The 57068-nt window shown below is 58.2% G+C and carries 49 protein-coding genes, 2 tRNA genes and 1 riboswitch (1 of these 52 running past the window's edge); of the genes, 18 read left to right on the forward strand and 33 right to left on the reverse strand.

Annotation, left to right across the window (positions count from 1 at the left end):
- Nucleotides 1-184: 184 nt before the first annotated feature.
- A complete protein-coding gene (locus QGH30_06975) occupies nucleotides 185-595 on the reverse strand; it encodes an HIT family protein (GenBank protein ID MDP7022076.1) in 411 nt (136 codons plus the stop codon).
- Between the two features lie 95 nt (nucleotides 596-690).
- Here QGH30_06975 and QGH30_06980 point away from each other — a divergent pair, with 95 nt between their 5' ends.
- Nucleotides 691-1425, forward strand: a complete 735-nt coding sequence (locus QGH30_06980; GenBank protein MDP7022077.1) for a hypothetical protein — start codon at nucleotides 691-693, stop codon at nucleotides 1423-1425.
- Nucleotides 1426-1798: 373 nt separating this feature from the next.
- Here the strand turns inward: QGH30_06980 and QGH30_06985 are convergent, their stop codons facing one another.
- Together QGH30_06985 and QGH30_06990 are read right to left on the reverse strand one after the other, a co-directional pair.
- On the reverse strand, nucleotides 1799-2158 hold the full coding sequence (locus QGH30_06985; GenBank protein ID MDP7022078.1) for a hypothetical protein: 360 nt from the start codon (nucleotides 2156-2158) through the stop codon (nucleotides 1799-1801).
- 53 nt (nucleotides 2159-2211) lie between these two features.
- Nucleotides 2212-6441 carry a sigma 54-interacting transcriptional regulator gene (locus QGH30_06990; GenBank protein MDP7022079.1) on the reverse strand — a complete coding sequence of 1410 codons (4230 nt, stop codon included), beginning with the start codon at nucleotides 6439-6441 and terminating at the stop codon, nucleotides 2212-2214.
- Nucleotides 6442-6564: 123 nt separating this feature from the next.
- Between QGH30_06990 and QGH30_06995 the strand changes: the two genes are divergently transcribed.
- Nucleotides 6565-7344 (forward strand): hypothetical protein, encoded by a 780-nt coding sequence (locus tag QGH30_06995; GenBank protein ID MDP7022080.1) that lies wholly within the window; start codon nucleotides 6565-6567, stop codon nucleotides 7342-7344.
- Here QGH30_06995 and QGH30_07000 read toward each other — a convergent pair.
- From QGH30_07000 to QGH30_07045, 10 genes are all read right to left on the reverse strand, one after another.
- Nucleotides 7341-7823: an NADH-quinone oxidoreductase subunit I gene (locus QGH30_07000; protein ID MDP7022081.1), complete on the reverse strand. Its 483-nt coding sequence runs from the start codon at nucleotides 7821-7823 to the stop codon at nucleotides 7341-7343. The genes QGH30_06995 and QGH30_07000 overlap by 4 nt on opposite strands.
- Complete coding sequence (locus QGH30_07005) at nucleotides 7820-9553, reverse strand: 2Fe-2S iron-sulfur cluster-binding protein (GenBank protein MDP7022082.1); 1734 nt, start codon at nucleotides 9551-9553, stop codon at nucleotides 7820-7822. The genes QGH30_07000 and QGH30_07005 overlap by 4 nt, the downstream gene beginning before the upstream one ends.
- Nucleotides 9553-11274 (reverse strand): NADH dehydrogenase (quinone) subunit D, encoded by a 1722-nt coding sequence (gene nuoD, locus QGH30_07010; protein ID MDP7022083.1) that lies wholly within the window; start codon nucleotides 11272-11274, stop codon nucleotides 9553-9555. The genes QGH30_07005 and nuoD overlap by 1 nt, the downstream gene beginning before the upstream one ends.
- A 93-nt stretch (nucleotides 11275-11367) precedes the next feature.
- Nucleotides 11368-12639, reverse strand: a complete 1272-nt coding sequence (locus tag QGH30_07015; protein ID MDP7022084.1) for a DUF4340 domain-containing protein — start codon at nucleotides 12637-12639, stop codon at nucleotides 11368-11370.
- Nucleotides 12636-13976 carry a glycoside hydrolase family 3 N-terminal domain-containing protein gene (locus QGH30_07020; protein MDP7022085.1) on the reverse strand — a complete coding sequence of 447 codons (1341 nt, stop codon included), beginning with the start codon at nucleotides 13974-13976 and terminating at the stop codon, nucleotides 12636-12638. The genes QGH30_07015 and QGH30_07020 overlap by 4 nt, the downstream gene beginning before the upstream one ends.
- A 251-nt stretch (nucleotides 13977-14227) precedes the next feature.
- The gene (locus QGH30_07025; protein ID MDP7022086.1) at nucleotides 14228-14509 is read right to left on the reverse strand and encodes an HU family DNA-binding protein; all 282 of its coding nucleotides are present in this window, start codon (nucleotides 14507-14509) and stop codon (nucleotides 14228-14230) included.
- A 148-nt stretch (nucleotides 14510-14657) separates the two neighbouring features.
- The gene (locus QGH30_07030) at nucleotides 14658-15083 is read right to left on the reverse strand and encodes a hypothetical protein (GenBank protein MDP7022087.1); all 426 of its coding nucleotides are present in this window, start codon (nucleotides 15081-15083) and stop codon (nucleotides 14658-14660) included.
- Nucleotides 15084-15097: 14 nt separating this feature from the next.
- The gene (locus QGH30_07035; GenBank protein ID MDP7022088.1) at nucleotides 15098-16387 is read right to left on the reverse strand and encodes a hypothetical protein; all 1290 of its coding nucleotides are present in this window, start codon (nucleotides 16385-16387) and stop codon (nucleotides 15098-15100) included.
- Nucleotides 16384-17151, reverse strand: a complete 768-nt coding sequence (locus tag QGH30_07040) for a Fic family protein (GenBank protein MDP7022089.1) — start codon at nucleotides 17149-17151, stop codon at nucleotides 16384-16386. Before QGH30_07040 ends, QGH30_07035 begins: the two co-directional genes overlap by 4 nt.
- 68 nt (nucleotides 17152-17219) lie before the next feature.
- A complete protein-coding gene (locus tag QGH30_07045; protein ID MDP7022090.1) occupies nucleotides 17220-17873 on the reverse strand; it encodes a Crp/Fnr family transcriptional regulator in 654 nt (217 codons plus the stop codon).
- A gap of 429 nt (nucleotides 17874-18302) precedes the next feature.
- On the opposite strand from QGH30_07045, the gene QGH30_07050 reads away from it, so the two are divergent.
- A complete protein-coding gene (locus QGH30_07050; GenBank protein ID MDP7022091.1) occupies nucleotides 18303-18788 on the forward strand; it encodes a CarD family transcriptional regulator in 486 nt (161 codons plus the stop codon).
- 60 nt (nucleotides 18789-18848) lie between these two features.
- Entirely contained in the window at nucleotides 18849-20381 is a 1533-nt protein-coding gene (locus QGH30_07055; GenBank protein ID MDP7022092.1) for an FAD-dependent thymidylate synthase, read from the forward strand.
- On the opposite strand, the gene QGH30_07060 is transcribed toward QGH30_07055, so the two are convergent.
- The 5 genes from QGH30_07060 to QGH30_07080 are packed head-to-tail and all read right to left on the reverse strand — an operon-like array spanning nucleotide 20378 to nucleotide 28544.
- Nucleotides 20378-21256, reverse strand: a complete 879-nt coding sequence (locus QGH30_07060; protein MDP7022093.1) for an NAD(P)H-binding protein — start codon at nucleotides 21254-21256, stop codon at nucleotides 20378-20380. The two genes, QGH30_07055 and QGH30_07060, sit on opposite strands and share 4 nt — an antisense overlap.
- Nucleotides 21253-22497 carry a (Fe-S)-binding protein gene (locus tag QGH30_07065; protein MDP7022094.1) on the reverse strand — a complete coding sequence of 415 codons (1245 nt, stop codon included), beginning with the start codon at nucleotides 22495-22497 and terminating at the stop codon, nucleotides 21253-21255. The genes QGH30_07060 and QGH30_07065 overlap by 4 nt, the downstream gene beginning before the upstream one ends.
- Nucleotides 22490-25075: an FAD-linked oxidase C-terminal domain-containing protein gene (locus QGH30_07070; protein ID MDP7022095.1), complete on the reverse strand. Its 2586-nt coding sequence runs from the start codon at nucleotides 25073-25075 to the stop codon at nucleotides 22490-22492. The genes QGH30_07065 and QGH30_07070 overlap by 8 nt, the downstream gene beginning before the upstream one ends.
- Nucleotides 25068-26831, reverse strand: coding sequence for a carboxypeptidase-like regulatory domain-containing protein (locus tag QGH30_07075; protein ID MDP7022096.1), 1764 nt, complete (start codon nucleotides 26829-26831; stop codon nucleotides 25068-25070). The genes QGH30_07070 and QGH30_07075 overlap by 8 nt, the downstream gene beginning before the upstream one ends.
- The gene (locus QGH30_07080) at nucleotides 26832-28544 is read right to left on the reverse strand and encodes a metallophosphoesterase (GenBank protein MDP7022097.1); all 1713 of its coding nucleotides are present in this window, start codon (nucleotides 28542-28544) and stop codon (nucleotides 26832-26834) included. It lies immediately after the preceding gene.
- 97 nt (nucleotides 28545-28641) lie between these two features.
- Here QGH30_07080 and lipA point away from each other — a divergent pair, with 97 nt between their 5' ends.
- A complete protein-coding gene (lipA, locus tag QGH30_07085) occupies nucleotides 28642-29508 on the forward strand; it encodes a lipoyl synthase (protein ID MDP7022098.1) in 867 nt (288 codons plus the stop codon).
- A gap of 9 nt (nucleotides 29509-29517) precedes the next feature.
- Here lipA and QGH30_07090 read toward each other — a convergent pair whose 3' ends face one another.
- Both QGH30_07090 and QGH30_07095 read right to left on the reverse strand, forming a co-directional pair.
- Nucleotides 29518-30867, reverse strand: coding sequence for a T9SS type A sorting domain-containing protein (locus QGH30_07090; GenBank protein MDP7022099.1), 1350 nt, complete (start codon nucleotides 30865-30867; stop codon nucleotides 29518-29520).
- Nucleotides 30864-32891 (reverse strand): TonB-dependent receptor, encoded by a 2028-nt coding sequence (locus QGH30_07095; GenBank protein MDP7022100.1) that lies wholly within the window; start codon nucleotides 32889-32891, stop codon nucleotides 30864-30866. Before QGH30_07095 ends, QGH30_07090 begins: the two co-directional genes overlap by 4 nt.
- Nucleotides 32892-32919: 28 nt before the next feature.
- Nucleotides 32920-33102, reverse strand: a riboswitch (cobalamin riboswitch).
- A gap of 102 nt (nucleotides 33103-33204) precedes the next feature.
- Between QGH30_07095 and QGH30_07100 the strand changes: the two genes are divergently transcribed.
- The 5 genes from QGH30_07100 (at nucleotide 33205) to QGH30_07120 (ending at nucleotide 37836) form a co-directional block, all read left to right on the forward strand.
- Nucleotides 33205-33456, forward strand: a complete 252-nt coding sequence (locus QGH30_07100; protein MDP7022101.1) for an ArsR family transcriptional regulator — start codon at nucleotides 33205-33207, stop codon at nucleotides 33454-33456.
- 68 nt (nucleotides 33457-33524) lie between these two features.
- Complete coding sequence (locus QGH30_07105; protein ID MDP7022102.1) at nucleotides 33525-36125, forward strand: TIGR03960 family B12-binding radical SAM protein; 2601 nt, start codon at nucleotides 33525-33527, stop codon at nucleotides 36123-36125.
- Complete coding sequence (gene cutA, locus QGH30_07110) at nucleotides 36107-36253, forward strand: divalent cation tolerance protein CutA (protein MDP7022103.1); 147 nt, start codon at nucleotides 36107-36109, stop codon at nucleotides 36251-36253. The genes QGH30_07105 and cutA overlap by 19 nt, the downstream gene beginning before the upstream one ends.
- Before the next feature lie 246 nt (nucleotides 36254-36499).
- Complete coding sequence (locus QGH30_07115) at nucleotides 36500-37150, forward strand: hypothetical protein (protein ID MDP7022104.1); 651 nt, start codon at nucleotides 36500-36502, stop codon at nucleotides 37148-37150.
- Nucleotides 37151-37182: 32 nt separating this feature from the next.
- Nucleotides 37183-37836: a hypothetical protein gene (locus QGH30_07120; GenBank protein MDP7022105.1), complete on the forward strand. Its 654-nt coding sequence runs from the start codon at nucleotides 37183-37185 to the stop codon at nucleotides 37834-37836.
- A 68-nt stretch (nucleotides 37837-37904) separates the two neighbouring features.
- Here QGH30_07120 and QGH30_07125 read toward each other — a convergent pair whose 3' ends face one another.
- The 5 genes from QGH30_07125 to QGH30_07145 form a co-directional block, all read right to left on the reverse strand.
- Nucleotides 37905-38939 (reverse strand): hypothetical protein, encoded by a 1035-nt coding sequence (locus tag QGH30_07125; GenBank protein MDP7022106.1) that lies wholly within the window; start codon nucleotides 38937-38939, stop codon nucleotides 37905-37907.
- A 69-nt stretch (nucleotides 38940-39008) separates the two neighbouring features.
- Nucleotides 39009-39236, reverse strand: a complete 228-nt coding sequence (locus QGH30_07130) for a hydrogenase iron-sulfur subunit (protein MDP7022107.1) — start codon at nucleotides 39234-39236, stop codon at nucleotides 39009-39011.
- A gap of 26 nt (nucleotides 39237-39262) precedes the next feature.
- Nucleotides 39263-39335 (reverse strand) — tRNA-Val (locus QGH30_07135).
- A gap of 4 nt (nucleotides 39336-39339) precedes the next feature.
- Nucleotides 39340-39415: transfer RNA gene (locus QGH30_07140), tRNA-Ala, on the reverse strand.
- 86 nt (nucleotides 39416-39501) lie between these two features.
- Complete coding sequence (locus QGH30_07145; GenBank protein MDP7022108.1) at nucleotides 39502-39912, reverse strand: Hsp20/alpha crystallin family protein; 411 nt, start codon at nucleotides 39910-39912, stop codon at nucleotides 39502-39504.
- A 284-nt stretch (nucleotides 39913-40196) separates the two neighbouring features.
- Between QGH30_07145 and QGH30_07150 the strand changes: the two genes are divergently transcribed.
- Complete coding sequence (locus tag QGH30_07150; protein ID MDP7022109.1) at nucleotides 40197-41396, forward strand: pyridoxal phosphate-dependent aminotransferase; 1200 nt, start codon at nucleotides 40197-40199, stop codon at nucleotides 41394-41396.
- Here the strand turns inward: QGH30_07150 and QGH30_07155 are convergent.
- Nucleotides 41393-42211 (reverse strand): hypothetical protein, encoded by an 819-nt coding sequence (locus tag QGH30_07155; GenBank protein ID MDP7022110.1) that lies wholly within the window; start codon nucleotides 42209-42211, stop codon nucleotides 41393-41395. The two genes, QGH30_07150 and QGH30_07155, sit on opposite strands and share 4 nt — an antisense overlap.
- Nucleotides 42212-42305: 94 nt before the next feature.
- Nucleotides 42306-43679: an MATE family efflux transporter gene (locus QGH30_07160; GenBank protein ID MDP7022111.1), complete on the reverse strand. Its 1374-nt coding sequence runs from the start codon at nucleotides 43677-43679 to the stop codon at nucleotides 42306-42308.
- 126 nt (nucleotides 43680-43805) lie between these two features.
- Between QGH30_07160 and QGH30_07165 the strand changes: the two genes are divergently transcribed.
- The 3 genes from QGH30_07165 to QGH30_07175 are packed head-to-tail and all read left to right on the forward strand — an operon-like array spanning nucleotide 43806 to nucleotide 46724.
- Entirely contained in the window at nucleotides 43806-44990 is a 1185-nt protein-coding gene (locus QGH30_07165; GenBank protein ID MDP7022112.1) for an acetyl-CoA C-acetyltransferase, read from the forward strand.
- 10 nt (nucleotides 44991-45000) lie between these two features.
- Nucleotides 45001-46179 carry an O-antigen ligase family protein gene (locus tag QGH30_07170; protein MDP7022113.1) on the forward strand — a complete coding sequence of 393 codons (1179 nt, stop codon included), beginning with the start codon at nucleotides 45001-45003 and terminating at the stop codon, nucleotides 46177-46179.
- Nucleotides 46176-46724 carry a GNAT family protein gene (locus QGH30_07175; GenBank protein ID MDP7022114.1) on the forward strand — a complete coding sequence of 183 codons (549 nt, stop codon included), beginning with the start codon at nucleotides 46176-46178 and terminating at the stop codon, nucleotides 46722-46724. Before QGH30_07170 ends, QGH30_07175 begins: the two co-directional genes overlap by 4 nt.
- Here QGH30_07175 and leuS read toward each other — a convergent pair whose 3' ends face one another.
- Nucleotides 46725-49139: a leucine--tRNA ligase gene (gene leuS / locus QGH30_07180; protein MDP7022115.1), complete on the reverse strand. Its 2415-nt coding sequence runs from the start codon at nucleotides 49137-49139 to the stop codon at nucleotides 46725-46727.
- 246 nt (nucleotides 49140-49385) lie between these two features.
- Nucleotides 49386-50426, reverse strand: a complete 1041-nt coding sequence (locus QGH30_07185; GenBank protein ID MDP7022116.1) for an A/G-specific adenine glycosylase — start codon at nucleotides 50424-50426, stop codon at nucleotides 49386-49388.
- A gap of 44 nt (nucleotides 50427-50470) precedes the next feature.
- Between QGH30_07185 and QGH30_07190 the strand changes: the two genes are divergently transcribed.
- Nucleotides 50471-50977: a molybdenum cofactor biosynthesis protein B gene (locus QGH30_07190; protein ID MDP7022117.1), complete on the forward strand. Its 507-nt coding sequence runs from the start codon at nucleotides 50471-50473 to the stop codon at nucleotides 50975-50977.
- A gap of 204 nt (nucleotides 50978-51181) precedes the next feature.
- Here QGH30_07190 and QGH30_07195 read toward each other — a convergent pair whose 3' ends face one another.
- From QGH30_07195 to QGH30_07210, 4 genes are all read right to left on the reverse strand, one after another.
- A complete protein-coding gene (locus tag QGH30_07195; protein MDP7022118.1) occupies nucleotides 51182-51640 on the reverse strand; it encodes an Rrf2 family transcriptional regulator in 459 nt (152 codons plus the stop codon).
- A 70-nt stretch (nucleotides 51641-51710) separates the two neighbouring features.
- Nucleotides 51711-52904, reverse strand: coding sequence for a PP2C family protein-serine/threonine phosphatase (locus tag QGH30_07200; protein ID MDP7022119.1), 1194 nt, complete (start codon nucleotides 52902-52904; stop codon nucleotides 51711-51713).
- Nucleotides 52904-53098: an Rdx family protein gene (locus QGH30_07205; GenBank protein ID MDP7022120.1), complete on the reverse strand. Its 195-nt coding sequence runs from the start codon at nucleotides 53096-53098 to the stop codon at nucleotides 52904-52906. The genes QGH30_07200 and QGH30_07205 overlap by 1 nt, the downstream gene beginning before the upstream one ends.
- Before the next feature lie 102 nt (nucleotides 53099-53200).
- Nucleotides 53201-55030 (reverse strand): HAD family hydrolase, encoded by a 1830-nt coding sequence (locus QGH30_07210; GenBank protein MDP7022121.1) that lies wholly within the window; start codon nucleotides 55028-55030, stop codon nucleotides 53201-53203.
- Nucleotides 55031-55216: 186 nt separating this feature from the next.
- Between QGH30_07210 and QGH30_07215 the strand changes: the two genes are divergently transcribed.
- From QGH30_07215 to QGH30_07225, 3 genes are all read left to right on the forward strand, one after another.
- Nucleotides 55217-56215 (forward strand): ParA family protein, encoded by a 999-nt coding sequence (locus QGH30_07215; protein ID MDP7022122.1) that lies wholly within the window; start codon nucleotides 55217-55219, stop codon nucleotides 56213-56215.
- Nucleotides 56216-56395: 180 nt separating this feature from the next.
- The gene (locus QGH30_07220; GenBank protein MDP7022123.1) at nucleotides 56396-56641 is read left to right on the forward strand and encodes a 4Fe-4S binding protein; all 246 of its coding nucleotides are present in this window, start codon (nucleotides 56396-56398) and stop codon (nucleotides 56639-56641) included.
- Between the two features lie 9 nt (nucleotides 56642-56650).
- A protein-coding gene (locus tag QGH30_07225) for a 3-methyl-2-oxobutanoate dehydrogenase subunit VorB (GenBank protein ID MDP7022124.1) crosses the window boundary here: on the forward strand, nucleotides 56651-57068 show its 5' portion. 650 nt of this gene lie beyond the right edge of the window; 418 of the gene's 1068 nt are visible here — the first part of the coding sequence; the start codon lies at nucleotides 56651-56653; the stop codon falls past the right edge of the window.

Below are 57068 nucleotides of genomic sequence, written 5' to 3' on the forward strand. Positions count from 1 at the left end.
ACTACGAGCGGAGGGTCGAGACCCCGGCCTTGGGCAGAAACCGGCCTCATGAGCTGAGCTATGCGTATTGAGGGGACAGGAAGAGGGAGGCAAAGCAGGCAGAAGGGGAAAGTCGGGTTCCTGGGCGGCAAGGAGGGGTGCCATAAAATGCGTAGGAACAATTTCCCGGCCAGAACTAAATCTGCTAGCCCAACTCCCTTCGAACCCTTCCCGCCAGCTGCTCCAGCTCGGCGGAATCGGACTCCTGGCTCGTCCAGAGAGTCTGAAGCCCGTCCCCCTTTTTCCTGGGAAGCAGGTGCAGGTGAAAATGAAAGATCACCTGGCCTGCATCTTCACCGTTGGACTGAAAGAGATTCAGGCCGGTCGCTCCACACTCCTCGATCAGGGGACCGGCCACCTTTCGGGCTGTGCGGAAGACGGCGTCCCGATCCTCCTCCTCCAGATCCAGGAAATTCACCGCATGAGCCTTGGGAATGACCAGCGTGTGGCCGGTGCAGCCGGGATAAAGGTCCAGAAAGGCCAGACTTCTCTCGTCCTCGTAAATCTTGAAGGCAGGCATCTCACCCGCAATGATCTTGCAGAAAATACAGTCCATCTTCACCTCCATTCTTATTGTTGCAAGACTTCTTCAAAACTGTAAAGTGTGTTTCACGGAAATCATCAAGGCAATAGCCATTCCGAGGTGCTTCCATGAACCGACTCCCTCGCCTGATTCTCCTTCTCCTTCTCGTCGGCTTTTCCCTGTCCGCCGATGAATCCAGCCGGGGCAGCGTGGAAACCTTCAACCGCTTCCTCGAGTACGATGCCACCCGGAACCTGATTTCCTATGAGGTCATGGTGCGTAATGTCGGCCACCTGCCCGTCTCCTTTGTGGATTTGTCCAGCGAGCCTGCCTGCCGGGAAGGATCCTTCCTGCTCGACGATCTCGACAGTGGCCAGAGCCGGAGTCGCAGGTTTACCTTTCAGATTGGGAAAGACCGGCAACTCTTCCGCCCCCGCTTCCGCCTCGCCTTTACTGATTTCGAAGGGCAACGTTTTCGCAGCCTGCCCGAGGAAAACCCACTGCTGGCTACCGCAGATTTTCTCTCCTGCGATGTCTCTACGGGATGGACGGATCTGGAGTATACGGTGTGTAACCGCAGTAAAAACCCCGTCCTCTTTCTGGAACTGAGAAGTGAGAATCCCTCCATCGCAGAAGGAAGCCTGAAGGCGGAGAGCCTGACTCCCGGAGAGACCCAGACCTGGGTTCTGGAATACCAGCTGGATCCGGGAGAGAGATTCTTCAATCCCACCCTCCATCTGGATTTTCATGTCTTTCAGAGTTGGGGAATGGAGAGCCGCAGAACCTTCACCACCTTCCTGCAGCCAGACCTGAGAAAGGTCGAATCCGCTCTGGGCGACCGCCAGAACCCTTCCTCTCCCTAGATTCCAAGAAGAGACCCCCGGTCGGGAGACCGGGGGCCAAAAACCACTCCTCAATGGCTTGCCAAGCGGTCCTGAGATCTCAGGACTAGAAAAGGTGGGGAGGAAGAGTCCCCATAGTCTCTCTTCCCCCCCGATTGGTATAATTCAGGATTATACCGGATACTCGGGCAACCGAGATATCGCAGAAAGCGTGCCAAAGACCCCTCCTGGGCCTCCCCAAAGCAGATCTGTAAGTTGTTGAAACCAAAGAGGTTTTCAGGGCAATTCAGAAAAACCGGGAATACTGCCAGAGCCAAACAGGGCGCAAGGTGTAAAAAAAAGAGAGACTGTAAGAAGAACTTACAGTCTCATAGCCCGAGCCAATGCGTTTTCTCTAGAATTCTTTCTCGTTGTGTCCGGTGACATCGCTGTCGAAAAAGACGATCTTCGTGCTGACTGCACGGTTATGAAGTGTCATGGGATGATGGTAGGCGCTGACCCAGATCAACTTGACGGGCTGACCATCGCCAGGCTCCAGAAGAATGATCCGGCCATAAACCCGCTCACTGCTGATTCCGTCAAAGACGATGCGGGTACTCTGGCCTGTGACACAGAGGAAATCCTCCCCCCCCATGCTGAATTCCGTGGCTCCGGCCTCCAGAACAATCGTGTAGGAGGAACCCGGATCCGCAAGAGCGGGGAGACTGAGGAAGATTCCCGCAAGTAGCGAGAAGACAAGTACTTTCATGCGCATGACAATACCCCTTGAGGAGGATACATCAATTGTAGCGTGAAACGGTCGGGGGATCAAGACCATTCCTTCTCTCTTTCTCCGAAATCTGCCTCCTGGGCATAGTTTTTCAGGCGGGAATAGAGTGTGGGACGACTGATTCCCAGCAGCCGGGCCGCTTGAGCCTTGCTGCCCACTCTTTCGACCACATGATGGGCCAGAGCGGCAAGAAAGCCGGATTCCAGAGGACGACTCTCCGAATAATCACGACTGGACGCAACCATGGCGGCCAACTCCTCCATGCTCCGGGATGTCCGGGGCTCCCGACTCTCACTCAGGAAGTCATCAGGCAAGTCCTCCACGCCGATCACCCGGCTTCTCGACAGGATCACGCAGTTGTTCAGGACATTTTGCAACTGACGGACATTTCCGGGCCAGGGATGCTGCAGAAAGACCTGGACCACCTCCTCCGAGAGTCGCTTGGGCTCCAGGCGATTGTCCTCAAGAATCCTGTGAAGAAAGTGATCCACGAGAAGGGGAATGTCCTCCCGCTTATCCCGAAGGGGCGCCAGTTGAATCGAGATGACATTGATCCTGTAAAACAGGTCCTCCCGAAAACGACCCGCCTCCACCTCCCGGGACAGATCCCGGTTCGTGGCGGTCAGGATTCGGACATCGCAGCCCATTGAACGGGTTCCCCCGACCCGGATGAACTGCTTCTCCTGAATTACACGAAGCAGTTTTGCCTGCATGTCGGCACTCATTTCTCCAATCTCGTCCAGGAAGATCGTGCCGCCGGAAGCCTCTTCGAAGAAACCGACATGACGGTGGGTGGCACCGGTAAAGGCACCGCGCTCATGTCCGAAAAGGATGCTCTCCAGAAGGGTCTCCGGAATGGATGCGCAGTTGACCGGCACGAAGGGGCGGGAAGAGCGAAGTCCCCCGAAATGAATGGCGCGAGCAACCTCCTCTTTTCCCGTCCCGGACTCTCCGGCAATCAAAACGCTGGTATCCAGATCCCGCACCTGTCGGACCAGTTTCAGAACCCGGTTCATGTCCCGGCCCTTGCCGAGAAGACGGGCCTCCCGGGGAGTTGAAGGCGTAGCGGAGGAGGGAAGCCTTGCGGGTTTCTTGCCGGCTTCTACCTTTCTCCCGGAAGAGGCAAGCGACAGGAGTCTGGACGAAGAGAGGAGAAACTCCCGGTCGCTCTCAGACCAGTTCGCCCCATCCTTCTCCAAAAAGAGAAAGGCGGGATCCTCTCCGCCCAGGGGAATCCAGGCACGGCCCCGATCATTCTCACTGTCGAGAACCGCGTCCGTCATCTTCCCCGCCTTGCCGGCCAGGTCTTCCAGATCGGAAAAATCTCCTTCCATGAAAAGGGTCTCCGGATGTTTTGGATCCAGAAGAGAGAGAAAGGCCAATCGTCGGAAGGGAAGTCCGGCACGAAGGCAGTCGGCGATCTCCCGGAGTCGAAGGGACAGGAAATCAGGAGAAGCCACAAGTTCCAGAAGTCGGTAGAAGGACTGCAGGCGCAGCCCTTCTCCCTCCGAATCCCCTCCGGACTGGAATTGCGAATGGAGACTGGCCTGAAGGCGGTCCCAAGCCGGCATGGGAACGGTGATCCGCCGCCGTTCGATAATAGCGGTCGCCTGGTTCAGGGACTCCCTTGCGGAAAGCTCCTCTCCAAGATCCAGATGGATCAGTCCCATCTGGCTGTAGACTCTTGCCAGAAACTCCGCCTTGTCCAGAACCGAGAAGAGATCCGCCGCAGACTCATAGGATTGAAGCGCTCGAGGGGCGTCTCCGGTATTCAGGTAGTACTCGCCTTCCCCCGCCAGAATCTGGGCTTCCTCAAAGCGCGAACTGACCCTGCGTGCCTCCCCCAGGCCCTGCTTGATGGCCTTTTTCGCTTCTTCCAGATTTCCCAGATCCAGCTGAACTGCCAGCATTCGCCGGTACATGGAGACCAGTTCCGTCCGGGCACCGATCTCCTCGCAGATGAGAATGGCCTCTTCCAGAAGCCCGGCCGCCTCTTCAAGTCGACCTTCAAAGTGCTCGATTTCTCCCAGCAAGCCCCGGACCTCTGCTTCCAGTTGCCGGTTCCGAACCCGCTGGTTCAACTCCAGGCTCTCCTGGCACTGGCTGCGGGCCATCTTCATGTCCCCCATCTCGAAACTGCAAAGAGCAACATTGTAGAGGCTGGCCAGGTATCCCGCCTCATTGCCGATCTTCTTCTTGATGTCCATGCTGCGCTGGAAATGTTCGATCGCGATCGGAAGTCGGTCCATCATACGATAGAGATTGCCCAGATTGTTCAGGCTGGCCGCAATGCGCGCGGGATTGCCAGCCTTCTCACGAAGCGCAACCGCACGCTGGTAATAAGTCTCCGCTTCTCTCCACTGGCTCAAAGCCCAGTGAGCCGCTCCCAGAGTGTTGAAGGTCTGTCCGAGTTCCGCAAAGTGACTATCCTTGTCAAAAAGACGAAGAGCAATCTCGCAACGCTCCACCGAAGCCTCGTGCTCCCCTTTCCGGTAGAGGATCCAGGCCAGGTCATTGTTCAAAATCCCTCGCTCCCGGGCGGAGAGCTGTTCACTGCAGGCATCCAGAAAACCCTGAAGGATGGACTCTGCACGCTGGAAGTCTCCCCGGTTTTCATCGAGATCGGCAATGGCCCGAAGAAGGGAGGAGGCAGGGGAAAGGAGGGAAGCGTCCCGTTTTCCCCGAAACAGCACGTCGAATCCCTGTCCCTCGAGCAATTCTTCGAGAAAGCGATCATGCCCGGAGAGACGAACAAGACCCTCCCGATACCGAAGTTCCGCAGCTTCGTCTTCCTCTTCGGACATGTCTCTTTCGCCCAGGAAGAGGAAGAGATCCCGGATCCCCCGGGGAGGTATGGAAAGTTCCGAATCCTCCAGAAGCAGATCACAGACTTCGCTCGCGACCAGTCCCCAACCCTGCCGGGAGGCCATTGCGAAAAGGTCGAGACCCTCCTTGAGCAAACTCTCTTTCTGCTCCGAGCCTCGCAGGTGTCGAAGCCGGCAAAGCGGAAGACCGGGCTTGCTCCCTTCCCCATCATTCAGGAATCCAAGAACCAGAAAATGCAATTCTCTTCTGCGCTCTTTCGGCAGTCTGTCCAGAATGTCCTGCCGCAGGTTGCGAGAGGAAAGAGAGAGCTGCAAACCCCAGCTTCCTCGCCCGACAGAACCAAGATCCAGGGAGAAACAGAGGCGGCGGGAAAGACCTGAAAGAAGAGAGAAGAACTCCTCTTCAGCGATCCTGAGTATTCTGGAGAGAAGGGGAAGGGGGGCCGGCTCATCAAGCAGTGCCAGAAGTTCCAGAAAGCTCAACTCTTCAGGGCAAAGACCTTCGGGAATTACCGAGGCCATCGGGCTGCCAGAATCAGGGAGTGTCAGAGTAAGTTGGCGAAACTCCCGGATCCCGGTAAGCTGGCTCCGGATCCTCTGCTCCAGATGGGGAAAATCGTCCAGACTGTTCGCATCATAGACCAGAACGAATTTCCGGTGTTCCCCTGTCTGGGAAAGCTCTGCAAGCAGGGGGTGGAACATCCAGGAAGGGCTCTGGAAACTCTCCAGAAAGAACAGAGGTGCGGAGGGATCTTCCAGAAGGTGTCCTCCCATATCCCGGAGTGCTCGCTCCAGGCGGCCGCTCCAGGGACTCAATCCTCCATGCAGTCCGGTCCTGACGGCAAGAAGCACCGTCTCTCCGTTCCGAAAGTGAGCGAGGGTTTCTTCCAATACCTCCCTTGTCCCGGCATCCAGTTCCCGGGCCGCAGGATCCAAGTCCCTGGCGAGCCGGGAAAGTTCATCCTCCTCCGGGAAAAGGACCGGGCCGCTTCCGGCGGGAAAGAGAAAGGCAGAAGGCAGATAACAGGGCCGCCCCCCCGGAAGAACGCGGATGGAATGTCGATCCAGTGAGTAGCCGGGGAAACCGGCTGCCTGGCAACGAAGGAGATCCTCCCGAACATGGCCCAGACAGGCCGCCTGATCCTCCTTCGACTCCTCCCAGCTTTGAGCCTCCGGAGGAAGATCGCAGAGAATGGTCAGGCTCTCGCCCTCTTCCCCGAATACCGAGGGAGCCAGAGAATCGCCCAGAATCTCGCGGAAACGGGAAAGACGCCAGGCAAGGCTGCTCCGGTCCAGCCGGTCTCCACTGGGAAGCGGCGGGAAGAGCAGGACAAGGCTGCGACGCTGATTGATGATGTCGCGAGCTTCGAAGGCCTGCCATCGAGGACTCTCATGGAGGAGAGTCTCCACAAGATAGCGGGAATGGAAGATTTGCCCAAGCACCGAACCCCTCCGTAATGTTTTTTTACAGCAAGATAAGTTTACCACCGAATCCCGGGCGGGACAAGGCTTTGCTTGCAAGATCAGCTCAGGGAGGCTAAGTTCCCTGTCTTCAAGGAGATTCTCATGAACAAGCGCACGTTCTTACTTCTTCTCCCCCTTCTGCTTGCCTGCACTCCCCTTGAGGAGCCCTACATTCCGCCGGTAGAGGATACTTTCGACAATCTCCTGATCCCGGCCGTCTACGCCAGCATTCAGGAGGCAGCCAGTCTCGCCATTGCCGGTGATACCCTGAGAGTGGCGACCGGTAGCTACGAGGAGCATGTCCTGCTCCCCGGCGGTGTTTCCCTGCTGGCCGACGGCGCGGATCTTTGTCACCTGACAGGAAGCCTGAGCATCGAGGCCTCCAGCGTGGACTGCGATCTGGATGGTTTGCGAATCAGCAATCCTGCAGGAATCGGGCTCCTGATTGCGGAAACATGGATCTCGGTCACAGACTGCTGGATTGACAGTTGTCTGGATGCAGGAGTCCGGGTTCACGGCAATGCCAATGCGAGAATCTCCTCCTGTCAGATCAATGACAATGGACGGGGAGTTCTGGTGACCGGAAGCACGGGGCTCGGGCACTATGAAGATCTGGATCACCCGACGGGAACGGCACCCCTGGTCAGCAGAAACAATCTCTTTGGGAACAACGATGTGAACATCGCCTTTGAGGCCATCAGTCTTCCCGACACGGTGGGCATTTCCCTGAACTACTGGGGAATCATGCCGATCAGCGACGACCTTCTACTGGAGACCATCATCGGGCTGGAAGGCTATGCGGATGTGGGACCACGAAATGACGAGGGGCAGCTCAGCACCATGCCTGCAACCATCCCCCACATCATGGACTGGGAAGACTAGCTCCCGCTTCCTGATTTCTCCGCAAAATAGTCCGAGAGCAGTTTTTCCTTGTCATAGATGAGGGCCTCGCGACTGCTATTGGCCGTCTCAAAGTAGGGGCTCATGACAATGGCCTCTTTCGGGCAGGCCTCTTCACAGTAGCTGCAATTGATGCAACGCCCCATGTCGATCACAAAGGACTCCGGGACTCTTTCTCTCATGTCCTGATCGCGAAACTCCCCGATGCGGATCGTGATGGCACGCGGCGGGCAGACCACTTCACAGAGCTTGCAGGCCACGCATCGTTCGATGCCGTCATCTCCCATGACCAGTCGGGGGATGCCGCGGAAGCGTTCGGGCAGGCTCCATCGTTCTTCCGGATAGGAAAGCACCACGGAGGGGCGGAAGATGTTCCGGAAGGTGGTCGCCATGCCCTGAAAAATGGCAGGCAGGTAGATTCTCTCGTAGAAGTTCTTTCGATTCGGGCGGTCTACCTTCATCCGATGACCTCCTCCTTCTGTGGAAGCTCCACAGGGAACCAGTCCGTGTCCGTCCTTCTCGAGCCGGCCACCGGCTGCCAGCTTTTCAATTCCCTCTCCTTGCCCATACCGTTGAGCAGGGAGCCTTCCAAGTCTGCGGAGGCTCTCCGAGGCAGCAGAACTTCCGCCGAAGGAAGATGATCCGCAAGACCCACACTCTGGACAATCAGGTTCCCGGCTCTCGCAAGCCGATCCTTCCAGTCCCCTGCCTCCGGGAAATCCAGAGCGGGATCCAGTCCAAAGAGAAGCAAGGTATCCAGTTCACCCTGATCGAGAGCCTCCATGACCGGAGTCCCCTGCCCTCCGGCCAGAGCCAGTGCCCGCTGGTTCATCCCTTCCTGAAGAAACAGAACCTTCGTCTCTCCGGAACGGGCAGCGACAAGCTCCAGCACTTCCTTCCCGGAAAGAACCTTCCTGAGAAGCGGAGCCTGAAGGACGAGAAGCAGTCGATCCTCTCCGGAGAGTTCCTCCCGGAGTCTTGCCGGAAGATCTTCGCCTCCGGGCAAAATGGCTGAGGGCAAAGCTCTGAGGCGAAGAGAGAGTATCGGGTGAGTTTCCTCCGGGTCGTCTCCGAGAAGGACGACGCGATCGAAATCATCCAGACCGGAGAGGCTCTTCAGCTCCAGGTCACTGTCTTCCAGCGCAAGGAGGAAGGCCCGTTCCTCGGGAAGGTCCACAAAGGGAGAGAGGTCGTCGCGGAAGATGCGCTGCAGTTTCGCAATGGCATCAAGTTCCTCCACGGTCGCACGGCTCCCGGCCAGTATCGCCGAACGCTTTCCGGACTTCAGAAGAAGTTCCTTCGCCCTTTCGAAGGCATCGGAAGCAGACACCGGAACTGATTCCCCTTCCCGGCGCATCTCACTACGAGTCTCCGACTCCTCGAGCAGACTGCCGAAGCGTCCCCGGTCGCAGAGCCACCAGGCATTCACAGAGGCATCGGAAAGTGGCGTGAGGCGAAGCAGTTCATCGTTCTTCCACCAGGTCGCGGCCCTGCAGTGCAGGGAACAGGCCGTGCAGTGGCTTTCCACCTTCTTCATTTCCCAGGGACGGGCCTGAAAGCGGAAGGGGCGGGTCGTCAGGGCACCCACCGGACAGAGGTCGGCAAGGTTCCCGGTGAAGGAACCCGTGAGGAGGTGGTCCTCAAAGAGATCCACCCGGGAACGGTCTCCCCGGTGGCGAACCAGCAGTTCCTCTCGCCCCACCACATCGCGCTGAAAGCGGACGCAGCGGGTGCAGAGGACACAGCGCTCGGAGTCGTAGACGATGAACTCCCCGAGATCCTTGTGCTTCACGCCCTGGTTCTTCGGATCCTCCATGCGGCTGTGCGCAGGTCCGTAATCGCGTGTGTAGTCCTGAAGCGGGCACTCGCCCGCCTTGTCACAGATCGGGCAGTCGAGCGGATGATTGATCAGCAGGAACTCCAGCACTCCCTTTCGGGCCTTGAGAACCTTCTCGGAGTTCGTCGTCACTTCCATGCCCTCAGAGGCAGAAAGCGTGCAGGCGGGAACCAGCTTCGGAGCGCCGGTCAGTTCTACGAGACAAAGGCGGCAGTTTCCATCCACCCCGATTCCCGGATGGTAGCAGAAGTGGGGAATCTTCTCCCCGAGCTTCGAGGAAAGCTGAATCAGGGGCGTGCCCGCCTCCACTTCCAGATCCCGGCCGTTGAACTTCATTTGAATCTTGTCAGCCATCAGCGATCACACTCCCCCATGACAGGATCCAGACTGGCAATAATCGACACGGCATCGGCCATCATCTGCCCCTCCAGAATATTGCGGAGAATCTGAAGGTTATGGAAACTTGGACTGCGGATCTTCAAGCGGTAGGGATTCGGCCCTCCGTCACTGACCATGAAGAAACCCAGTTCGCCCTTGGGAGCCTCGATCGCGGAGTAAACCTCTCCTGTCGGGGGCTTGAGTCCTTCGCTGATCAGCTTGAAGTGATGAATCAGCTCTTCCATCGATGAGTAGACCAGATCTTTTTCCGGCAAGACCCAGTCGCGGTTGTCCGAAGTAATCGCCCCGCCCGGCATGCCGGCGATCGCCTGTTCGACGATGCGCGCGCTCTGGCGGATCTCTGCCATGCGAACCAGGTAACGGTCCAAGGCATCGCCCTTGTCGGCAGTGACGATTTCAAAGTCGTAGTTCTCGTAACCCAGATAAGGCTCTGCCTTGCGCATGTCATAGGCTACGCCGGAGGCTCGCAGGTTCGGGCCGGTAAGACCGTAGCTCAGCGCCATTTCCGAACTGATCACGCCCACGCCTACATTGCGATCCAGCCAGATGCGGTTCCGGTTGAGGAGAGCTTCCACATCGTCCATGACCCGGTGAAGTTCCTCAAGAAAGTCCCCCACCCGTTTCATCCATCCTTCGGGCAGATCCCGGGCCACGCCCCCGATGCGCGTGTAGCTGGTGGTCAGGCGGGTTCCGGTCAGTTCCTCGAAAAGGTTGTAGAGGTATTCCCGAAGCTGGAAGGTGTAGAAGAAGACGGTCGCCGCCCCGAGGTCCAGGGCGTTCGTACCGATCGCAAGCAAGTGGGAGCTGATGCGGGCCAGTTCCGAAACCAGAACCCGGATCTGCCTTGCCCGCGCGGGAATCTCCAGATCCAGAAGCTTCTCCAGGGCGAGAGCATAGGCCACATTGTTCGACAGGGGGCTGAGATAGTCTAGACGGTCTGTGTAGGGCAGATAGTTGTGCCAGGTTTTCTCTTCCGCAATCTTCTCGAAACCACGGTGAAGGTATCCCACATGCGGCTCAGCCCGGACGATGGTCTCCCCGTCCATTTCGAGCACCACACGAAGCACCCCATGGGTGGCCGGATGCTGGGGTCCCATGTTCAGAATCATGTTGCCGTCACTGCTCGGCTCCATGCGCGTTTCAATGGTATCGAGGGGAATCTCGGGCACGAATTCCGGACGAAGTTCTTCCCGGAAACTCTGTCGCTCCACCACGCCCTTCTGCAGCTTGATCAATGCATCCATCAGGGCTTCGGGGCGAGGCGGACAGCCGGGCAGGTAGATGTCCACAGGGATTACCTTGTTCAGGCCCTGCACTACGGAGTAGCTGTCGAACATGCCCCCCGAACAAAGACAGGTTCCCATGGCAATCACATACTTGGGCTCGAGCATCTGGTCATAGATGCGTCGCACCACGGGGGCCATCTTGTTGGTCATCGTTCCGGCGACGATCATCATGTCGCTTTGACGGGGAGAAAAACGCATGGCCTCTGCGCCAAAGCGCGCCATGTCATAGCGGCTTGCCACCGTCGCCATCATTTCGATGGCACAACAGCTGATCCCCATGGGCATGGGCCACAGCGAGTTCTTCCTCGCCCAGTTCATAGCCTTGTCCACGGTCGTGGTCATGATGTCCACACCGAGACCATGAACCTGAGGATCTGTCTTCGTACTCATCGCCCCTCCATGGAAAGGTCCCTGCAATGTAGACAGGAAGCGAGGATAGTTCCAGCATTCACAAGCGTCAAGTGATGGGAACCCTCCCCGGATCTAAAGTGGCCAGGGAAGTCTCAGGCTGTCGGCCGGAAGGCTGTAGACCGTGGGAAAACCTGCTCTCTGAAAGTAGCGCGTCCCGTCCAGCTCCCGGCCAAGGAGCAACTCCTGACTCCCCCGGACAGCTTCCAGAAGGAAGGTCTCCTTCGGCTCATCAAGCCCCCAGCGCTCGAGTTGCTCACGGCGGGGCTGAAGAGCCTCGACATTCCGGGTGGAAATCCCCGAAAGAGCGCGAAGCAGGGTCTTTACCTTCGCAGGGGAGAGTTTCGTGCCATCCGGGTCCTGCCAATCCTTTCCCTGAACACGGATCTCCCCTTCCGGACCCGTGATGGACAGGATCTCTTCCTCCTGAACCTCCAGAAGCAGGGGCTTGCGAAAACCGAGATAGCTGCCCAGAAGAGGGCCGGCGGAAATGGAATCGACAAGACAGACACTGGGGCGACCCGGGATCCAGGCATAGTAGAAGCCCAGAAGAGGATTGCCGAGATCCAGCTGAATCGGGGAAGCCCCTTCCCTGAGATGGACCGTCATCCTCCCCCGCGGATAGTCCAGCCCGTAGCGGGGAAGGCGGGACTCGCCGGAATCGAGAAACTCGATGATAGCATGGGAGTTCAGTCGTACGAGGAAGTTCTCTATTTTCTGCCGGTTTGCCGGGAGGGAAACCGGACCCTCCACGACCCAGCCGAAGGGGGAACGCTGCAGCGCAAAACGGCCCTTCCCGTTCCCGATCTCCAGGGACAGGATCTCGCTTGCAGACTCCAGAGTAAGAATCCGTTTCTCGCTGAGTTCCCTTCGACCGGACATGAACCGGGTTCTCAGCAGGCTGCTCACCAGCAGCAAGGAGTCATTCCAGGAACAGGAGGCCCAGAGGCGCCGTGCTTCCGGATTCATGTTCCCGAAGCGAAGCGTGTCCGTTCCGGCAGCCCGGTGTATCCTCAGTTCCAGAGGGGGATTCTCCAGGCCGGCAAGTTCCGGAGGATCGGGAGCCGGAAGAATGGAATCGACATTCTCTGAATGAAGAACCGCCAGCAGGCCGAAGAGGGTATGCTGATCGACCCGATCCTCGGCCGGAACTCGGAGCTTCCATCCATCAACTGATTTCTCCACACGAAACCAGTGATCCTGATGAATCAGGTCCAAAGCTTCTATTTCCTCGACCGGGAAGGGATAGAAGTTGCCGGGATCAGGAATCCGGGAGGGTTCGCGGAGGAAGAGGTAGAGCGCAAACCCCGAGAGAATCAGGGCAAGAGGAATCAGTACTTTCTTCATGGGCGCTCGCGACCTGCCTCTTTCATGTTTCCCTGCAGCAGATGAAGTACTCCCCGGGGACTGGGATCATGACTGCCGCGACAACTCTCCAAATCCTTCGCCCATCCATGGGGCCCGACCAGAAGCGTCTCCCTTGCGGGATCGATTCTCTCCGGGGAAGGAGTCTCCCGCCCAATATAGAGAAAGATCTCCCCGCTTCTCAAGGGCTCTCCCTTCTTTAGAACCCGGCAAGAGCAGGAGGAGAGTTCACGAAGGTAGTCTTCTTGCTGCCAGCTTCCCAGCGATCCAAACTCAATGGCGAAAGTGTCGCTTGAATGACAGGTTCTGCCATCGCCATAAAGTGCGGAATCCCGGACTCCGCGGATACAGGGTTCGGGATCTTCTTCCGGCAGCGCAGAAGCAGGCGGGCGACACTCAAGAAAGGCCTCCCAGCGAAGGGTCGCTTCTTCCCGAAGAAGCTGCACCGACTTCGAACGGGCGCTTTCCTTCTCCAGTTCATCAATCATGCACTCGGCTCCAGGAGTCCAGCGGGCAAGGGTCAGAAGATGGCAACCTGCGCGAAGTGCTTCCAGCCCCCGCTGCTCCGGCTCCAGGGAGGAACAGCCCCCCATCTCCAGAGCATCGGTGATGAGAAGACCCTTGAAACCCATTTCCTTCTGAAGGAGATCGTAGAGCAGATCCTGTCGAAAGGTGGCTGGGCGCGGATCCTGTCCCCAACGAATATGGGCCGTCATGATGGCGGGCGCCCCGGCTTCGATTCCCGCTCGAAAGGGTTCCAGGTGAAGCGGATTCGCGGGAACCCGGGGCAGCAGCAGATGGCTGTCCTCGACACTTTCTCCATGCCCGGGAAAGTGTTTGAGAACCGAAAGCTGCCCTCCTGCGAAGAGACCCCTCATGGCCGCCAGAACGGCCTCCCGGACTTCCTCAACCTGTCCACCGAAAGAACGCGAACCGATGACCGGATTCACAAGGCCCTCGTCAATGTCCGCAAGGGGAGCGATCAGGGCATCGACTCCCGCTGACCGGGCTTCCCGGGCCATGGCCCGATGTAGCCACTCCACGGCTTCCAGACCCGCCTCATACTGCGCGCGGGGAGAGGGCCAATGATGCTTCCCCCGCAGAGGATCGATCCAGCCGCCCTCTCCATCGAGAAAGAGAAAAAGTTCCTGCCCGGCCGCCTCTTCAAGCCGTCGCCTGAGAGGAGGGAGATCCCGGGCACCCCGGGGCAGATTGTCCTGAAAGAGGATGAGGGAGCAGGGGCGAACTCTCTCGAGCAGGCCGAGAAAGTCCGAAGAGGGAGAGGGCCCCTCAAATCCCAGAATCCAGGGGGAGTGCATGAAGGAGAATTAGCATCCTGAAGCAAAGGATACACGATAAAAAGCAGGCTCTCCGGTGGGTGAGAACCTGCTCTCAAGGGGAATGCGATGAATCTCTCTTGCCTCGGAGTATCAATCTTCGTGCCAGAGTAAAAAGCCCATTGTTCCGCCATTTTTCAGAATGACCCGCTCTCGACTGTCCCTTTTCAGGGACAGTCCGGGACAAAAAAAGAGACCCACCGAAGCGGGTCTCTCGAACTCAGAAGAATCGCCTAGAGGCTGCTCTTCAGATAGCTGGCAGGCTTGAAGCCGACCGTCTTGCTCGCGGAAATCTTGATCGCCTCACCCGTCTGGGGGTTGCGGCCCATGCGAGCCTTGCGACGACGGACCGTCCAGGTGCCGAAGCCGGGATAGGAGAAACGCTTCTCCTTCTTGATGGTCTTGCTCATCACCTCAAAGGTGCAGTCGATCACTTCGGAGACGGACTTCTTGGTCACCTCGCTGGTGAGACACTTGTGATTCCAGACAGCATTGATCAGATCAGACTTGGTCATTTCTTGGACCCCTTTCAAAGGATTCGGGGTGAATTCCCCCACGCGCATGAAATAGCTCAGCTTTGAAAAACTGGCAAGTAAAATCTCCGGGAATCCGCGTTTTTTCTGGACGAGAGACATGTCGGGTCGCAAGAAGACCGGAACTCTGCTACTTTCCGCCCTCCAGAGGTCGCTGTCCCGCAGTATCCTTGACCGAACTGGTTCCAGTATCTTCCATGAAATCGACGAAGCCCCGATCCACTGACCACTTGGCCAGATTTCCATCGACAAAGAAAAGACGCGTGATTCTGCGAGGCTGGTCATCCGCCGAATCCTCTTCGATGTAAATCCACTTTTCCCGGTTCTCCGCGCGGAAGCGGTGCAGGGGTTTCCCCCAGGAGAGGTAGACATCGGTCGTGGACATCCCCCGGCGGACTTCCTGTTTCTCGATGGAAGAGAGCCAGGAACTCTCATAGCCCTGGCGGGCAGCTATTACGTCGGGGGCAAGCTCCACTTGGGAGTACAGGGCTTGCTGACAGGCCGACATAAACAAGAGAAGGAACAGGACTGTGGAAAGCAGGACGGATTTACTCATGGTCTCTCCTCTCATCAGGGGGCTTGCAGGAGTCCCCGGCTTCTCTGCTCAAGCGTCAGGTAGCGGCGGGATCTCTCAGCAATGCTATCCATGTTTGCCTTGAGAATGGCAAGCTCAAACTGACTTCTTTTGTCACGAATCGAAAGTTGCTGTCGAAGAAGTTCCAGGCTCCAGTTCCTGAGATCGGTTTCCTTTCGCGGGAGAGGCCGGTCGGAACGGGAGGAATGAAGGCTCAGGCGTTGTAGAACCTGGTCCTTCGCCGTAACCACCTGCATCTCGCTGAACTCGGTCTTTCCCAGTCGATCCAGGATGCGTTCCAGGGTCTTCTCGATCCGCGGGAGATCCCCGGGGAGGAATCCTCTCACCTGGATTTCCAGCCTTGCGGGGCCCCGGGGCAGGAAATCACAACTCGCCGTGGCAGAAGCCACCAGCCCACGAAAGCTCTGAACGAGAAGTGGCTGGATGATGCCACTCGCCAGAACAATGTCCGCTCGCTCGCGCCCCCATCCCCCGGGAAGGGGGAACTGCCAGAGAAGCAGCGTTCGCCCGGGGCTTCCCTCCATCTCCAGATCCCCCCGGCTCCCGGGATCCTCCGGAAGAAGAGAAAGCAGCTTCCGCTTCCCCGTCAGGGCATCAAATCGAGGCAGCCAGTCGGAGAGAAAGGCATCGGGATCCAGGTCGGCCAGGATCAGGAAGGTGCAGGAGTTTGCTCCATAGTGCTCTGTCAGAAAGGTCTGCATGTCTTCAAGCAAGGGCGCATTCAGGGACTGAAGGGCCTTGCCCTCGCCGATGCGGTAGGGATGTCCCGGGTAACGCAGGGAGTCGAGACCGGCACGAAGGAAGATCTCCGGATTCTTGCGCCAGCGACTCCGCTCTTTCTGCAAACTTTCAAAAGCCGCGTCGACTTCGCCCTGATGGATGGAAAGGGAAGTCCCGACTTCTTCGAGAAGGGCACCGATGACTTCCGGCATTTCCTCCTTCGGTCCAAAGAACTGGAGAAAGGAGTTGTCGCGACCCAGACGGAGTTTCCATCCCCAGGCAATTCCCCGAAGCAGTTCCTTCAGACTTCGACCACCTTCGAAACTTCTCTGGAGAAAGAGACGCGGAGCCAGAAGCGCAAGATCGGGATTCTCAAGAGAGGTGGCCATCCCGGCCGGCCAGGCAAGAGTGATCATTGCCTGCCCAGGATTGTCGGAATCCACGACCAGAAGCCTTGCACCCGAGGGCAGCGCCGTTTCTTCCCAGGCAATTTCCGTGAGAGCGGGGCCGAAGGCTAGCAGAACCAGAATCAGGGCAAATCTCATGGCCACGCTCCGGGAAGGAATTCATCATCGAGGGCTTGCATGCAAAAGCCGAGAAAGGGTTCCAGCCAGGACTGGATGCCGGCTTCTTCTTCATAGTCCCGGCGCACGGAACGAAGGGCGAGGTAATAGGCACTGCCCGCCTTGCGAAGGGCGGGAGCCAGATAGAAATCCTCCGAGTCCCAACCCTGCCGGGCGAGAAAGGTAGTCAGTATTCTGCCCACGCGCCCGTTGCCATCGGAGAAAGGATGGATGGACTGGAATTCATAGTGAAAGAGACCGGCCAGCACAAATGGATTCATGCCTTCTTCCGCCTGCCGGCGACTTTGCTCCAATAGATCTTCCATCAGTGCGGGAACCCGGCTGTGGTGAGGAGGTCGGAATACCGCCTCCCCTGCTCCCGGTCCCGACTCCCGAACGATTTCCACCGGGTGATTTCGAAACTCTCCGCTCTTCCCTTGCCCCCGGGAAATCAGTTGATGAAGGTGGCGAAGCTCCCCCATGCGAAGATCCATCCCGTCTTCAAGGAAGTCCAGAGCCAGGCGACAGCCTTGTAGCTCATTGTGAGGAAGATCCTTCGCCTCCTCTTCAGATTCCAGAAAGCTCCTCGCCTTCGACCAGGAAAGAGGATTGCCCTCGATGCCGGCATTGCACCAGGCTGCGTGCCAGCGACGCTCGACAGAAGAGACAGTCCGAAGCCTCTGGGGCCAGGCAGAGCAACGGGCTTTCAGGCCTGCGAGAAGTTCCTGATTACCTTCGGGCAACATGGGAGGACTATACAAAAAACGGGCCCCCCGACCAATGAAATCGGGAGACCCTCCTGGGGGAAGGAAAGCTAGCTGGCAGCGAGAGTCTCCAGGCCGCCGGGACGGGAGATCACAATGTTGCGCTGCTCAAAGCGAATGAGCTTCTCCCTGCGCAACTGGTTGAGGGTGGCCGTGGTGGTCTCCCGGGTGGAACCGATCAGGTTCGCGAGATCCTGATGCGTAATCCGGGTCTCCAAAGAACGGCATCCCTGGCTCTTCTCCCCACTCTCCGAGAGCTCCAGAAGAAGGGCCGCCAGTCGGCCTTTTACATCCATGAAGACCAGTCGCGACAGGTTCTCGCGCGAGTTCCACAACTGTTCATTCGTGATTCTCAAAAGGGTCAGCAGAAGCTCCGGTTTGGCCAGCACGAGAGACTGGAACTTCTCCCTCGAGACCCGGAGGATCCGGCTCGGCTCCAAAGCCATGGCCAGAGTCCGCGTACAGGGTTCCGCCAGGATGATCTCCAGACCCAGGGATTCTCCGGGACCCATGATCCCCAGAATCACCTCTTTTCCCGACTCGGAAACCCGGCTGATCTTCATTTTCCCGTCCAGAACGATACAGATACAGTCGGCCTGATCGCCCGGATGAAAGAGGACTTCCCGTCGGCGAAGACTCCTCACGGTCGAATCCACGGCCAGTTTCAGTTGCTCGCGGGCATCCAGGGCGCCCAACAAGGTCATTTTCTTTTTATTTTCCCCCATATTAGCCTCTCCCTTTCTGATCAAAACTCTCTTCTTTGGCGAAATGCAAATCCTCAGCCCTTTCGCTCTACAAGGGATACTTACAAGTCCGGTGCCAGCGGAAGTCTCCCTCTAAACGATTTCATGACAACAGGTTCTCGAAAGCACAAGCAACTCCCGGCAAGCCCACACCCTTCGTTTCCACAGATCTCTCTTGATTCTGGAGACGCTGGCCAGGGGAGGAGGGCTAAGAAGGTCCACAGGGAGAACGGTAAATATCTGCTTTATTTTCACAGAGTTGCAACGATTCGGCTATGCAGGCCCGGGATTCCATTCATGGAAGTGAAATAATGGATATGTTTATTTCTCTACTTGACTTTTCGTCAGAAATTGACTATATTTAATGTGCCCATTCGAAAGGAATCAGGGATGAGCTTTGAAAAAGGAGACCATGTCTTCTTCCCCCGTCACGGGGTGGGAGAGGTCATCGGCGTGTCGAAACAGAAGGCCGGAGGCGAGACGGAGCAATGCCTGGGCGTTCAATTCCCGAAACAGAATATGTCCCTCTACATTCCGGTGGATCGACTCGATGGAGTCCGGCTTCGGAAGGTGATGGGGCGAAACAAGGCCAGCAAGGTTTTCGAATCCCTCAGGGGCCGCGCCCGCTTCAACACGGACCGCAGTCACAAGGAGCGGGTGCGCTTCTATCAGGACAAATTCGATACCGGAGATCCTCTGGAGCTTTCCGATATTGCCCGCGATCTGGCCCGGCTTTCCAAGAAGCAGGATCTGACCATGGATGAGGAGAACCTCTGCCGTAATTCCATCGACCTGCTTTCCCGTGAAATTGCCGTCACCCGCAAGAAGATGCCTGCAGAGATCCGCCAGCTGATCGAGGATGTCATCTACCGCTAGACAGCTTCCCTACCGCTTTCCCTTGTCCCTCGCGAGGGAAAGCGGTATTCTCTCTTCCCCATGAAACCACGAGTCCAACTCATCGACATCTCGGCCGATGCCTTCAACCACATGGTGGCGGCTGCCCGAACCTGCTACTCCGGAAATGGTCCGGTGCAGGCAAGCGATGTCGCCGAGCAGGGACCTTCCAGGGACCGGATTGCCAGAAGCGTCTATCAGGCCGGCCACCACACCACTCTTCAACACGCCCAGCTTCGCTTCTCTCTGGAAGGCGTCAGCCGGCACTTTCTCTGGAGTTTCCTGCACAGCCATCCATTCTACAACTCCGAGCAGGTCAGCCAGCGCTATGTTCCGGTGAAAGAAGGTAACACCTATCGCCCGGAACTGAAGGGCGAGGCTGGACTCATTTATGACCAGGTCTGCAAAGAACAGGTCGGAGATTATCGCCGACTGAGCGAGATGCTTCTCGAGCCCTGCCTGCAGCACTATCTGAACCGCTTTCCCGCCCGCAGAAACCAGCCACGCTCTGAAAGAGAAGCCCTGCGACGGGCGCAGGAGATCGCCCGCTACCTGCTTCCTCTGGCCACCACCGCCTACCTGCACCACAGCATCAGCGTCCTGACCCTCATGCGCTACTACCGGCTCTGTCGTCAGTGGGATGTGCCCGAGGAAACCGGTTTCGTGGTGAGTAGCATGGTGGAAGCACTTCTGGCAAAGGAACCGGATTTTGCCAACTTGCTCGAAGAGCCGCTTCCTCTGGAAGAAACTCCCGAGTATCTCTTCTTCCAGAATCAGGGCATCCGGGATGAGGACATCCGGGATTTCCGCAAGAGCTTCGACGCCTCCCTCCAGGGCTACCGGAGCCTTCTCCTCAGCGCAGACCCTTCGGGAGAAACCCTGCTTGCCGACTCGGTACGAGAAGTGCTGGGCCTTCCCCCCGAACGCCTTTCCGAGGAAGAGGCTCTGGGTCTGGCCCTGGATCCCTCCCGCAATTCTCTCTGGTCAGAAACCCTGAACCTGTCCACGCTCAATCGTCTGGCCCGCCCGCTCTACCATCTGCGCTATGTCTTTCGAAGGAAGCTCAGTCACAGTGCCGACAGTCAGGACCAGCGTCATCGCATGACCCCGGCCAGCCGCCCGCCGCTTCTCCTTCAGGAAAATGGAGAACCCGATTACGAGACTCCCCCGCTCCTGGAAGAAGTGCCGGAGGCGGTGAATCTCTACCGGAATTGCATGGAACGAAGCTGGGAGGGGATCGCCCGTTTCAGAAAAGCGGGAGGAAGCAGGGAAGACGCGCTCTACCTTCTTCCCAATGCAAAGCGGGTTCGCTACACCGAAAGTGCCGACCTTCTCAACTACCGGCACAAGTCGGCCATGCGACTCTGTTTCAATGCCCAGGAAGAAATCTGGCGGCTCAATGTAGAGGAAGTCGAACAGATCGGAAAACTCCAGCCCCGGGTGGCCGCGGCTCTGCTTCCCCCCTGCGGACACCGGCATCAGGCTGCTCGCCGCCCCGTCTGCCCGGAAGGAGACCGATACTGCGGCGTTCAGGTATGGAAGCAGAGCCTGAGCGACTGGAAGCGATCAATCTAGAAGCTCTTCCGGGGTATGTCATTGCATTCGAGCATGTACTCCACATAGTCTTCAATTGACATGCGCGGCTCTCCGAGAAGCTCCCATGTTTCCCTGCTTTGCACTTCCTCCGGGAGTTGCTCTGTGTGCAAGATCAGGCGATGGAAGTCATCAAGAGCCTCATTGCGCCGGGCCAGGCAGCCCAGCATCGAAAGAGGAATCGAAAGCTTCAGAGCCCTCTTGCCCAGAGCCTTCGTAAACCGCCCCGCCGCCTCCCGAATGCTCAGGGCCTCCCTGCCCTCGATGTTGTAGTCCCGGTTCTCCAGAGAGGAATCCCGGAAGGCCGCAGCAACATGGCGGCCCAGATCATCTCCTGCAATCCAGTACAGGGGGTTCCTCCCCGTGCCAGGGATCATGAAGATCCCCCTCCGGAAAAAGAGCGGGAGGCTTTCCATGAACCAGCCGGGCTTGAAGATGATCCAGGGGAAGGAAGACTTTCGCAGGGCATCATCCGCCTGCCACTTCTGCAGGGAGTTGGGCCAGTTCTCATCGGGAGAGGATCCCAGGGCACTCAGTCTTGCGACCAGAATGTCCTGTCTTCCTTCCAGGGCCTTGAGAACCTGCAGACATCCGTCCAGTTCCGGGCGAAAAGGTGCCGAAGGCCGCTCGGTCGCCAGATTCAGGTAGACGGCATCCATGCCTTCTGCGGCACGGGCAATGGAATCCAGGTCCTTGAGATCTCCCGCTACGATTTCCACAGACGAAGGAAGCAGGGCGCGGGCCTTCTCCGGATTGCGGGCGAGAGCACGAAGCTCAAAACCCTCTTTCAGCAAATGACGAAGAACCGGCCTGCCGAGCATCCCATGCCCGCCAATGGCCAGAATGCGTTTTCTCATAGCTTCTCCTTTAGGTTTTCTGCCAGCAATTCCACCGGATGTAAAACCTGCGCAGGGGATTTTCTGCGCGCAAAGACAGCTTCCCACTGGATGCGGCAACCTGGATTGGAAGTGATCAGGATTCTCGCGCCGCTTTTTTCAAACTCTTTCATCTTCCAGCCGATCATCTCCTGACTGAGTTCCGGCTGGTCAAGAAACCAGGTTCCTCCCGCGCCACAGCAGCGTTCTGGATGAGCCATCTCCACAAGGTGAAGATCGGGGAGGCGTCGAAGCAGTTTCCTTGGCCCCTCCGAAATCCCCTGGACATGAATTGCATGACAGGGGTCATCATAGACGGCCCTTATACTCTGACCCGGACGCCCCTCTCCTCCAAAGGAGTCAGGGTCAAGGATCTCGCTCCAGTCCCGAACACGCTCGGAGAAGGCCCGGGCACGATCCTCCCAGGCCGGATCTCCCGAAAGCCAGTTCGCGTAGTCCTTCAGGGCCGCCACGCAAGCGGAGGATCGCGAAACGACCGGGCCCTCTTCCTTCTCAAAGGCCAGGATGTTTTGCTTCGCCAGTTTGCGGCTGACACTCATCTCCCCCCGATGACGGTGAACGGCTCCACAGCAAACAGAGTCCGGCAACTCCCGATAACCGCCCGAAGCAGAGAGGAGACGAAGGCAGGCCTCTTCTTCGGCGGGGAAAAACAGGCCGTCAATGCAACCGGGAAAATGAAGAAAGCGGGCCTGTGGATCCTCTGCCGGACGGGCGCGGGGGCTCCGAAGCTGCGGGAGGAAAGAGAGTCCGCGAAACAGGGAAAAGGAGGGCAGCCTCTCCAGATGAAGAATTCGCAGCAAGCCCAGAAGCCCGAGCCGCTGTGCCCAGCGAAGGCGGGAGAATCCTTTCTCGCGAACATCCCGGGGCTGAAGCAGAAAATCAAGGAACTTCCTTTCCAGCCAATGGCCAAAGCCGCTGTCCGGCTTTCTCTCCCGGATTCTTCGGCGGGCCTGGTCAAGCATGGAGGCATAGGGAACTCCGGCAGGGCAATGTGCCTCACAGGCAAGGCAGCCCACACATTGTTCCAGATGCCGAGACCATTCTTCCAGACGGGTTCCGCGAGAGAGAAGGTCCATCAGGAGAATCCTTCCCCGGGGGCCGGCTCCCTCCTCGCGCAGGATTTCGTAGCTCGGACACACTTCCAGACAGAGTCCGCAAGAGACGCATTCCAGCAGATCGAAACTCCGGTGAAAATCAGTCAAAGAGCCACCTCCCCGGAGCCAGTCGCAGGGAAGGATCCAGGGAGCGGGCAATTCTCTCCATGGAAGAGCGACCCGGAATCTGGGTAAAGGTCGAGGGGCTTTCTGCACCCCGGCGGCTGATCTCCGCCTGGCGTTCCATGAGACTGCTCACCGATCCCGTGGACTTCGTTTCCAGACTGTGCTCTTCGATGCGAAGGCGCGCGCCCTCGATATCGAGAATCCAGCGGCTTCCCAGATAGGGCGGGAGAGTGAGAAGACGATCCACGGGGCCTCTCAGTTCCCGGAGGAAATGCCGCTCGCCCTCCCCGGGCAGTGCCGGAAAATCACGAAGTCGCTTCATGATCTCCGAGTCCCGGGACTCCGTCCAGATCCGCTCGCACTGGACCTGCTCTCTGTTCAGCAGTTCCCGAATCTCCTCCCTCAACTCATCAAGACCTTCGCCGCGCCCTTCCATTCCGATGGCCAGGAGCCAGGAGCCGGAAAGACCGAGACCCGGGGGAATCAGAAGAGGACCGGCAATCGAATCGTAGAGAGAAGAAAGCATTCGGCCGATCTGCACCGCTTCCTCCCGCTTCGCATATTCCAGCAGAAGGAGAGAACGTTCTTCCGGAACGGGGCGACAGCGCAGGCGGAAGGAAGTCATAATCGACAGGGAGCCACGGCTTCCGGCCATCAGGCGGCAAAGATCGTAGGCACAGACATTCTTGACGCTCCGCCCCCCCGCGCGAAAGAAACTGCCATCGGCAAGCAGGCCTTCAAGCCCCAGAAGACGGTCCCGGGGGTTCGACAGTTTGCTCCGGAAAGGCCAGGCCTCATCGCAGGCGATGACCCCGCCGAGACTTCGTTCCCCTGCATGTGACACCGGGAAGTCGATCTCCATTCCCTCGTTTGCGAGAAACTCCTGGACTTCCGTCCAGGGAGTCCCGGCAAAGGCTTCCACCTGAAAGTCCTCCCGGGAGAAGTCCCGGATTCCCCGAAGAGAGGCTGTGGAGAGAAGAAGGCCCACCGACGACGGAAGGGGCGGCAGTTCCTCGGGAAATCGAGCCCCTGTAGGGAGAAGAAGTCCGCGGGTCTTAGCGCCGAGAATGTGGGACAGGCTACCCACGGTCTCCGGTCTCTCAAAACTGCAGGGCTCCTCGGGCGAAAGAAGTGCGGGAACGAGTCCGATCGCAAGGCGAGTTCCCTCTCCCTCATCTTCGGGGGGGAAAATCTTTCCGGGATTGAAGAGCCTCTGCGGATCCAGCCCCGCTTTCAGGCGAAGATGGGGTTCCCGGTCTTCCCGGGACAGAAACAGCGGCAGCCAGCCGCTCTTTTCCACTCCAATGCCATGCTCCCCGCTCAGATTGCCACCCAGTTCCACGGAGATCTTCATGATCTGCTCGCAGGCTCGATCCAGACTTGCCAACTGCTCGCGATCCTCCCGGTCATAGCCGATGTTGGGATGCAGATTGCCGTCTCCCGCATGATAGATGCAGGCAACGGGAAGCCCTTCCTCTTTCACGGCCTCACTAACGCGAACGGTGGCTTCGGCCAGACGGCTCACGGGAACGCAGATGTCCTGAACACAGATGTCCCGAAAGAGACGACCCGCAGCACCAAAGGCACCCTTTCGCCCTCGCCAGAGTCGTTTCCTTTCTGCCTCATCCACCGCCTCGCTCAGGGAAATGGCACCCGTTTCCCGGAGGACCCCCGAAACCTCCCGGCTCTCCCGCTCCACTTCTCCCTTGAAGCCATCAAGTTCCACCAGAAGAACGGCCTCGGACTCTCGGGGGAAGCCGGCGCGGAAGGGAGAGTTCTCCACGGATCGAATGCTCTCCCGGTCCATCATTTCCAGCGCTGCGGGAAGATGTCCTCGCCCGAGGATTCTGGAAGCAGCCGTACTCGCCTGTCGAAGGGAAGAGTAGGGAGCCAGAAGGGTTCTCGCGCATTCCGGCCTTCGGCTGAGTTTCACCTGAAGGGCCGTTACCAGACCCAGGGTTCCCTCACTCCCGCAGAACAGACCCACTGCATCCAGAGGGTTTCCTCCCGGGCTGCTGCAACCAAGTCGATGCAGTTCGCCGCAGTCATCCACCCATTCCAGCCCGAGGACATGCTGGCTCGTCACACCGAGCTTCAGGCAATGCGGGCCGCCGGCATTTTCTGCGAAGTTCCCCCCCAGCGTGGAAACCGTCTGACTGCTGGGATCCGGGGCAAAGCAAAGTCCCCGGGGTCGAAGTAATTCCTGAAGTTCCCGGTTCACCATACCCGGTTGCAGCCAGGCCAGACGAGACGGTTCGTCAATGGAGAGGAGCTTCCGCATGCGCGTAAAGGAAAGAAGCCAGCCGCCGTCGCGGGGAACAGCACCGCCGGAAAGCCCGGTGCCTGCCCCCCTGGCGGTGAGAGCAGTGCCGCTCTCGCGAGCCAGCACGACGAGTTCCATCACCTGAGATGTACTGCGGGGAAACAGGATCAGGTCGGGAAGGGCCGCGTGGATCTTCTGACTGTCATGGCGGTAGAGATGTCGGTCGCCCTCAGAATCCAGAATGTCTTCGGGCGCCAGAATCCGGCGCAGGCGGGGATCAATCCGGCGGCTACTCATCGCCCCGGCTGACATCGCAGATCGCCGTGTGAGTGGTACTCATGGCCAAGGCCAGCCTCCCGGAAGCAGTGACATAGGCCAGGGAAAGAGCTGGCGCCATCAGATCCAGATCCCAAAGCGTCTCTCCTTCAGGAAAGGAAAGGGCATAAGCACGATAGCCCTGAACCTGAATGAACCAGAGAAGCCCGTTCTCCACTCCCAGGAAGTTCCCTTCGCCATCGAGAATGAGACTCTCCAGCAGTTCCAGACTCTCCGGATCCCGGCTTTCCATGCGCTCCTCATAGTTGTAGAAGATCCCCAGAGATCCATCCGGAAGGAAACCGGCCCAGGAGGCTTCCGCGTCAAGGGTCAGCTCTGCAAGCAGCTCACCTTCGCCACTCATGTCCAGGACACGAAGCCTGCGGCTCCCGGGCTCCAGTGCATGCAGGAGATCCACTGAAGGATTCGAGCGAAGCAATGCTCCGCCAGCAAGATCGCTGAGAATATCCACAGAGGCCAGTTCCTCCAGAGTCCCTGCATCGAGAATCAGGGGAGAGCCACCCTCGCGCATACTGAGTACAAGGCGGCCACCTGAAAGCTCCGCCAGATCATCCGATAGGGAAGAAAGCGAGGCCGTCGCCTGTTCCGAAAGAGGAGCAAGAGAGAGCAGCGTTATTACCTCTCCCACCCTTGAAAGCAGCCAGGCTTTTTCACCGTTTCCATCCACGAGCAGATTTCCCCTGCCGATCTCCGGCGACAGAACATCCAGAATCTCTCCGTCGGCGGACATCTTCCTGATTTCCCCACTCAGGGATCCCTGGGAAAGATAGAAATCACGGCCAGGCACGGAATACAGATTCAGGATTTCATTGAGTCCGCCATCGACAAAGATCTGTGCGGCCGCCGTCACCGTGTTGCTCTCCGAGGTGTTCTCCGTGGAGTCCACCGTGCTCAAGCGGTAGAAATAGCGGGCATTGCTTTGAACATCCATGTCAGGAAACTGCGTGTCCCGCCCCTCGTAGAGCAGCGGGCTGTCTGCGTTGAAGTCACTGCTGTCGGAGCGATACAGGCGGAAGAGAGCGAAGTCCTCATCCTCACAGTCCGTCCAGGAAAGGGGAATCGAGTCGAAGGAGCTTTCCATGTTGAAGGAAAGCAGGGAACTCGTGGGCCAGGTATCGACCTCCAATTCCAATACCAGTGCTTCACTTCGATTGCCCGCATAGTCCCGACAGCTCAGGGAATAGGTAAAGAGGCGGCCGGGAACCACCTGGCTGTCTGTCCACTCCTGGATTGAGGAATCAAACTCCTGCCAGAACGGATCTCCCGGACTCTTGCTGAGTTCCACGGCCCAGCGGTCCGGGTCTTCGGGCAGGGTCCAGTGCAGGTGAAGAGACGCTCCCTCGAGCGTTTCTCCGGCAAAGTTGAGCGGGGCAAGAGGTGGCAGGTTATCGACCGGAAGCAGGGCAAAACTCTCGGTTCCTGTTTCCCCCGTCGCCAGACTCAGGGCCCGATGTTCGGACACATAGCCATCCAGAGAAACCCGGAGTGTATCCGTCCCGGAGGGAACTTCGAGGAAGTAGTATCCCGTTGAATCCGTGAGAGTCTCACTCTCTCCCCAGCCGAGATGAGCCCCCGCAAGCATCGTATCCGGCTGCAACTGAACAGAGACATGACCCTGCAGATATGCCAGCTCCGGAAGTGCCGGTCCCCCCGGCCCCTCCCCTTCACAGGCAAGGACAAGAGGAAGCAGGAGCAGAATTGTCGAGACTCTTCTCATTTATCTCTTCCTCAGGGTTTCCTGATGAAGGATACGACCCCGCATGTCGCGAGCTTCAATGCTCAGGCCATCGGAGTCAAGGCGGATCCTGCAGAAGTGCTGGATGGTACTGAAGGCAGAGAGCTTGTCTGCCCAGGGCAGGCTCTTGTCGCGGGCATAGAAGGGCGCTCCCACACCCCCGCTGACCACATGCCAGACCGGTGTCCGGTACTGCTCGCCCAGTCTCTCGTCCACGCGAAGCAGGCTGAAATTGTGCTCGTCCCCGAAGAAGACAATCCGCACCTCGTGCCGCATGAGGATGTCCCAGAAACGGGCGCGCATCTCGAGCATCTCCGGGATCCGGCCATTCCAGTACATGCCATCGCCTGCGTGCCCTCCGCAGGGGAAGGCCGGCTCGTGGGCAAAGACGAAGAACTCGGAGAGCCCTCTCTTGCGGGCATCTTCAAGATCCCGGTCCAGCCATGCGAGTTCCTCTTCGGGAAGTTCCCCTTCGCGATAGCCACCGAGGGAATCGGGATGGCTGGACACATCATAAGTATTGTTGAGTGCAACGACATGAAGCGGGCCATAGTCGAAGGAGTAGACATTTTCACGGAAGGGAGGATGATCCCGGCCCGGTGTCGCCGGCGCATTGAGCGGATTCACGAATGCCTCGGCAAAGAGGCTCTCGCTGTTTTCTGCGCCCTTGCGATCCCGATAGGGAGGCATGCCGTGACCGGAGTGTTTTTCGCCGGGGAAAAAGTCGGCCAGCATCTCATGGTTCCCCATGCCCTCGTAGATCGGAATCCTCGGCCCCACGCACTCTGCCGCCTTCTTCCAGGAATCCAGTTGCCGGCGATAGCTTTCCGGGTCAGCCGTGTAACCGTTGATCAGATCGCCTCCGAAGCAGATGAAATCCACCCCGGACATCTCCGCTTGGGAGAGAAGATTGCGCAACATTCTGCGGTTCGTGCCCTGAACACTCTCGGCTCCCCCTCCGGCTCCGGAACGGCTGTCCGACATGAAGGCAAAGGAAAGCTCTCCGGATTCCGGCCACTGGCCCGGTTCCGGGGCTGTTCGGAAGGTCCATGTCCGGGGCTGAAGATCGCCGGGAAGAAGAATCCGGTACTCGTAGAGCTGGTCCGGCTTGAGTCCCGAGAGTTCCAGTTCCATGGAACGACTGGAAGGTAGCCGGAGCCTTTCTGTGGAACCACCCTCCGGGCCCCACACGACTTCCACCGGAGACTTGCGATCGAGAGTCCAACTCAGCCAGGCAGAGTCAGGTCCGACCCGGTCTATCCAGGGCCCGAGTTTGAGAGCTGGACGAAGGACACGCTGACTGTCCTGCCAGGCATAGGCAAAACGCAGTTCATGGTAATTCAGTGAATTCCACTTCGGATCCCAGGATTCGATCCGCGCCAGAAGCTCTCCCCCCTTGTCAGCAAGAGACTTGACATCATTGCTGGAATATTCCGCCCGGCGCAGGGGAAAGGCCACCTCGTGACGCTTTCTAAGACTGTCACCCTCTTCCCGAAGGACGAAACGCCAGCGGGGGCTTCTCCATGGGTCATCCGGCATCTCGATGCCGAAACTCACACGAGTTGCGGGCACAGGGCGACTGGTTTCCCAGCGAAGCAAAAGTTCTTCGCCCTGAATCTCCACTTCCGGTTCGACCGAGAAGAAGAGAGCCTGGGACAAAAGGGGCAAGACCATCAGGATAAGTATGATACGCATGGAGAGAGATAAGCCCATCGGGGAGAAAGGGTCAACCGGCTTTCGCCCTGTGCTTTACTCCGCAGGCTCCCGGAACTACATTGGGCAGGGAGGCAGAATGCGGGAACAGAAACGCAGACCGGACTGGTTGAGGGTTCAACTGGAAACAGGCGAGGAGTACCGGGAGCTGAAAAAGCTGCTCGGAGACCTCTCCCTGAACACCGTCTGCCGCGATGCGAACTGCCCCAATCTCCACGAGTGCTGGAACGCGGGAACCGCGACCTTTCTGATTCTCGGCGACACCTGCACCCGCCACTGCAGCTTCTGCAGCGTCGGCAAGGGCAAGCCGGAGGCACTGGACGCCGGGGAACCGGCCCGACTTGCCGAGGCCGTTGCCCGCATGAAGTGTCGCCATGTGGTTCTCACCAGCGTAGACCGGGATGACCTTCCCGACGGAGGTTCCGGGCATTGGGCCGCTTCTATCCGGGCCATCCACTCGCTCGAGCCTTCCGTGAGCGTGGAAACGCTGGCCCCCGACTTTCAGGGAGACCCGGAAGCTCTCGACCGTGTTCTTGAGGAAAGGCCGGCGGTCTTCAGTCACAATGTCGAGACGGTTCCGGAGCTGTACCGAAGCGTTCGCACGGACTCGGACTTCGAGCGTTCCCTCTCGGTTCTCCGCCACGCCCATTCCTGGAAGAAGCACTACCCTCTGCGTGTAAAGAGCGGCCTGATGCTGGGTCTGGGAGAAAGCCGCTTCCAGCTTCTGTCCGCTCTTGAAAGAGTTCTGGAAAGCGGCTGTGAGGTCCTGACCCTCGGTCAATACCTGCCACCCTCACGCCAACACCTGCAGGTGGAGCGTTTTCTTCCTCCCGAGGAATTTGAGGAGCTGAAACAGCTGGCCCTGTCCATGGGATTCCTGATCGTGGAATCCGCGCCCTTTGTGCGATCCAGCTATCACGCAGAGCGCCATCTTCCCGGAGCCTGAAGAAGCCGCTTACTTGACCAGAACCAGTTTCATGCTCTTCTGCATTCCCCCGGAAACAAGCCTTGCCAGATAGACTCCCGCGGGAAGATCCTCGCTCCGCCAGTCGACACTTCCCCGTCCTTCCTGGAAACCCTCAAGCAGGCTCGCCACCCTGCGACCGGAGGAATCAAAAACCTCCAGCCGGGCCGGGCCCTCGGGCATCCCGTCCCAGCTAATCCTCACCTGCGGGTTGAAGGGATTGGGCCAGGCCGACAGCTTCCCTCCGGTTTCAGGTGCCTCCCCGCTTCCGGTATCCCCGCTCTCGGGGGCGAGAAGGTCATAGGGAGGAAGACCCAGGGAGAAGGTGTCCCGCAGAAGGTCCCCGTTGACGGAGTCATAGATCCTCACACCCGAAGCTCCCCAGCTTTGGTCGGTGGCATAGAGTTGATCCTCGTGGATTTCCAGATCCGTGAAGACCCAGCCTGCGCCCGCCACAAATAGTTCCGGCGCAGTGGAAGCGCCAAGATCCAGGCGATAGAGGTGCGTATTGAAGGAGGCATCCCCGACGATGGCATAGGCCAGGCTTTCATTCTCAATGGCCAGATCCCCGAGATCTCCATTCAACTCCTCTTCGCTCGCCAGGATCGTGCATTCAAAGGTCTCGGGATCCACGCGCAGAAGTCCGCCATCAAGGAGCCCATAGGAAGAAGGGCAGGAAAGATAGAGCTGGCCCTGAAAAACCTGAATCTCCCCGACAGGATTGCTCAGGGGAAGCCGGACGGCCTGCACTCCCTCCTGCACGGGGTCTACATCGAGGAGGCTCTCGCTGGGCAGGTCCACAACGGCCAGATAACTGTCTCCCACCGGCAACCACCAATAATCCCGGTCCAGTCGCTGGATGGAAACAAAGAGCCGGTCGCCGACTCTGGCCATACAGCCAAGCTCTGCCAGACCATCGGCATCGGCCCAGGCAGAAAGATCAATGCCGCCACAGACCGTTCCTTCCGGCCAGTCGACCTGAAGAAGCAGGTTCTCGTCATTGCGACTTACCCAGGCCTTCTCCCCGTAGACCACGAGATCCTGGGGATTGGATGCCGTTCCGACGCTGAACTGGCTGAGTGTTTCATAGCCATTGTCCGGATCGATCACCTGAATATTGTCGGCACCCATCCGGTGGATGACGCATAGTTGCCCGCCCTGCCAGCGCAATACGGCATCGGAATGCAGGGAAAGAAGATCGCTGTACACGGTCCAGGGATTTTCCGCTGCAAAAGCACTCAGCATCCCCGTGGAATAATCCGTACAGCTTGCATGGACCCGGTCTTCGGCAAGAAGAAGCAGGGGCAAAAGGAGCAGACAAAGATCGAGTTTGATCTTCATGGTGTCTTCCATTCCAGGTTCAGGGTCCAGCTTCGGCCGGGCAGGGGATAGCCGAGGATATCCTCACAGCGTTGATCGGCCAGGTTCATGACTTCAAGACTCGCCCGCCATGTTTCCCCCAGGGGCAGGGAAGCCCCGGCACCCAGAAGTGTCGAGGCGGGCAGGCTTTTTTCGGGATCGTTGTAGCGGTCCGTGAAAACCTCGTCGCGGTATTCCAGCTCCGCAAAGAGGGACAGCCACTTCATCCGGCGAGCGAGGCGGGCAAAGACCTTCCGGGGAGAACGATAGGGCAGGGACTTGTTACGATAGACGGGATTGTCCCCCCGATCCCGGGCATCCTGCCAGTGGGCATTCAGGCGTCCTGACCAGGAGCGGGAGCGAAAGGAGAGGCTCAACTCCTGACCTCGCACCCGGCTCTCCTGCAGGTTCTCTGCTCGCACGGAGTTCTGGCTGTTTCGAAGGAAGAGAATCTGCTGTTCCATTTCCCGGTCAAAGAAGAAGACCTCCAGACACAGTTCGCCCCTTTCGCCCTCCAGTTGAAGCAGGAGTCCCAGATCCCGGGACAGGGCCAGTTCGGGAAGGAGATTGCTGTTTCCCTCGACAGAGACATCCTGCCCGAAGAGCTCCAGCAAACTGGGAGGGCGGTATCCTTCATGGAGGTTTGCCTTGAGTTTCGCTTCCAGGAGGCGCCCCCGGTAGAGGTCGGCGCGAAGTCCAGATCGGCGGAAGCGGGAAAAAGTCTCACGCCGGGGTTTTTCGACTCCCGGGAGCCAGGGCAGGCTGGGAGGGCCATGATAGTTGTCAAAGAGAGTATCTTCTCCGTAGGCAAAGCTCGCAAATACGCGTCCCCGTTCCAGTCTCGATTCCGCTGACCACTTCCCCGTCTCGCGCCTTCTTTCATAACCCTTGCCTTTGCGAGGGTTCAGATTCTCGGGAAGAAAGCGATCTCTTTGCAGTTCGGCATTGAGAAGCAGATGAAAGGGAAGTCGGTACCAGTCCAGACGAAGGCGACTGCCCTCGCTCATCAGTTGGTCAAGAGTTTCATCGGAATTGAGGAAGGGACCGGTCTCCGAAGCAGGGTTCAGGAAGCGGGTGAGGGCATCCCTCCGCCAGATCAGACCCTCCAGTCGTGCCTGTTGAAAGACCAGCCCGCTCTTCCAGCCCAGGCGATAGTCCTGCCCGATGCGGCGGGAACGGGTGGAATCGCTGGGCAGGGATTCGCTGCCCGGGATCCCGTTTTCACGATAGAGAAAACGGGCACTGAGGAGCCAGCGACCCGTGCGATCGTCGGTGCTTCCCCGGCTCAGGCGAGTCTGAAGATCGGCACCGCGAAAGTCGGCGTTCCTGCGAAGCCGAAGAGTGTCATCCTCGCTGTTGTGATTTGTTCCCCGTCGGTCAAGGTACTGGAAGTCAGATTCACTGGAAAGCCAGGTGGCAGCAATCGAAGCCCGGCTTCCCCAGGGTCCCCGGGCTCGGGTCGAGAAACTGGCGCGGGTCAATCCGTAGCTGCCTGTTCCAAGGGCAAGTTGCCGGCCCTCTGCATCTCCGCTGAGTACATGAATGGTTCCCGCCGGAGCGCCGGCACCCAGTTCCCCGGGGGAAGAACCCCGGTAGATTTCAATTCTCTCGACCCCGGCCAGAGGCAGATCGCCCAGAAGAGTGCTGCCGCTCATGGGATGACGCAGATCCACGCCGTCGAGATAGACGGCCACTTCCTGCCCGCTCGAGCCCCGGAGGCTTGCGGTGCTGAAGGCACCAAGCCCTCCGTAACGACGAAGCTCCAGCCCGGCCGCCTCTTTCAGATACTCTTCGGGCAGAGGCAAACGGTGAGGACTCTGCGAAGGGAGAATCACTTCCCGCGCAATGCTCTCGGCCTCCCGGATGGCGAACTGTTCGACTGCCTCTGCCCGAACTTCAATGGCAGGCATGACATAAACAGAATCGGACCAGGCATGGATCCGCTCTTCGGCGGAAGCCGAAAGGCCGAAAAGAAAAATCAATCCGGGGATGCCGAGGAAACGCAAGGCCTCCCACTCCTTTCACTCGAAGGAGATGGTGGACGCAGATCCTGGCAGGTTTCCTGACTGAGGGAGGTTCCAGTCGCCGCCTTCCCGGTACTCCAGTGGCTTGTGGCAAACTCCCCATCACAGTGGCGGGACCGTGGCGGATTTTCACCGCGCTTCCCTATTATGCCGCAGGCAAAAGCCCTTGGCCACCAAGTCTGTGTGGACGCAGAGAATCTATCACAGGCAGTACTGCAGAGCAAGAAATCTTCGCCTCTTGACATTTTCTTCCTCTGCGGGGAATGCTTCTTTGTTCCTCAAATGGGAGCTCGAAATGGAAGAACACCATTCCGACCGACTGAAACTCGAAGAAGATCGTCTTCTGAAGCTACATTCCTCTCTCTGTAAGGTCATGAGCAATCCTCGCAGAACCCGGATGATCCATCTGCTGGAAGAGGGAGAAAAGAATGTGGGTGAACTGGTAGAGGCCACCGGACTTCTCAAGGCGCGAAAAGTCCTGACGGCCTGCAATGCCATGGAGGAACTTTTTCTTGAATTGCTGGAGGAAGAGAACGCCGGCGCCTGATCCACCGGGCTGCCACCTTCCCCTCCTGCCAAAGCCTTGGTATATTCCCGGCAGGAGAGGGGCATTTCATGAGTCATCCATACGATGAAATCCTCCCGCGCGTCCTGAAACCGGGACGATACCGCGGAGGTGAATTTCAGGAGTGTGTCAAGGATCCCGGCGATCTACGGGGTCGTGTGGCTCTCTGCTTCCCGGAGGTCTATGAACTGGGAATGAGCCACATGGGAATGAAGATCCTCTACTCCCGGGTCAATGCTTGCGAAGGTCTGGCGGCCGAACGGGCCTTCTGTCCCTGGCCGGACATGGAAAGCGAACTTCGAAGTACCGGGCTTCCTCTTCTCAGTCTCGAAACTGCCAGCCCTCTCTCCCAATTTGATGTCGTGGGTTTTTCGCTTCAATATGAACTCAGCTACACGAATGTCCTGACCATGCTCGATCTTTGCGGCATTCCCCTGCACAGCGAAAAGAGAAACGACGACGATCCTCTGGTCATCGCCGGAGGGCCGGTCTGTTTTTCTCCTGAACCCGTCGCAGACTTTTTTGACCTGATTCTGATCGGGGACGGCGAAGAGGCACTTCAGGAAATCCTGGAGGAATGGCTTTCCCTGCGCAAAGACAAAGTCCCTCGTAAGGAGGCTCTGCGACGCCTGGCTCTCGGCGGAGACGGCCGTTATGTGCCAACGCTCTACTCGCTGGAAGAGGATCCTCTCTCGGGACTGGTCTGTATTCGCAAACCGGAAGACCAGGAACTTCCCTTTCCTGTCACAAGAGCCCAGGTCGCCGACCTAGCAGATTACCCCTTCCCCACGGACACTCCCGTAGCAGACAATCAGGCCATCTTCGATCGCCATGCCATCGAGCTGGCCAGAGGCTGCACGGAAGGATGTCGCTTCTGCCAGGCGGGGATGATCTACCGACCGGTGCGAGAACGCCCGCCGAGTCAGGTGATCGACACCGTTCTCAAGGGTATCCATGAGGCCGGCTACGATGAGGTCAGTCTTTCCTGCCTGAGCACGGCCGATTACAGCGCCATCGTTCCCCTCGTCCGGGAACTGAGCCGCCGCCTGGAGCCCGAGCGCGTCAGCCTCTCCCTATCCAGCCTCCGGGCCTATGGTCTGCCCGAGAGCCTCCTTGATGACCTGTCAAAGGTCCGTGCCACCAGCCTGACCCTGGCACCGGAGGCCGGCACCCAGAGCTTGCGGGATGTCATCAACAAGAACATCACCGAAGAGATGATTCTCGAAAGCGCCCGACGGGCTTTCGAGCGAGACTGGAATCACCTGAAGCTCTATTTCATGATCGGCCTTCCCACAGAAACGAGGGAAGATGTAGCTGGCATCGTGGACATGGGGAAGAACTGTCGTGAAGTGGGCTTGAACATGCCCGAACGCAAGCGACGCGCTGAAGTAACGGTATCGGTTTCCAACTTCATCCCCAAGCCTCACACGCCCTTCCAGTGGTGCGCCATGGAATCCCCCGACGACTTGCTTCGAAAGCAGGAGTCGCTGAAGTATTCCGCCCGCAGAGCCGGGCTGGGTTTGAAGTGGCATGACCGCAAGACCAGCGAACTGGAAGCCATTCTCAGTCGGGGAGACCGTCGACTGTCGACGGTCGTGGAGAAGGCCTGGAGGAAGGGCTGCCGCTTTGACAGTTGGGATGAGCACTTTCGTCCCGCGCTCTGGAAGGAGGCTCTGGAAGAAGAGGGCCTGGATCCCGGCCCCTACCTGGGCACCCTGCCCGTCGATTCCCGCCTTCCCTGGGATCACCTCGATCCGGGAGTGGAGCAGGTCTTCCTTCTTCGGGAGTATCAGCGAAGCATGCGGGATCGTCTCTCACCTCCCTGCTCGAAACCGCGGGGCAAGCTCCTTCACCCTGCAACGCCAGAGGAGGCCGAGAAGGGACTCGATGACGCGCTGCTTTGCTATCATTGCGGAGTGGCCTGCGATCTGGATGCCATGAAAACCGAGCGGCTGAACTTTCACCGGGAAATGGAGGAGGCCGCCGAAGAGACCCTTCCGGAAGTGGAGACGGGTTCTTACCGCTGTCGGATTCTCTACTCCAAGTCTCATCCGGCAACTTCCCTCAGCCATCTGGATCTTCTTCGCCTTTGGCCGCGCAGTCTGCGGCGCGCCGGGCTCTCCATTCTCTACTCTCAGGGCTATCACCCCCACCCAAGAATCAGCTTCACGCCGGCTCTTCCCCAGGGAATGGAAAGCCGGGGTGAGCAACTGGAGTTTCTTCTGAAGCGCCAGGTTCCCAAGGAGGAAATCCTCGCGCGTCTTCGCCCGATCCTGCCTCCCGGTCTTGAGATTTTGGACATTGTCTGCGGGGAAAGCAGCCCCATGAGAACACGCCTTGAGAGCCTTGAAATGATTCTCCCATTGGAGAGCATCCCGGCGGATCTGGAAGAGCGCTGCCGGGAACTTCTCGCACGGGAGAGTCTGGAAATCACCCGGGTCAAGAAAGGGAAATCCCGAACCGGGGATGCCCGCCCGACCCTGCTGGCCCTTGATTGTCTGGAGGAGGGACTTTGCGTGCGCCTGGCTCTTCAGGGACTTGCACTCAAGGCTGCGGAGTTGGCCGGGCTTCTGGATATACCCGATGCAGCGACTTCTGCCTATCGACGGGGATTTACACTGGAGGAAGAGGAATGCGACCCAGCGACCTGAATATCATCCTGAGTTCTGCGCCCGACATGGAAATGACCGAGACTCTGGCCCGCAGGCTGGTCGAGGCAAGGCTGGTGCCCTGCGCACAGATTCTCCCCAAAGCCCGGAGCCTCTATTTCTGGAATTAGAAACTGGAGGAAAGCGGAGAATGCCTCCTGATCCTGAATAGCTCCAAGGTCAATGACTGCATGGACTTACTGGAAGAGCTGCATCCCAGTGAGAACCCCGAGGGCTTGGTTCTTTCCATCGAAGATGTAGGGACGATTACCTGAATTGGGCTGAGCGGCTTGATTTCAGGGAGCAGATCGGGGATAATTAAGTATGGAGTTTCTGCCATTTTCCGGCAGGAGGATGTATTTCGGGAGAGGTTCATCATGCGGGCACTGACACTTCTTGTTTTCCTGTTCATTGCTGTTAGTTCAGTTAGCGCCGAGAATGTAATCCTCTTCTTCGAGGGTTTCGGCTACGAGGAAAACGGCTTCGAGTCTTCGGACCCCGGCGACGAAATACATCTTATTACCCGCGTGATCAATGCCACGGCACCTCACGCCAATTTCCCTTACGACTCCGATGCAAACGAATATACTCTCTGTGTGACAGGTCTCATTTCCGAGGGCGAGGTCTTTGACGGCTCTTCCTCGGTGATCAGTTTCGAGCAGGGAGTTCTCTCGATCTACGAAGACTGGCAGCAGAACTCCGACTGGAGTGAGCCGCACGACATCGGGAATCCCCCCTCCACTTTCACCGATGGCTTGCTCTGGCTCTCCGGCGAATTCTCTGCTTTTACGATGGTTCTCTACCGCGAACTCAATATGGGTTTCTTTGAGGGAAACATTGCTCTCAGCGGTGGAACGGCTCTTTCTTTCTTCTCCTCCGTGGCCTATGCCTTCGGGGGAGCCCTCATTCCTCCGGGAGATCCGAGCGTCCCGGAAGGCTATGACCTTTCCCTGAATGGAGAAATCTGGTCGGAAGAGGGAACGGCGACACTCGCCAGCTCCTGGAGTCGAATCAAGTCGATTTTCTAGACTCCGGGTGGACTCGGGAAAGCAGGTCAGGCATGAAACGAAGAACTCTTGCGATTCTTGCAGTAGCAGTTCTCTTGCCCGCATCTCTCTATGCCGAAGAAGTTTGCTACAGCCTCTTTGAAGAAGGCTATTCCTTCACTGACAGCATCGAGGTGGACGGGGAGTTCAGTGCCCTGGGGTTCCTGACTCCGGACCAGCCGGAAAACCCACCTCTGGAACTGGATTTTGATAGCTATGAGGTGACCTGGGTAGTCATGGGAATGCGCATCACATCCAAGGAAGGAACCGCTTTCAGCCGACGCTATGAAATCGTCGGCGGTTCGGTGGCCATGCTTCAGGACGAGAGCTTCGACTTCCAGTACGGCTCCTCTCCCGAACAGGGTCTGGAGACCGCAGAAAACGGCGTCTCCATTCTCTCCGGGCAGGTTCTGGAGGGAACCCTGATTCACAGTGAAGTCATGGGGATCGGAACTTTTCTGGGAAATTGCCTCTTCACCGATGGAAGTCGACGCGCTGATCTCGGACCACTGGCCGATCTGGAGTGGACCCTGCAATTCACCATCAATTCCAGCGATGCGCTCGACCTTCCCGACGGCTATCACAGCCGCTGGGTGGGCAAGATCTTCGCCCGCGATGACACGGCCGTCGAGGGAAGCTCCTGGTCTGTGCTCAAGGCTCTCTACTGATCCCGTAGCTCCACTCGAAGAAAAAAAAAGCCCCGGTTTCCCGGGGCTTTTTCATTCCATCCAATGCGCTAGAACTTCATCAGGAAAGTAACTTCCATCTTGTTGCGACTCTCATCATCCATGCCTTCGCTGGTCTTGGTTGCCAGGCGATAGGTGGGCCTGACACTGAAGGAACCATGCTCGCCACTGTAAAGAGTGTGCTCATAGCTGGCCCAGATGTATGAGAAGTCATAGCTCGTCGCGGGGTCGCCCTCGTTGTACTGGGCAATGTCATACCAGAGGGTGAAGCCATTGCCGGCAGCCTTGAAACGCATGAGGTTGCCATCGTAGAGGGTCGTGTCGTCCGCCTCGTTCTTCGTCATGTAATAGTGCGCGGAGAGATCGAAACCGGAGATACTGAGACCGGAGAAGCCGATGCCATAGGTCGTCGGAGCGGCACTGCCATCATCGGCCATGGTCGTCATGTAAAGAGGGGTGAAGGTAAAGCCGGCCAGACCGAGATGGTAGTTCACGCCGAAGGTCTTCTCGTCTTTCAACTCGGTGGTCGTCGCACCATCATCACTGCTGTTGGTGACATTGTCATCGAGGCTCAGGTAGGCATTCAGGCCCGCAAAGTTGGCCACGAAGCCGGTTGCCGCATGGCGGCCTAAGATGACCCAGGGAAGGTCCACGGGGGAATCGGGATAGCGGTGCAGGTCGAGAGCCGGGTCGGCGAAATCGGAGAGAGGAAGCAGCCCCATCTGGTAGCTGTAGCTGTCGGACTTGTAGCCGAAGTAGAGTTCCATCCAGCTGATGCCGCCGCGTGCAGTTGCATCGGTTCCGGTGGCATCATCGCCAATGTTGTCGCCGAACTTGCCGGTCCAGTAGGCGTCATTGTTCGTGCCCAGGCGTCCGTTGAAGTAGTAGCCGCCACCGATGTCGGCTTTGGCGTTCAGGCGCGCACGGTAGAGGACATAGGTATCGGACGTTTCGAGTGAATCGCCCCAGTTCGCCTTGCTGTCGATTCGGGGGCGCACGATGGCGTCTCCATTGAAGACGATCTCGGCAAGAACTCCCGTGGCGAGAAGAGTGAGAAGAGGCAGGCTCAACATCAGTTTCCGCATGCTTGTTCTCCTTAGTCATGCAGGTTCAGGTCCCCCGAAACCCTCGGGGCATTGGATTTCGGAGGCAGACTAGTAAGCGCGGCTTACCCTGTCAAGCAGTGGGGCAGCCGAGATCCATTCCAACTGCATGCGCTCGGGGCGAATACCCAGTCGTTCCAGACGGTTCCAGAGCTTCTCGATTCTCTTCTGCGTCCACCCGACCGCATTGATGTAGTGGCAGTCGGAGAAGTGACAACCACTGACCAGCACCATCGCCGCCTCAGGGGAAATGGAAGGAAAGTAAAAACCCCTCCGCAATTTCTTGCGAAGGGGCCTTCGTGGGGTGGGCGATACTGGGATCGAACCAGTGACCTCATGCGTGTGAAGCATGCGCTCTCCCACCTGAGCTAACCGCCCACGATGGTGGACCCAAGGAGAGTCGAACTCCTGACCTCTGCATTGCGAACGCAGCGCTCTACCAGCTGAGCTATGGGCCCGAGGGCATCCAATCTAGTCGAAGCGAAAAACAAAAGCAAGCCCCCACCAAATGGCGGGGGCCTGCGTAAGGGGGAATTGCACTTCTCTAGGAAATCTCGATCTCGCGACCGATCATCTGCTCACTCTTGGGAATCTTCACCGTGAGAAGACCATGGCTCATCTCGGCCTGGACCTTCTCGCTGTCGGTCTCGCGGGGAAGACGGAAACGACGCTCGAACTCGCCGCGGAAGTGACGCTCCTGGCGATGAGCCTTGCGGCTCTCCTCTTCCTGCTCGCGCTTGCCACTGAGGATCAGCACCTGGTTCTCGGTGCGGATCGTGAGATCCTTCTTCTCGAAACCGGGAAGCTCGACCTGCAGCTCAAACTCGGTATCGCTCTCGAGGATGTCCGTGAGCGGCGAGCAGTCGCAATTGCGGGAAGCTTGGAAACTGTCGAAAAGCCGATCCATCTCGCGTGAGGGGTTCATCATCCGGGGATTGTATTTGACCATCGTCATGGGGTTCTCCTTTTTGTGTATGGGCATAGCCCTCGTCTCAGGCCCCCCTATCGCATTTCCGGTGCCAATAATGAAACAAGATCGTAACTCGCGATTTTGCAAAGAAATACGCCTCTCTTGCTATCCGACCGAGCCAAAGACCAGCAGATTCCTGCCAAGCTGTCCGTACAACAACATGACATTGTGTCCTGTTTCCTGCCCTGTCTGACGAAAAGGCGGAAAGGTAAAGAAGGCTGGAAAAAGAGCCCCTCCTTTCCTACCCTGTTAAAAAGCGAGGTGCGAGGATGAGGAGCGAAGTCAAACTCTCCGACCGCGGACATCAGGTTCCGGCCAGCCCGATCCGCAAGCTGGCCCCCTTTGCCGAAGAGGCAAAAGCCTCCGGAGCGCAGGTCTACCATCTCAATATCGGCCAGCCCGACATCGAGACTCCCCCGGAGATGCTCGAGGTCTATCGCAATTACCGGGATCCGGTTCTCGCCTATGGCCCCAGTGCCGGGATTCCCGAGTTTCGCAAAGCCGTGGCCGACTATTGGAAAGCCTGGAAGGTGGAGCTATCGCCTGAAGAGGTCATCACGACCACGGGAGGAAGCGAGGCCATTCTCTTCGCCCTTCTTGCTACCTGCGATGCCGGCGATGAGGTTCTCGTACCCGAACCCTTCTACACGAACTACCTGGGCTTTGCCTCGGCGGCGAGCGTAAAGATCGTAGCGGTTCCCGCCAATGTGGAGAATGGATTCCGCCTGCCTTCTCCCGGGGAGTTCCGCAAGCGGATCAACGACAGAACCCGCGCCATCCTCTTCAGCAACCCCGGCAATCCAACGGGAGTGGTCTACTCACGAGACGAGATGCAGACTCTTGCCGATCTGGCCTCTGAAGAGGGTCTCTACCTTCTGGCAGACGAGGTCTATCGCGAGTTTGTCTACGACGGCGCAGCCTTTACGAGTGCCTTTCATCTTGAAGGAGTCGAGGACCGGGTGATCATGCTTGATAGCGTGAGCAAGCGCTTCAGCGCCTGTGGCGCAAGGGTCGGATATCTGGCCACGCACAATGCGGAGATTCTCGACTCCGCCCTTCGCTTCGGGCAGGCCCGCCTCTGTCCCCCCACTCTCGACCAGATGGCATCGGCAGCAGCCTTCAATGCAAAGGGAGATTATCTGGACCGGGTGCTTGAGGAGTTCTCCCGCCGACGGGACTGTCTCTACGAAGGACTCCGGGCGATTCCCGGGGTCATGGCCCACCGCCCCGAAGGCGCCTTTTACACGGTGGCCCGCCTGCCCCTGAAAGACGCGGAACACTTCTCCACCTGGCTCCTGAGCGATTTCCGCCACAAGGGAAGCACGCTCATGGTCGCTCCCGCCGCCGGTTTCTATGCGAGCGAAGGTCTCGGTCTCGACGAGATTCGCATTGCCTATGTATTGAATGAAAAAGACCTCCGCCTTGCGCTCGAAGCGCTGGCAGAGGCCCTGAAAGTCTATTCGCCCTAGTAGCTGGCCTTGAGTCGGCTCCAGCTGGACTCCTCGACGAAGGTATTCGTCTCCACGGCGGTGACCGTATAGGAGAAGAGTCCGCTTCCCACCGCATCATAACCGGAGACCGGACCGCCGAGAGCAAAGATGCCTGCTTCGATGTCCGCGAAGAACTCCAGGCCCAGTTCACGAATCAGGTCTGTGGGGAGTCCGGGGACTTTCTCGTCGAGCCAGTCGGCAAAACTCCCGGTCACCGTTTCGCTGTTCAGGGAGAGCCAAGTGAAGCTGCGGAAGTGATCGCCTTCATACTGGTGGACCCCGCCATTGCCTGCAATCTCGCAAAAAGTATCCGTCTGGCCGTCCGAGTCGAGATCGCTGGCGTAAGCGCCGACGAGTCGATCCGGGTCGGCGGGAAAGGCATCGGCCGGAGTCGGGTAGCAGCCCATGTGTACGCCAAAGCCCGCGATCCAGAGGTAGCCCATCTCTTCCCAGCTTTTTTCCGCAATCACCTGCCCCTGCAGGACAGCCCTCGCACCCTCTTCATTGACCGTCATCTCAAAGGGATACATTCCCAGAATCAGCCCGGTGTAATCCAGTTGGGGATTCACATACCAGTCGGAATCCTCCCCGTCGGCCGGCGGAAAACCGAGCAGCATCCAGTAGCTTCCATCCATGCTGACGAAGTCCCCGTATCCACTTTCATCGGGGAATACCCCGTTGGGGTTGGCGTCATAGGTGAAGCTCATGACACCCTCACAGTTCGAGGTATAGACCTCGGCCATGGCCGGCGAAGCGAGCAAGACGATCAGGAACAGGAAACGCAGGAACCTCATGATGCCTCCCGGGGATCAATGCGAAACACTCCGACGGAGAGTCTCGGGTATCATTGATAGGTATCGGTGTTCCTGCTGGAAACTTGAGGAGAAATCAGATCTCGATGGACTTCCAGGCGCCCCGTGTAAATCGCCAGGTCAGGACGATATTCACCAGGGTGAAGTGGATCACTCCGCCCAGCCATCCGCCGGCCATGCCCATGCCCAGAGGATAGGCAAAGAGGAGCGCCAGTGGCACGAAGACCAGCCAGGAGCTTCCCGCATAGACATACATCGTGAAACGGGTGTCGCCGGCCCCTCGCAGGGAGCCGGAGTAGCTCATCTGAACAGCATCGACCAACTGGAAAAGAGCGATCAGGGGAATAATGGCCATTCCCGCACGAATGACATCTTCGGCATTGGTGAACAGGCGGTAGAGCCATTCGCCGGCCAGAAGAAAAAAGACCGCAATGAAAAGTGAATAGGCGAGATTCATTTTCACCACAATCCAGCCTGACTTCTCGGCCAAGTGCTTCTTGCCCGCACCGATGTACTGTCCCACCAGAGTCGTGGCCGCTTTGGCGACTCCATCGGCCGGCATGAAGGTGAAGCTCAAAAGCTGAAGGGCAATCTGGCTGGCCGCCAGCTGCGTGGTGCCCAGCCGCCCCATGATGGTCATGAAGACCGCGAAACTTCCCATATCGAGAAAGGCCTGTACGCCCATGGGAAGGCCGACCTTCAGCATACGCCCGACCAAGGCAGGGCGGAAAGCTCGATTGATGCGGGTGGAGTATTTCCGGTGAAGAGTCGGGCCGAGAAAGACAGCGGCTCCCATGAAAAATGCAGACACATCCGCGATGGCCGTTGCCATCCCCGCCCCCAGCGTGGTCAGGCGCGGGAAAGGACCCCAGCCATAGATCAGAACGAGATCCAGCAGGATATTGATCAGGTTGCTGGCAATGGCAATGCGCATCGGGGTCTTCATGTCGCCGACGCCACGGAAGAAATTGTGGAAGGTAAAAGTGCCCATCAGAAAGAAGGCGCCAAAGAGCCGTGCACGCGAGTAGCGAAGACACTCCTCGATCACATCCGGTGCCGGGCGGGCGGCCGCCAGGATCCATTGGAACTTCCAGGTGATCAGTCCCAGAATCAGCCCGGAAATCAGGGCAAGCCAGAGACCCTGCCAGGCAAAGTGAGGGCAGCGATCCGAATTGCCCGAGCCCTTGGATTGCGCGACAAAGGTGTTCACGGAACCGATCGTTCCTACAAAGAAGGTATAGAGGGTCCAGATCAAAACTCCGCCGAAACCGGCCGCCGCCAGTTCCACCTTGCCCACATGGCCGAGAAGGATCGTGTCCACGGTCCACATGACCGTCACCGAGAGTTGGCCAATCACGGTGGGATAGGCCAGCTTCCAGGCCTCCTTCACCGAGCCGGCCCTCACCCCGGGGAGGATCAGGCTTTCCTCGTGTCGATCTTTCCTTCTCATCTGGATTCCTTCCGAAGCGATGAAGCTATCCACTCTTTCACCGGGAATCAAGCGGCGAGTCTTGCAAGGGGAAGAGACTTTCGCTAGGATGACATCCCTCACCGCCATGGTCAGAATTGAGGTAGCATGAATACTCTCCGTGATGTTGTCATTCTGTCAGCCGCAAGAACTCCCATCGGTTCCTTCCTGGGAAACCTGTCCACGGTTCCGGCCCCCAAGCTGGGCGCCATTGCCATAAAAGGCGCGCTCGAAAGAGCGGGAGTCCCGGGAGAGGATGTAGACGAAGTCATCATGGGCTGCGTCCTTCCCGCGGGCATGGGACAGGCTCCCGCCCGGCAGGCCACTCTCGCTGCGGGCCTTCCCACATCGGTTGAGTGCATGACCATCAACAAGGTCTGCGGTTCGGGGCTGAAGAGCGTCATGCTTGCCGCACAGGCCATTGCCTGCGGCGACGCTGATTGCGTGATCGCCGGCGGCATGGAAAACATGAGCCAGGTACCCCACTATCTCGACGGCAGTCGTGAAGGCCGGAGAATGGGCGACTGGAAGATGAAGGACGGAATGGTTCACGACGGTCTCTGGGATCCCTATCACAATTACCACATGGGGAATGCCGCCGAGCTCTGCGCCCGGGAATGCAAGCTCAGTCGCGAAGAGCAGGACAGTCTGGCCGAAGAGAGCTATCGTCGCGCACAGAAGTCCATTGCCGAGGGGCTCTTCCGGGAAGAAATCGTTCCCGTGGAAATTCCCCAAAGAAGAGGCGATGCCCTCATCGTGGAGGAAGACGAAGAAGCCGGGCGCGTGCGCTTTGAGAAAATCCCCAGCCTGCGGCCTGCTTTCGATCCCGAGGGATCTGTGACGGCGGCCAATGCCAGCAGCATCAACGACGGAGCCGCGGCACTTCTTCTCATGGCGGCCGAGGAGGCGGAAAAGCGCGGACTGAAACCGCTGGCGAAAATCGTCTCCCAGGCATCCGCAGCCCAGGACCCGGAGTGGTTCACGACGGCGCCGGCCAAGTCGGTTCAAAAGGCTCTCGAACGGGCGGGCCTGGAGGCAGGAGACATCGACACCTTTGAACTCAACGAGGCTTTTGCCGTGGTCTCTCTCGTCAATGCGCAACTGCTGGAACTGGACTCGGCAAAGGTCAATCCCCGGGGCGGTGCCGTGGCACTCGGACATCCCATTGGCGCAAGTGGCGCACGAATCCTGGTGACCCTTCTCCACACCCTGAAGCAGGAAGGCGGCAGACGCGGACTGGCAAGCTTGTGCATCGGCGGCGGGGAGGCTTCGACTCTCATTGTGGAAATGTGAGTGGCCCGGAATGAGTGAGCGGATTCAGCACGCCTTTCTTCTTCTGGCTCTGGCAAGCCTGCCCTTTTCGATTGCCCTGGCTCAACTGGCAAGCGCTCTTGCGATTCTGGCATGGCTCGCCGGGCTTTTCCGCGGGCGAAGGCCTCCGCTTACGGGCCTGGAGATTCCCCTCCTGCTCTTTCTTGCCTGGATCTTCCTGAGCCTTCCCTTCGCGGAAAACCGCCTGGAAAGCGTGTTTCATCTCAAGCGCTGGCTGGCACTTCCCCTCATCTGGATGCTGGCTGAATCCGCCTCCGGAGAAGAACGCCGCAAGCACTACCTTCTGGCGCTGCTTCTTGGCATCGTGGGTGCTTCCCTTCTGGCCCTGCCCCAGAAGTTCGGCTACTTCCCCACACCCCTGGAGTTTCAAAACTCCACGCGCGTCTCCCTGACCACGAATCCCATGACAGCTGGCGCATTGATGGCCATGGGCGCAGTGACTCTTCTCGGTTTCCTCTTTGCCGGTGAATGGAAGTGGAAGAAAGCACGCTTCTTTCTCGCGCTTCTTCCCGTGATGCTGGCACTGCTTTTGACGGAAACCCGCTCCTGCTGGCTGGGCTTTCTGGCGGGACTGATCTTTCTGATCTTCCTGAGAAAACGGCGAGCCCTTCCTCTCTTGTTTCTCGGGCTTCTTCTGACGGGGCTTCTGCTCCCGTCTCATTATCAGGACCGCTTTCTCTCCAGCTTCCGGGGCGGAGAAGATTACAAGAGCGAATGGCAACGCCTGCACATGTGGAAGGTCGGAGCAATGATGGTCCGCGACCGTCCCCTGACCGGCTTCGGCGACTGCGACCTCAAGGAAATTCACGGGCGCTACATTCAGGAAGACGAGAAGGAAAATGTCGTGGTCTACGGCCACCTCCACAGCAACCTCGTCATGTTTGCCGTTCTCTGGGGGATTCCCGGACTCTTCCTTGTCCTGCTCTTTCTCTTTCGAATCCCGCAGTTATTGTACGCCAGATGGCAGACTACTAATCCTGAAGGGCGAGCGCCTCCGCTTGCTTCCGAATGGACTATGGGAGTCCTCGCTGCCTGGGCAGCCTTCTTTGTGGCAGGGCTTTTTGAATGGTACTTCGGCGATGGAGAAGTCATCCTTCTGCTCTGGATGCTCACGGGCATCGGACTGGCCAGGGAAGAAGGAAGTTCATGAGTCCCGACACCCATCTTGCCGACCCCAAGGTCCTTCTCCTTCCCCTCCGCATGTCCGATGCACGGGCCATCCGGGACGGAGTGCAGGAGAGCCTGGCCGAACTCATGCCCTTCGCCCCCTGGGCCGGCCCTGATTATGATCTTCAATCTGCCAGGGTATTTCTGCAATACGCTCTGGATTCAAACCGGAAGGGCGAGGCCCTTCACCGGGGCATCTTCCGACCAGAAGACCGGCTCTTTCTCGGAGTCATTGGGCTTCATGCGATTCGCCCCCGTTTCAAGGACGCAGAAATCGGTTACTGGATGAAAAGTTCCCGTTCAGGGCAGGGGCTCTGTACGCGTGCAGCCGGGCTACTGATTGGCCACGCCTTCGAGGAACTGGATCTGGAGAGAGTCTGGCTGAGTTGTGACATCACAAACATCGCCAGCCAGAGGATCGCTGAAAAGCTCGGCATGCGCAGGGAGGGAACCCTGCTTGCCTACTCCCCCGACGAGGAAGGGCGCAAGGACCACTTCCTCTACGCCATTCTCCGCAGTGAGTGGTAGCTACTTCGCCACCAGGTTGACCAGTTTCCCCGGGACAAAGATCGTCTTCACGATCTTCTTGCCCTCGAGCCAGGGCTGGAGCTTTTCGCTCTTCTCCACGAACTCCATCACCAGAGCCTCGTCGGCATCCACCGGCAAATCAAACTGGTCACGAAGCTTCCCGTTGACCTGCACAACCACGGTTACCGTTTCCTCGACAAGCCAGGCGGAATCCACTTCCGGCCAGGGTTCCAGAGCAAGAGGATCGTTGTGGCCCATCCGCTGCCAGAGTTCTTCGGCAAGATGCGGCGCATAGGGTGCCAGAAGAAGCAGGAAACTCTCCATAGCCTGGCGGTTCCGCTGATCGCGGGGCATCATCTCGTTGACGAAGACCATCATCTGGCTGATCGCCGTATTGAAGCGAAGATCTGTGGTCATCGTCGTCACCGCATCGATCGTCTTGTTCAGGATGCGCAGGGTCTCCTCATCGGCCGGGGCATCCGAAATGGAAGCGTGCAGTTCATCCTCTTCATCAAGAATGAGTCTCCAGACACGAGACAGGAAGCGATGAATGCCCTCGATGCCCGAAGTGTTCCAGGGCTTGTCTCGCTCGAGAGGTCCGAGGAACATAAGAAAGAGGCGCAGGGAATCCGCACCGAAATCGTGAATCACATCGTCGGGGTTGACCACATTGCCGCGGCTCTTGCTCATCTTCTCGCCGTTCTCGCCGAGAATCATTCCCTGATTGCGCAGCCTCTGAAAGGGTTCCTTCGTGCTGACAAGGTCCAGATCATAAAGCACCTTGTGCCAGAAACGGGCATAGAGAAGATGCAGGACCGCATGCTCGGTTCCCCCGAGATAGAGGTCCACGGGCATCCAGTACTCTTCCTTCTCGCGGCTCCAGGCCTCGTCCGGATTGCGGGGATCGAGGAAGCGAAGATAGTACCAGCAACTGCCCGCCCACTGCGGCATCGTGTTGCTCGACCTGCGGGCCGGTTTCCCGGTGACTTGATCCTCCACAGAAATCCAGTCGCTGATCGTGGCAAGCGGGCCCTCGCCCGTGCCCGAAGGCTCGTAACGATCCACCTCGGGAAGAGTGAGCGGGAGTTCATCCAGTCCGAGAGAGCGATAGCTCCCGTCTTCCTGCTCGAGGAGCGGGAAAGGCTCTCCCCAGTATCGCTGCCGACTGAAGAGCCAGTCGCGGAGCTTGTAGTGAACTGCAGACTCGCCCAATTCCTGTTCGACAAGCCAGTTCGTAATCTTCTTCTTAGCCTCTTCTACCCCGAGCCCGTCAATGAGAGGCGAGTTGATGAGTTTGCCGTCACCCGACCAGGCTTCGGTTTCAATATCGCCACCGCTGATCACTTCCACAATGGGAAGCTCGAACTTGCGGGCAAACTCCCAGTCCCGCTGGTCGTGTGCGGGAACTGCCATGATGGCTCCCGTCCCGTAGCCCATCATCACATAGTCGGCCACCCAGATGGGAATGCTCTCGCCATTGACCGGATTGATCGCATGGGCGCCGGAATAAACTCCCGTCTTCTCTTTGGAAAGCTGTCGGTCCATGTCGCTCTTGCCCGCTGCCTCCTTGCAATAGGCAAGCACGGTCTCGCGACATTCCTTCGTGCAGATCCTCTCGAGCCAGGGATGCTCGGGACTCATCACCATGTAGCTCGCACCGAAAAGGGTGTCCGGGCGCGTCGTAAAGACCCGCAACCTCTCGCCCAGTTCCGGAACCCCGAAGTCCACTTCCGCGCCTTCGCTGCGCCCGATCCAGTTGCGCTGAAGGTCCTTGATGTACTCCGGCCAGTCGAGATCCTCCAGGTCTTCCAGGAGGCGATCGGCATACTCGGTGATCTTCAGCATCCACTGGCGCATAGGCCGACGCTCAACGGGATGCCCGCCCACATCGCTCTTGCCGTCAATTACTTCTTCATTGGCCAGCACCGTGCCCAGTTCGGGGCACCAGTTCACCGGAACCTTTTCCTCGTAGGCAAGTCCCTTCTCATAGAGAAGGGTGAAAATCCACTGCGTCCACTTGTAGTAGTCACGATCCGTGGTTGCGAACTCGCGATCCCAGTCGTAGCTGAAGCCGAACATCTTCAACTGGCGACGGAAATTGCCGATGTTCTTTTCCGTGGTTGTCCGGGGGTGCGTTCCCGTCTTTACGGCATAGTTTTCGGCAGGCAGGCCGAAGGCATCCCATCCCATGGGATGAAGAACATTGTAGCCGCGCATCCGCATGAAGCGCGAAACGATATCAGTGGCTGTGTAGCCTTCGGGGTGGCCTACATGCAGCCCGTCGCCGGAGGGGTAGGGAAACATGTCCAGCGCATAGAACTTGGGGCGGTCTCCCCCGTCTTCCGCGCGAAAACACTTCTTCTCTTCCCAGATCGCCTGCCAGCTGGGCTCAATCGTCGCAGGATCGTAAGGCATTGCTTTCCTCGTTTCCTTTCAGGCGAAAAAGGTATACAATAGAAACAGGGATGGAAAGCTCCTTTTGGGAGGTTCCGGGATGAAGCGACTTTCTCGCCTGGCGACTAGCAGAGTTCGAAGAATGCCCGCGCCCGCCACCGGACCTGATGGCCTTCGCCTGTGGTGGAGCCTGCAACAGCATTCTGCTCTCCACAAACCTGACCGCAGTGCCGGAAACGAGTTATCTGAACCTGCGCTGGGACTGTCTCAAGTCCCTGTACTGAGATTCAGAATTTTACGGCTGAAGGCCGGAAGGCCGATCGACTTCAACTCTTCGGGACTGAAGTAGCGGTACTCATCTCCCGGGGGAAGCTCGGCCCGGCCCTCCACTCTCTTCTGCAGAATCCGGTAGCGGGTAATCGTGGTCTTCGTTTCCGCGACCTCTCTCTCCTCCCGCACCCGGAGGCCCAAATCCCCCCATTCCTCTTCTGCAAGAAGGCCCGCACCCCTGCGCACTCTCCAGGGAAGATTCCACATTCCCGAAAGAAAGGGACGCTTCAATCGGCAAAGGAGAAGTTCCCCTCCCTCTTCAAAGACACCGACCTGAACTTCAATGGGAACCGGCGGTTCTCTGGAGGGCAATTCAGGGATTTCGCCTACCCGTTTTTCCGTAAGAGCCAGACAGTGTTCCGACAGAAGACAATCCCCGCACTGCGGGTTCTGTGGCTTGCAGACCCGTGCCCCGAACTCCATGACTGCCTGGTTCCAGTCGCCCGGTCTCTCGCCTTTCACCCATTCCCCGGCCAGTTCACGAAGCTGAGCAGCGAGAGGCTTTCGGGTGGGATCACCTCCGAGGGCTTCCAGACGCGTGAGCACCCGAACCTGGTTTCCGTCAATCGAGACTTCGGGCAGACCGAAGGCAATGGATGCCAGTGCGCCGGCCGTGTATTCCCCGATCCCCGGCAGGGTTCTCAGGAGCCTTGTTTCGCAGGGAAAGTTTCCCCCGTGTTCACGAATCAGGATCTTCGCTGCACGGTGGAGATTTCTGGCACGGGAGTAGTAGCCCAGCCCGCTCCAAAGAGAGAGGAGTTCCTCTTCCCCGGCTTCTGCAAGAGAGGGAAGGTCGGGGAAGCGTTGCATGAACTGTTCATAATAGGGAATCACCGTCGCCACTCTCGTCTGTTGCAACATGATTTCAGAAATCCAGACACGGTAGGGCGAGGGATCATTGCGCCAGGGCATGGGGCTTCGATGCTCGTCAAACCAGCGAAGCAGCTTCCTCCGGATGTCCTGTTTTCGCGCGTCCATGCTTCAGGCTAGCGTATCCTGGCTTGCTGTGCTATGAGAAGAACATGAAACCCCATGAAGAACATCGCAGGGAAGCACCGGAGAACATCGCCTGTGCTGTGATCACCGTCAGCGACACGCGAGACGAACGCAGTGATCGGGGAGGGCCCGTGATTGTGGAGGCTCTGGAAGAGGCGGGACACCGGGTTCTCTCCCGGGATATTGTCCCCGATGAAGCCTCTGAAATCGAAGCCTGCATCTTGCGCCTTCTCGAATTGGAAGACTGCGATGCCGTCATCCTGACCGGTGGAACCGGTGTGTCCACGCGCGATGGTACCGTGGAAGTGGTCGAGAGACTTTGCGATCGCACACTTCCGGGATTTGGGGAGCTCTTCCGGGCATTGAGCTACGAGGAAATCGGTTCCGCCAGCATCCTCAGTCGAGCCCTGGCGGGTGTCCGCAAACAACAGGCTCTCTTCGCCCTGCCCGGCTCCCCAGGGGCACTACACACGGCCATGAACAGGATCATTCTGCCCGAACTGGGTCATCTCTTGAGGGAAATCAGGAAGTAGATTCCAGGGCAGGGATGAGCTTCACAATAAAAGAGGGCGAAGCGAATCAGAACCCCCTCACTGTTCCGGAGAGCGGACCTCAGCTTACCCCTCACTGCTTACCACGGTGACCAGATCACCGGCCCATTGATTCTCCGAAATCCTCTCAGTCCATCGACTCGCTCCGCCCGAAGGCAATTCGGATTTCTTGATCCTGAATATAGGCTATTGCTGAGGCGGGGTCAAGCCTTTCTCCTTCATCAGGGCCCGCTTGGCCTCCAGCTTGCCCACCATGTCATAGAGGGTGCTGTGCTCCAGAGTCTCCCGGATGTTCGAACGGATGACCTTCCACTGATCGTGAAGAGGGCAAGGTGCCTCGTCATTGCAGGGATGGATGCCCAGAATGCATATCTCATCGGAGTTGGCGATGTGATCAATGGGATCGACGATGTCGTAGAGGCGGATTTCCGAAGACTTCCGAGCAAGGCAGAAACCACCCCGGGGCCCGCGGTGACTGCGCACCAAGCCTCTACGCGAGAGAATCTGCATGGTCTTGGCGAGAAAATGGAAGGGAATGTCTTCCTTCTTGGCTACTTCCTTCAACTGGATCAGTTCGCCTTCTGGCTGCTCGGCAAGATAGACCATGGCCCGGATTGCGTATTCACTGGCTTTGGAGTAGAGCACAGATCCCCCCTAAACGGAATAAGAAGTCCTGAATCGATAAATTAGCAGGACTCCCATAAACTGTCAACTGTCAGGAATCAAGCGCCCGGATCACCAGGGCGGAAACATCGTCTTCCCAGGGAGAGGATCCGCCGAAGAGGCGAAGCTCTTCAAAAATCCGGTCCAGCGTGGCGCGGGAATCGAGGGAGGCGCATTCCCGGAAGAGGTCGAGTAGACGCTCCTCCCCGAAATCCTCCCGTCCCCGGGAGCGTTCGCTCAAACCGTCGCTGAAAATCAGTACCCGGCTTCCGGGATTCATCGTCACAAAGCCTCGCTGGTAATCCGCATCCGGAGTGGGCCCGAGGATGGTTCCCCCTGTATCGAGACGATGAAGCTCGCCATTCTCATCAAGAAGCAGAGGCAGACAGTGCCCGGCATTCACATAGATCAGATTGCCGTTGGACTCCAGTTCCCCGTAAAAGAGACTCACGAAGCGGGTGGAAAGGTTGCTCGCATGAATCACCCGGTTCAGCCTGCGAATGACGGCCGTGATCTTGAACTCCCTTTCCACGCCCATGCGAAGACCGGTGACCGCATCGCGGGCCTGCAGTGCCGCTGGCAGTCCATGGCCGCTGGCATCTCCGAGTGCAATGCCCAGAGAGTGTTCCGAAAGTTCGATAAAGTCGTGGAAGTCGCCTCCAACAGCCTGGGCTTCCGCTGGCTCACTTCGGGAAGCCAGATCGAAACCTGCAAAGACCGGCGGCTTCTGGGGCAGCAAACTGAGCTGAATCGCTTCGGCCCGGTCAATCTCTTCCTCGACCTCTGCCTGCCGCAAACGCAGGGACAGGATGTGGCGAATAGTGCTGAGGGCGAAAAGCTGGGACTCTTCCTCCAGACTGCTGTCCAGTCCGAAGGAAACCAGAAAGAACCCGCGGGAGAGGGAAAACGCGGCCACCCGCCCCAGATTCAGGGGAGCCTCAATCGCGGGATCGTAGCCGGGAAAACTCTCGTCCATGGTCACGATCCTGTTTTCCAGAATCGTCTTGACGGGAGGATAGTCCGAAGGAATCCGCAGCCCTTCAAGCTTCGCACTCGTGCTGTGAGCCAATAGATAGTCAGAGCCGTCCCGGGAATAGAGACGGCCACTGGTGATGCCGAGGTCCCCGCTAAAGGCCTCGATAATCTGGTCGATCATTCCGGCAAGAGAGGAACGGGAATCCCCGGACTCCCCAATGCGATCCAGAATGGCATCGAGTTTTCGATAATAGGATTTTTGACGAAACATCATTTCCCGAGGCGTCGGAGAATCTCCTCGATGATTATCTCCTCTTCGCTCTCTTCGGGGAACCGTCCCTTCGCCTTCTTGGAGAAGAGCAGGTCATCCCCCACCTTGATCTCGTAGACTCCGCCGCCCGAGCGAATCATCTCGGGCATGAAGCCACAGCGATTGTTGATTTTCGCAGCCAAACTGGCCGCCACCGGTTCGTAGTTTCAAACTACGCAGAATTCAATCGTGGTCTTTGCATAAAGTGCCATTAGGCTCCTTTCCCTGAGTCCAAGATACAAAGAGAGAAAGCCAAGTCAATCACTGGTCTTTCGAACGCTTTCAAAGGAGAATGTTTGAAGACGGAGAGCGCCGAGAAGAAAGAGCAGGGGTAAAAGCTCGGCAAAGAAGAGCAGGAAAAGAGGGCTGGCAATTCCGGCAAGGGCCAAAGGCAGGAGAATGGCGGGGAAAAGAAAGAGCAGGCGGCGGTGCAGTCGCAAAATGCTCAGGGCATAGCGGGACAGGGACAGGAGATCATGGAGGAGAGAGAGATTGCCGGACGGAATCCTCGCGTCCAGCTTCCCGGAGATGCTCTCCTCGCTTCCAATGCTCATGGCAAGGTTAGCGGCCGCAAGAAGCGCCGCATCGGGACTTCCGGTTCCAAGAGCCAGGGAGAGGCCCTCTCCCTCCAGCAACACCCTTGCCCTTTCATCGGGAGAGAGTCCGCCACGGGAGAGACCCAACCCCGCCCTCTTCCCGATCGCTTCAATCACATGGGGCGCTTCCCCGGAGAGAAGGAGCGACTCGACACCCTTTCTTCTCAGGCGACGAAGCAGGCCGGGCATTTCCGGAGAGTCCTCATCGGCAATGCCAAAGACAGCGGCAAGATCTCCATCGAGTGCCAGGTAGACCGGAGAAAGAGAGGCATCCTCCAGTGCTTCCCTCGATGCTTCCTCCAGCAGCACGCCCTCTTTTACCAGAAACCAGTCATAACCAAGCAGAAGAGTTCGCCCTGCCACTTCCGCCCTCAGCCCGGCACCCGGACTGCGAAGAACTGAAAGCACCTTTGCGCCCCCCTCACTTCTTCGGGAGGCAAAGTCGGCAATTGCCTTCAGGTATGGATGCTCGGCTTCCTCGAGGGATGCGCTGACAAGGGCACAGACCTTCTCACTGGGTTCTTTTCCCAGTAGTTCCATTCGCTCGACCCGGGCCTTGCCCTGGCCCAGCACTCCCAGTCGGTCAAAGGCGATCCTGCGAACCGAAGACAGGCTGGCAAAACCGGGAAGATCCCGAATCCAGGCTCCCCGTCTCATGGCAAGAAGTGCCGCGACCAGAAGAGTCGGAGACAGCACAAGGCCGAGACTTCGGGGTGACAAAAGAAAGAGCGGGGCGGCAGCCGACATCAGAATCCCCGGCAGGGGCAGGCCCCGCGTCCAGGCAATGCTCGCAGAGATCAGGGATGCGCCCATAAGAACCAGGGGCGCATGAATGGAAAGGCGCTCCAGTTCCTCCTGCTCTTCCGGTTTCCTCGCAAAAAGCTCCGACAGTCCCTCCGGGGAGCGTGGCTCCAGACTTCGGATGACAGCAATCATCGCTTTCTCCAGATTGCGGGAGAGAACAAGAATCAGAAGCGCCAGCGTTGGCAGGCTCGCCATGCCCTCACCCAGAATGCTCGCCGGAAATAGCAGGAGCAGCCCGAAAAAGCGAAGAAGGAGAAGCCCCGGCACGGGCTTCCCGCGGGAAGTGAAGGCCGGGGAAAAGAGAGGAGGAAAGAGCAGAAACAGGGCGAGCAGATTCCAGAGAGCGGCCAGCAGCGGAAAGACCGGAAGAGCCAGCAGGTCAACCAGGAGGGGCGGCAGGCAGAGCAACGCGGCACGGAGGGTTCCCCTGCGCGCCAAACTGCGTTCGGCGTTCAGATCCGGAAAAAGCTCTTCAGCAGGAAGAGGATCGGCCCAGAAACCGGCGGCATGCACGGTTTCCAGCAGACCGAGCAGGGGCAGGTGCCCGGGACCTTCCACCCGAAATTGCCGGGTCAGAAGATCCGCACTGACCGACTGCACCCCGGGAATGGCGAGCAGTCTGCGCCGGAGCCTCTCCATGTCCCCCGTGTTCTCAAGCCCTTCCACATGGAGTCTGTGCTTCGCCATGCCCCCCCCCTTTTCCGGGGATGCTTGCAACTTTTCCCTCCTTTGGACAGTTTTTTTGTTCTGGTCAGATTTTAGCTCCGGCCAGAAATGAGAAATTCGATTGCATATTCCCGATCCGGACACTAGACTGCACCCCTTCACATTGGCAACTTCGGGAACACAACCTTCACGGAGACAAGGAGTACCATGGCTCGAGTCGTGGCAGTCGCCTGCCCCAAGGGCGGAGTGGGCAAAACAACGGTATCGGTGAATCTGGGGGCAGCTCTGGCTTCGAAGGGTTTCTCGACTCTGATCCTGGGAGTTGACCCTCAGTGCGGGCTGGCGAGCAGTTTCGGAAGGGATCCCCTTTCCATCGACCGGGGGCTGCCGGAGTTCTTTGAGCCGGAGGGCCGCGTGGATCTTAGCGTACAGCCCACGGGAATCGGGAACCTGGACTTCGTCAGCAGCAATGTCTGGAGCTGGGATGAAGAAGACCAACTCCTCGGCTGGGCGGCCATCAACCCGGAGAGCCTGCGAGAAAAACTGCTTGCGCTGAAAGAGGGCTATGATTTCTGCCTTCTCGACTGCCCCCCGAATCTGGGACCTCTCACTGTTGCCGCCCTGCAGTCTGCCGACACCTTGCTGGTTCCCTTGCAGGCCGAAGAACTGGCCTACCGATCCCTGCCGAGACTCTTTGATGCTCTTGCCGGACTCGAGCAGCAGGGCTTTTCCGTCCCTGAACTTGAGGGAGTGCTTCTCAACCAGGTAGACCTTCGTACGCGAATGTCAAACTCCGTGCTGCAGCGAGCGCAGGAGGATTTCCCGGGAAAGGTATTCAGAACCCTCATCCCGCGAAGCATCCGTCTTGCCGAAGTAGCCCAGCGCGGAAAACCTGTCATGTCTTTCAACAGGAGTGGGGGCGCAGCCCAGGCTTTTCTTCAGGTGGCTGACGAGATCCTCGACCACATCCTTGCAGAGAAAGATGAAGGACAGGAGGAACACCGCGCGGAAGTTCCCGGTGTCGGAGATGCCCTTCCGGCAGACATTGAGGCCCTTCTCGCCGGGGAAGAGAACCCCGATGAATCCGGTGAAGGGGAGGTTCTTCTTTCTCTGGAGGAAATCCCCGAAAGCGAACAGGAGTCCTGTCAGGTGAGTCGCCCCAGCCTCGACGACTATGAAGGCAGTGAGGAAACCCCCTGGCACTGATTTCAATCACCAGTTTCCTGTCTTTTTCTCGGTAAATTGGAAGTCCTTGAAAATGTTGTAATTGCACACCTTGCAAGGAATTAGGACTCCGGGGTCATCTTGACATTGCCCCCGCCTATTCCTAGTTTATTAGGGCATCTTACACGACGCTTCCCAGGGAAGCAGGATTGAAGAGGCCCCATGTCGAGAATAATCAAAGATCCCATCACCGTTGTTTCTCCTGAGCACTGCAAGGGTTGCGGGCTCTGCGTGCAGGCCTGCCCCCAGGATGTCCTCTTCCAGGTTGAGGGCTACAACTCCCGAGGCTTCCACCCCGCCGAATACACGGGCAAAGATTGCACAGGCTGCGGCATGTGTTACTACGCCTGCCCGGAGCCATTTGCCATTACCGTCTACAAGAAGGGTGCCGAGTTCGAGGCCGCCTAAAGGAGACGTATGTCGCGAGAACTGATCAAGGGAAACGAGGCCATCATCAAGGCGGCCCTTCTCTCCGGCTGTGAGTCCTTCTATGGATATCCCATCACGCCAGCCAGCGAAATCGCCCATGCCGCCGCCCTCCTCTTCCCCCGACTCGGCCGCACCTTCCTGCAGGCCGAAAGTGAAATTGCCTCGATCAACATGGTCTACGGCGCGGCAGGCGCGGGCGAAAGAACCATGACCGCCTCCTCCAGTCCCGGGATCAGCCTGAAGATGGAAGGGATCAGCTATCTTTGCGGTGCAGAACTTCCCTGCGTCATCGTGGATATCATGCGCGGAGGCCCGGGGCTCGGAAACATCGCCCCCGAACAGTCCGACTACAATCAGGTTGTGAAAGGCGGTGGGCACGGCAGTTATGAAGTCATCACTCTCGCGC

The sequence above is a fragment of the Candidatus Krumholzibacteriia bacterium genome (genome assembly GCA_030748535.1).
Classification (GTDB): domain Bacteria; phylum Krumholzibacteriota; class Krumholzibacteriia; order JACNKJ01; family JACNKJ01; genus JASMLU01.

Excerpts from the sequence above, each read along its gene's own strand:
- QGH30_06975 (MDP7022076.1), bottom strand. The coding sequence starts at position 595 with ATGGACTGTATTTTCTGCAAGATCATTGCGGGTGAGATGCCTGCCTTC.
- QGH30_06980 (MDP7022077.1), top strand. The coding sequence starts at position 691 with ATGAACCGACTCCCTCGCCTGATTCTCCTTCTCCTTCTCGTCGGCTTT.
- QGH30_06985 (MDP7022078.1), bottom strand. The coding sequence starts at position 2,158 with ATGCGCATGAAAGTACTTGTCTTCTCGCTACTTGCGGGAATCTTCCTC.
- QGH30_06995 (MDP7022080.1), top strand. The coding sequence starts at position 6,565 with ATGAACAAGCGCACGTTCTTACTTCTTCTCCCCCTTCTGCTTGCCTGC.
- QGH30_07000 (MDP7022081.1), bottom strand. The coding sequence starts at position 7,823 with ATGAAGGTAGACCGCCCGAATCGAAAGAACTTCTACGAGAGAATCTAC.
- QGH30_07005 (MDP7022082.1), bottom strand. The coding sequence starts at position 9,553 with ATGGCTGACAAGATTCAAATGAAGTTCAACGGCCGGGATCTGGAAGTG.
- nuoD (MDP7022083.1), bottom strand. The coding sequence starts at position 11,274 with ATGAGTACGAAGACAGATCCTCAGGTTCATGGTCTCGGTGTGGACATC.
- QGH30_07015 (MDP7022084.1), bottom strand. The coding sequence starts at position 12,639 with ATGAAGAAAGTACTGATTCCTCTTGCCCTGATTCTCTCGGGGTTTGCG.
- QGH30_07020 (MDP7022085.1), bottom strand. The coding sequence starts at position 13,976 with ATGCACTCCCCCTGGATTCTGGGATTTGAGGGGCCCTCTCCCTCTTCG.
- QGH30_07025 (MDP7022086.1), bottom strand. The coding sequence starts at position 14,509 with ATGACCAAGTCTGATCTGATCAATGCTGTCTGGAATCACAAGTGTCTC.
- QGH30_07030 (MDP7022087.1), bottom strand. The coding sequence starts at position 15,083 with ATGAGTAAATCCGTCCTGCTTTCCACAGTCCTGTTCCTTCTCTTGTTT.
- QGH30_07035 (MDP7022088.1), bottom strand. The coding sequence starts at position 16,387 with ATGAGATTTGCCCTGATTCTGGTTCTGCTAGCCTTCGGCCCCGCTCTC.
- QGH30_07040 (MDP7022089.1), bottom strand. The coding sequence starts at position 17,151 with ATGTTGCCCGAAGGTAATCAGGAACTTCTCGCAGGCCTGAAAGCCCGT.
- QGH30_07045 (MDP7022090.1), bottom strand. The coding sequence starts at position 17,873 with ATGACCTTGTTGGGCGCCCTGGATGCCCGCGAGCAACTGAAACTGGCC.
- QGH30_07050 (MDP7022091.1), top strand. The coding sequence starts at position 18,303 with ATGAGCTTTGAAAAAGGAGACCATGTCTTCTTCCCCCGTCACGGGGTG.
- QGH30_07055 (MDP7022092.1), top strand. The coding sequence starts at position 18,849 with ATGAAACCACGAGTCCAACTCATCGACATCTCGGCCGATGCCTTCAAC.
- QGH30_07060 (MDP7022093.1), bottom strand. The coding sequence starts at position 21,256 with ATGAGAAAACGCATTCTGGCCATTGGCGGGCATGGGATGCTCGGCAGG.
- QGH30_07070 (MDP7022095.1), bottom strand. The coding sequence starts at position 25,075 with ATGAGTAGCCGCCGGATTGATCCCCGCCTGCGCCGGATTCTGGCGCCC.
- QGH30_07075 (MDP7022096.1), bottom strand. The coding sequence starts at position 26,831 with ATGAGAAGAGTCTCGACAATTCTGCTCCTGCTTCCTCTTGTCCTTGCC.
- QGH30_07080 (MDP7022097.1), bottom strand. The coding sequence starts at position 28,544 with ATGCGTATCATACTTATCCTGATGGTCTTGCCCCTTTTGTCCCAGGCT.
- lipA (MDP7022098.1), top strand. The coding sequence starts at position 28,642 with ATGCGGGAACAGAAACGCAGACCGGACTGGTTGAGGGTTCAACTGGAA.
- QGH30_07090 (MDP7022099.1), bottom strand. The coding sequence starts at position 30,867 with ATGAAGATCAAACTCGATCTTTGTCTGCTCCTTTTGCCCCTGCTTCTT.
- QGH30_07100 (MDP7022101.1), top strand. The coding sequence starts at position 33,205 with ATGGAAGAACACCATTCCGACCGACTGAAACTCGAAGAAGATCGTCTT.
- QGH30_07105 (MDP7022102.1), top strand. The coding sequence starts at position 33,525 with ATGAGTCATCCATACGATGAAATCCTCCCGCGCGTCCTGAAACCGGGA.
- cutA (MDP7022103.1), top strand. The coding sequence starts at position 36,107 with ATGCGACCCAGCGACCTGAATATCATCCTGAGTTCTGCGCCCGACATG.
- QGH30_07115 (MDP7022104.1), top strand. The coding sequence starts at position 36,500 with ATGCGGGCACTGACACTTCTTGTTTTCCTGTTCATTGCTGTTAGTTCA.
- QGH30_07120 (MDP7022105.1), top strand. The coding sequence starts at position 37,183 with ATGAAACGAAGAACTCTTGCGATTCTTGCAGTAGCAGTTCTCTTGCCC.
- QGH30_07125 (MDP7022106.1), bottom strand. The coding sequence starts at position 38,939 with ATGCGGAAACTGATGTTGAGCCTGCCTCTTCTCACTCTTCTCGCCACG.
- QGH30_07145 (MDP7022108.1), bottom strand. The coding sequence starts at position 39,912 with ATGACGATGGTCAAATACAATCCCCGGATGATGAACCCCTCACGCGAG.
- QGH30_07150 (MDP7022109.1), top strand. The coding sequence starts at position 40,197 with ATGAGGAGCGAAGTCAAACTCTCCGACCGCGGACATCAGGTTCCGGCC.
- QGH30_07155 (MDP7022110.1), bottom strand. The coding sequence starts at position 42,211 with ATGAGGTTCCTGCGTTTCCTGTTCCTGATCGTCTTGCTCGCTTCGCCG.
- QGH30_07160 (MDP7022111.1), bottom strand. The coding sequence starts at position 43,679 with ATGAGAAGGAAAGATCGACACGAGGAAAGCCTGATCCTCCCCGGGGTG.
- QGH30_07165 (MDP7022112.1), top strand. The coding sequence starts at position 43,806 with ATGAATACTCTCCGTGATGTTGTCATTCTGTCAGCCGCAAGAACTCCC.
- QGH30_07170 (MDP7022113.1), top strand. The coding sequence starts at position 45,001 with ATGAGTGAGCGGATTCAGCACGCCTTTCTTCTTCTGGCTCTGGCAAGC.
- QGH30_07175 (MDP7022114.1), top strand. The coding sequence starts at position 46,176 with ATGAGTCCCGACACCCATCTTGCCGACCCCAAGGTCCTTCTCCTTCCC.
- leuS (MDP7022115.1), bottom strand. The coding sequence starts at position 49,139 with ATGCCTTACGATCCTGCGACGATTGAGCCCAGCTGGCAGGCGATCTGG.
- QGH30_07185 (MDP7022116.1), bottom strand. The coding sequence starts at position 50,426 with ATGGACGCGCGAAAACAGGACATCCGGAGGAAGCTGCTTCGCTGGTTT.
- QGH30_07190 (MDP7022117.1), top strand. The coding sequence starts at position 50,471 with ATGAAACCCCATGAAGAACATCGCAGGGAAGCACCGGAGAACATCGCC.
- QGH30_07200 (MDP7022119.1), bottom strand. The coding sequence starts at position 52,904 with ATGTTTCGTCAAAAATCCTATTATCGAAAACTCGATGCCATTCTGGAT.
- QGH30_07210 (MDP7022121.1), bottom strand. The coding sequence starts at position 55,030 with ATGGCGAAGCACAGACTCCATGTGGAAGGGCTTGAGAACACGGGGGAC.
- QGH30_07215 (MDP7022122.1), top strand. The coding sequence starts at position 55,217 with ATGGCTCGAGTCGTGGCAGTCGCCTGCCCCAAGGGCGGAGTGGGCAAA.
- QGH30_07220 (MDP7022123.1), top strand. The coding sequence starts at position 56,396 with ATGTCGAGAATAATCAAAGATCCCATCACCGTTGTTTCTCCTGAGCAC.